46 protein-coding genes, 2 tRNA genes, 4 pseudogenes and 3 riboswitches are annotated in these 48,675 nt (G+C 53.2%); of the genes and pseudogenes, 31 read left to right on the top strand and 21 right to left on the bottom strand.

Translation table 11 applies throughout. The features are described 5' to 3' along the window. Positions 1-68: 68 nt before the first annotated feature. Complete coding sequence (locus JUK32_RS22900) at positions 69-878, bottom strand: hypothetical protein (RefSeq protein ID WP_204141187.1); 810 nt, start codon at positions 876-878, stop codon at positions 69-71. 1,076 nt (positions 879-1,954) lie between these two features. On the opposite strand from JUK32_RS22900, the gene JUK32_RS22895 reads away from it, so the two are divergent. The 3 genes from JUK32_RS22895 (at position 1,955) to JUK32_RS22885 (ending at position 6,559) form a co-directional block, all read left to right on the top strand. Further along, positions 1,955-2,500: a hypothetical protein gene (locus tag JUK32_RS22895; RefSeq protein WP_204141186.1), complete on the top strand. Its 546-nt coding sequence runs from the start codon at positions 1,955-1,957 to the stop codon at positions 2,498-2,500. A gap of 453 nt (positions 2,501-2,953) precedes the next feature. Beyond that, positions 2,954-4,876, top strand: coding sequence for a hypothetical protein (locus JUK32_RS22890; protein ID WP_204141185.1), 1,923 nt, complete (start codon positions 2,954-2,956; stop codon positions 4,874-4,876). A 606-nt stretch (positions 4,877-5,482) separates the two neighbouring features. After that, positions 5,483-6,559: a site-specific integrase gene (locus JUK32_RS22885; RefSeq protein WP_204141184.1), complete on the top strand. Its 1,077-nt coding sequence runs from the start codon at positions 5,483-5,485 to the stop codon at positions 6,557-6,559. 135 nt (positions 6,560-6,694) lie between these two features. On the opposite strand, the gene JUK32_RS22880 is transcribed toward JUK32_RS22885, so the two are convergent. After that, positions 6,695-6,767 (bottom strand) — tRNA-Ala (locus JUK32_RS22880). A gap of 128 nt (positions 6,768-6,895) precedes the next feature. On the opposite strand from JUK32_RS22880, the gene JUK32_RS22875 reads away from it, so the two are divergent. Beyond that, entirely contained in the window at positions 6,896-7,969 is a 1,074-nt protein-coding gene (locus JUK32_RS22875; RefSeq protein ID WP_204141183.1) for a RuBisCO accumulation factor 1, read from the top strand. A 74-nt stretch (positions 7,970-8,043) separates the two neighbouring features. Then, complete coding sequence (locus tag JUK32_RS22870; RefSeq protein WP_204141182.1) at positions 8,044-8,277, top strand: hypothetical protein; 234 nt, start codon at positions 8,044-8,046, stop codon at positions 8,275-8,277. Here JUK32_RS22870 and JUK32_RS22865 read toward each other — a convergent pair. From JUK32_RS22865 to JUK32_RS22850, 4 genes are all read right to left on the bottom strand, one after another. Next, entirely contained in the window at positions 8,274-8,477 is a 204-nt protein-coding gene (locus tag JUK32_RS22865) for a hypothetical protein (protein WP_204141181.1), read from the bottom strand. The genes JUK32_RS22870 and JUK32_RS22865 overlap by 4 nt on opposite strands. 432 nt (positions 8,478-8,909) lie before the next feature. Next, positions 8,910-9,986: a tRNA preQ1(34) S-adenosylmethionine ribosyltransferase-isomerase QueA gene (gene queA / locus JUK32_RS22860; protein ID WP_204141192.1), complete on the bottom strand. Its 1,077-nt coding sequence runs from the start codon at positions 9,984-9,986 to the stop codon at positions 8,910-8,912. Between the two features lie 352 nt (positions 9,987-10,338). Then, positions 10,339-10,827: a GNAT family N-acetyltransferase gene (locus JUK32_RS22855; protein WP_204141180.1), complete on the bottom strand. Its 489-nt coding sequence runs from the start codon at positions 10,825-10,827 to the stop codon at positions 10,339-10,341. Between the two features lie 190 nt (positions 10,828-11,017). Further along, positions 11,018-11,161: a hypothetical protein gene (locus tag JUK32_RS22850; RefSeq protein WP_204141179.1), complete on the bottom strand. Its 144-nt coding sequence runs from the start codon at positions 11,159-11,161 to the stop codon at positions 11,018-11,020. A 245-nt stretch (positions 11,162-11,406) separates the two neighbouring features. On the opposite strand from JUK32_RS22850, the pseudogene JUK32_RS28845 reads away from it, so the two are divergent. The 4 genes and pseudogenes from JUK32_RS28845 to JUK32_RS22835 all read left to right on the top strand — a co-directional run. Further along, positions 11,407-12,738: pseudogene (locus tag JUK32_RS28845) on the top strand (DEAD/DEAH box helicase); the annotation flags it as partial. A gap of 219 nt (positions 12,739-12,957) precedes the next feature. After that, a pseudogene (gene secA / locus JUK32_RS28840) lies at positions 12,958-14,478 on the top strand (preprotein translocase subunit SecA); the annotation flags it as partial. A 21-nt stretch (positions 14,479-14,499) separates the two neighbouring features. Further along, positions 14,500-14,676, top strand: coding sequence for a hypothetical protein (locus JUK32_RS22840; RefSeq protein ID WP_204141177.1), 177 nt, complete (start codon positions 14,500-14,502; stop codon positions 14,674-14,676). 233 nt (positions 14,677-14,909) lie between these two features. Then, positions 14,910-15,146: pseudogene (locus tag JUK32_RS22835) on the top strand (winged helix-turn-helix transcriptional regulator); the annotation flags it as partial. A gap of 210 nt (positions 15,147-15,356) precedes the next feature. Here the strand turns inward: JUK32_RS22835 and JUK32_RS22830 are convergent. From JUK32_RS22830 to JUK32_RS22820, 3 genes are all read right to left on the bottom strand, one after another. Then, on the bottom strand, positions 15,357-16,439 hold the full coding sequence (locus JUK32_RS22830; protein ID WP_204141175.1) for an alanine/ornithine racemase family PLP-dependent enzyme: 1,083 nt from the start codon (positions 16,437-16,439) through the stop codon (positions 15,357-15,359). 19 nt (positions 16,440-16,458) lie between these two features. Beyond that, positions 16,459-17,586: a DUF1611 domain-containing protein gene (locus tag JUK32_RS22825; RefSeq protein ID WP_204141174.1), complete on the bottom strand. Its 1,128-nt coding sequence runs from the start codon at positions 17,584-17,586 to the stop codon at positions 16,459-16,461. Between the two features lie 650 nt (positions 17,587-18,236). Continuing rightward, on the bottom strand, positions 18,237-18,926 hold the full coding sequence (locus tag JUK32_RS22820) for a DNA alkylation repair protein (RefSeq protein WP_204141173.1): 690 nt from the start codon (positions 18,924-18,926) through the stop codon (positions 18,237-18,239). Between the two features lie 145 nt (positions 18,927-19,071). On the opposite strand from JUK32_RS22820, the pseudogene JUK32_RS22815 reads away from it, so the two are divergent. Beyond that, a pseudogene (locus JUK32_RS22815) lies at positions 19,072-19,323 on the top strand (zinc-binding dehydrogenase); the annotation flags it as partial. Positions 19,324-19,498: 175 nt separating this feature from the next. After that, positions 19,499-20,143, top strand: a complete 645-nt coding sequence (locus JUK32_RS22810) for a MarC family protein (RefSeq protein WP_204141171.1) — start codon at positions 19,499-19,501, stop codon at positions 20,141-20,143. A 32-nt stretch (positions 20,144-20,175) separates the two neighbouring features. Here JUK32_RS22810 and JUK32_RS22805 read toward each other — a convergent pair whose 3' ends face one another. The 3 genes from JUK32_RS22805 to JUK32_RS22795 form a co-directional block, all read right to left on the bottom strand. Continuing rightward, positions 20,176-21,684 (bottom strand): UDP-N-acetylmuramoyl-L-alanyl-D-glutamate--2,6-diaminopimelate ligase, encoded by a 1,509-nt coding sequence (locus tag JUK32_RS22805; RefSeq protein WP_204141170.1) that lies wholly within the window; start codon positions 21,682-21,684, stop codon positions 20,176-20,178. A 30-nt stretch (positions 21,685-21,714) separates the two neighbouring features. Beyond that, positions 21,715-21,999, bottom strand: a complete 285-nt coding sequence (locus tag JUK32_RS22800; RefSeq protein WP_204141169.1) for a glutaredoxin family protein — start codon at positions 21,997-21,999, stop codon at positions 21,715-21,717. Positions 22,000-22,137: 138 nt separating this feature from the next. Further along, positions 22,138-23,697 carry a glycosyltransferase family 39 protein gene (locus JUK32_RS22795; protein WP_204141168.1) on the bottom strand — a complete coding sequence of 520 codons (1,560 nt, stop codon included), beginning with the start codon at positions 23,695-23,697 and terminating at the stop codon, positions 22,138-22,140. A gap of 376 nt (positions 23,698-24,073) precedes the next feature. Here JUK32_RS22795 and JUK32_RS22790 point away from each other — a divergent pair. Next, a protein-coding gene (locus JUK32_RS22790; RefSeq protein ID WP_204141167.1) for an IS630 family transposase occupies positions 24,074-25,029 on the top strand; the annotation gives its coding sequence in 2 pieces (ribosomal slippage) (positions 24,074-24,407 and positions 24,407-25,029; 957 coding nt in all). A gap of 256 nt (positions 25,030-25,285) precedes the next feature. Continuing rightward, a complete protein-coding gene (gene cysH / locus JUK32_RS22785; protein ID WP_239112976.1) occupies positions 25,286-26,002 on the top strand; it encodes a phosphoadenosine phosphosulfate reductase in 717 nt (238 codons plus the stop codon). 41 nt (positions 26,003-26,043) lie between these two features. Here cysH and JUK32_RS22780 read toward each other — a convergent pair whose 3' ends face one another. Continuing rightward, positions 26,044-26,517 (bottom strand): hypothetical protein, encoded by a 474-nt coding sequence (locus JUK32_RS22780; protein WP_204141165.1) that lies wholly within the window; start codon positions 26,515-26,517, stop codon positions 26,044-26,046. 207 nt (positions 26,518-26,724) lie between these two features. Here JUK32_RS22780 and JUK32_RS22775 point away from each other — a divergent pair, with 207 nt between their 5' ends. The 5 genes from JUK32_RS22775 (at position 26,725) to purU (ending at position 32,125) form a co-directional block, all read left to right on the top strand. Then, positions 26,725-27,798, top strand: a complete 1,074-nt coding sequence (locus JUK32_RS22775) for an ABC transporter ATP-binding protein (protein ID WP_204141164.1) — start codon at positions 26,725-26,727, stop codon at positions 27,796-27,798. Positions 27,799-27,834: 36 nt separating this feature from the next. Continuing rightward, on the top strand, positions 27,835-28,644 hold the full coding sequence (locus JUK32_RS22770; RefSeq protein ID WP_204141191.1) for an ABC transporter permease: 810 nt from the start codon (positions 27,835-27,837) through the stop codon (positions 28,642-28,644). 52 nt (positions 28,645-28,696) lie between these two features. After that, complete coding sequence (locus JUK32_RS22765; protein WP_204141163.1) at positions 28,697-30,445, top strand: Gldg family protein; 1,749 nt, start codon at positions 28,697-28,699, stop codon at positions 30,443-30,445. Between the two features lie 5 nt (positions 30,446-30,450). Further along, on the top strand, positions 30,451-31,176 hold the full coding sequence (locus tag JUK32_RS22760) for a DUF4340 domain-containing protein (protein WP_204141162.1): 726 nt from the start codon (positions 30,451-30,453) through the stop codon (positions 31,174-31,176). A gap of 82 nt (positions 31,177-31,258) precedes the next feature. Continuing rightward, complete coding sequence (purU, locus tag JUK32_RS22755; protein ID WP_204141161.1) at positions 31,259-32,125, top strand: formyltetrahydrofolate deformylase; 867 nt, start codon at positions 31,259-31,261, stop codon at positions 32,123-32,125. Positions 32,126-32,217: 92 nt separating this feature from the next. Here the strand turns inward: purU and JUK32_RS22750 are convergent, their stop codons facing one another. Next, positions 32,218-32,451, bottom strand: coding sequence for a DUF4327 family protein (locus tag JUK32_RS22750; protein WP_239112975.1), 234 nt, complete (start codon positions 32,449-32,451; stop codon positions 32,218-32,220). A gap of 414 nt (positions 32,452-32,865) precedes the next feature. Next, a complete protein-coding gene (locus tag JUK32_RS22745) occupies positions 32,866-33,093 on the bottom strand; it encodes a hypothetical protein (protein WP_204141160.1) in 228 nt (75 codons plus the stop codon). A 54-nt stretch (positions 33,094-33,147) separates the two neighbouring features. On the opposite strand from JUK32_RS22745, the gene JUK32_RS22740 reads away from it, so the two are divergent. After that, positions 33,148-34,344: a bifunctional oligoribonuclease/PAP phosphatase NrnA gene (locus JUK32_RS22740; protein ID WP_204141189.1), complete on the top strand. Its 1,197-nt coding sequence runs from the start codon at positions 33,148-33,150 to the stop codon at positions 34,342-34,344. Then, positions 34,322-34,834, top strand: a complete 513-nt coding sequence (gene sixA, locus JUK32_RS22735) for a phosphohistidine phosphatase SixA (protein ID WP_204141159.1) — start codon at positions 34,322-34,324, stop codon at positions 34,832-34,834. Before JUK32_RS22740 ends, sixA begins: the two co-directional genes overlap by 23 nt. 361 nt (positions 34,835-35,195) lie before the next feature. Here the strand turns inward: sixA and JUK32_RS22730 are convergent, their stop codons facing one another. The 3 genes from JUK32_RS22730 to JUK32_RS22720 all read right to left on the bottom strand — a co-directional run bounded on the left by JUK32_RS22730 (position 35,196) and on the right by JUK32_RS22720 (position 35,955). Beyond that, positions 35,196-35,366 (bottom strand): DUF4278 domain-containing protein, encoded by a 171-nt coding sequence (locus JUK32_RS22730; RefSeq protein ID WP_204141158.1) that lies wholly within the window; start codon positions 35,364-35,366, stop codon positions 35,196-35,198. Between the two features lie 40 nt (positions 35,367-35,406). After that, positions 35,407-35,474, bottom strand: a riboswitch (Glutamine riboswitch). 14 nt (positions 35,475-35,488) lie between these two features. After that, positions 35,489-35,659: a DUF4278 domain-containing protein gene (locus JUK32_RS22725; RefSeq protein ID WP_204141157.1), complete on the bottom strand. Its 171-nt coding sequence runs from the start codon at positions 35,657-35,659 to the stop codon at positions 35,489-35,491. A gap of 41 nt (positions 35,660-35,700) precedes the next feature. After that, positions 35,701-35,768, bottom strand: a riboswitch (Glutamine riboswitch). Between the two features lie 16 nt (positions 35,769-35,784). Further along, the gene (locus JUK32_RS22720; RefSeq protein WP_204141156.1) at positions 35,785-35,955 is read right to left on the bottom strand and encodes a DUF4278 domain-containing protein; all 171 of its coding nucleotides are present in this window, start codon (positions 35,953-35,955) and stop codon (positions 35,785-35,787) included. Between the two features lie 48 nt (positions 35,956-36,003). Next, positions 36,004-36,071: riboswitch (Glutamine riboswitch) on the bottom strand. 322 nt (positions 36,072-36,393) lie between these two features. Here JUK32_RS22720 and JUK32_RS22715 point away from each other — a divergent pair. Both JUK32_RS22715 and JUK32_RS22710 read left to right on the top strand, forming a co-directional pair. Continuing rightward, complete coding sequence (locus JUK32_RS22715) at positions 36,394-37,122, top strand: rhomboid family intramembrane serine protease (RefSeq protein WP_204141155.1); 729 nt, start codon at positions 36,394-36,396, stop codon at positions 37,120-37,122. Positions 37,123-37,387: 265 nt separating this feature from the next. Next, positions 37,388-37,807, top strand: coding sequence for a MerR family DNA-binding protein (locus JUK32_RS22710; RefSeq protein ID WP_204141154.1), 420 nt, complete (start codon positions 37,388-37,390; stop codon positions 37,805-37,807). A gap of 247 nt (positions 37,808-38,054) precedes the next feature. Here the strand turns inward: JUK32_RS22710 and JUK32_RS22705 are convergent, their stop codons facing one another. Together JUK32_RS22705 and JUK32_RS22700 are read right to left on the bottom strand one after the other, a co-directional pair. Next, positions 38,055-38,783, bottom strand: a complete 729-nt coding sequence (locus JUK32_RS22705; protein ID WP_204141153.1) for a Tic22 family protein — start codon at positions 38,781-38,783, stop codon at positions 38,055-38,057. Between the two features lie 334 nt (positions 38,784-39,117). Further along, positions 39,118-39,191, bottom strand: a tRNA-Pro gene (locus tag JUK32_RS22700). A 340-nt stretch (positions 39,192-39,531) separates the two neighbouring features. Here JUK32_RS22700 and JUK32_RS22695 point away from each other — a divergent pair. The 5 genes from JUK32_RS22695 (at position 39,532) to JUK32_RS22675 (ending at position 43,669) form a co-directional block, all read left to right on the top strand. Further along, positions 39,532-40,587 (top strand): hypothetical protein, encoded by a 1,056-nt coding sequence (locus tag JUK32_RS22695; RefSeq protein WP_204141152.1) that lies wholly within the window; start codon positions 39,532-39,534, stop codon positions 40,585-40,587. A 220-nt stretch (positions 40,588-40,807) separates the two neighbouring features. Further along, a complete protein-coding gene (locus JUK32_RS22690) occupies positions 40,808-41,389 on the top strand; it encodes a TIGR04376 family protein (protein ID WP_204141151.1) in 582 nt (193 codons plus the stop codon). A 176-nt stretch (positions 41,390-41,565) separates the two neighbouring features. Next, positions 41,566-42,408, top strand: a complete 843-nt coding sequence (locus JUK32_RS22685) for an FHA domain-containing protein (RefSeq protein WP_204141150.1) — start codon at positions 41,566-41,568, stop codon at positions 42,406-42,408. 67 nt (positions 42,409-42,475) lie between these two features. Beyond that, positions 42,476-42,943: an FHA domain-containing protein gene (locus JUK32_RS22680; RefSeq protein ID WP_204141149.1), complete on the top strand. Its 468-nt coding sequence runs from the start codon at positions 42,476-42,478 to the stop codon at positions 42,941-42,943. 30 nt (positions 42,944-42,973) lie between these two features. Beyond that, positions 42,974-43,669 (top strand): lecithin retinol acyltransferase family protein, encoded by a 696-nt coding sequence (locus JUK32_RS22675; protein WP_204141148.1) that lies wholly within the window; start codon positions 42,974-42,976, stop codon positions 43,667-43,669. Between the two features lie 18 nt (positions 43,670-43,687). Here JUK32_RS22675 and JUK32_RS22670 read toward each other — a convergent pair whose 3' ends face one another. Next, entirely contained in the window at positions 43,688-44,719 is a 1,032-nt protein-coding gene (locus tag JUK32_RS22670) for an isochorismatase (RefSeq protein WP_204141147.1), read from the bottom strand. Between the two features lie 129 nt (positions 44,720-44,848). Between JUK32_RS22670 and JUK32_RS22665 the strand changes: the two genes are divergently transcribed. The 4 genes from JUK32_RS22665 to JUK32_RS22650 all read left to right on the top strand — a co-directional run bounded on the left by JUK32_RS22665 (position 44,849) and on the right by JUK32_RS22650 (position 48,504). Further along, a complete protein-coding gene (locus JUK32_RS22665; RefSeq protein ID WP_204141146.1) occupies positions 44,849-45,019 on the top strand; it encodes a hypothetical protein in 171 nt (56 codons plus the stop codon). 45 nt (positions 45,020-45,064) lie between these two features. After that, positions 45,065-45,805 carry an LOG family protein gene (locus JUK32_RS22660; protein WP_309224610.1) on the top strand — a complete coding sequence of 247 codons (741 nt, stop codon included), beginning with the start codon at positions 45,065-45,067 and terminating at the stop codon, positions 45,803-45,805. Positions 45,806-45,815: 10 nt separating this feature from the next. After that, positions 45,816-47,144: a PhoH family protein gene (locus tag JUK32_RS22655; protein ID WP_204141145.1), complete on the top strand. Its 1,329-nt coding sequence runs from the start codon at positions 45,816-45,818 to the stop codon at positions 47,142-47,144. Positions 47,145-47,988: 844 nt separating this feature from the next. Further along, a complete protein-coding gene (locus tag JUK32_RS22650; protein WP_204141144.1) occupies positions 47,989-48,504 on the top strand; it encodes a hypothetical protein in 516 nt (171 codons plus the stop codon). The last annotated feature ends 171 nt before the right edge of the window (positions 48,505-48,675 follow it).

Raw genomic sequence — 48,675 nt, 5'->3', positions numbered from 1 at the left:
TGGATCCAGATGACGAAATCAATAAATCCGCCTCTCTAGTTGTCGTCAGCCGACAGGCTCATTGTCGTCTAATAGTTGAGATAGACATGATGGGCATACTCAGTCAAATAGAGAAAGTGCATAAACGCCTGCTTCAAAGAATGGATATGCTCTTCACGCGATTTCAGCCAGTCCAGGTATTCTTGCAGCAAGCTCATCGTTTTTGCCGCTGCGGCCTCTTCAAATAGCGCTTCAACCGGCACAATCTGGAAAAGGGTCAGCTCTTCGACGGCAATATTCTTCGTCCTATGGAGCCAACCCAAGATCTTACGAACGCCCCTGGTCTGCCGTTGAATGGAGGAAGGACTCAAGGGAGGAGTCCGACTCGAAAGGGCTTCAGCGTATTCATTGAGCTCGGCCTGCAATGCAGGGGGGACGTCTTGACTGCGTAATCCAAAGTGGTGCCAAACCTTTTTGGGTTTGCCATAGATGTAGGCGGTGGGAGGCAAACCCGGACGTCGGTACGTGGGCCACGCAGCCAGAGATTGACAGTACTCGATAAATTGCCTCACAGCAGACCGGTAGACTCGTTTAGAGGCATCTGAGACCAGGTCGCCCATGCGCTGGAATAAACTTTCTTGAACTTCTAAAGCTTGATTAGCCTGTAAAAGAGACACCGAAGCCATAAATTCTATACCTCTCAACATTTCCTCAGGAGTCAAGCGGCCCGTCAGCTTTAACGGATATCCCCAGCCAGGCAAAGTGAAGCGAACAAGTCCTGTTTTGAGCTTGTTAATAGAATTTTTTGCTTGTTTATGACTCTGCTTTTGCTGCAGATAATCTTCGTATGCTGAGAATGCATCCAGCAGGTTTTCAATCTTTATTTGAGGCCCATTCATTTAGAAACCTCCCTCAAAAAATCCTTATGACTGAAATTATATTACATATTTATTGAATGATTTCGGTGAGCTTATCAAAGGCTTTGGTCGGTTTATCGCTGCTAATAGAAGACTTGGAACCTTTAGTGAATAGGGCTTTAGACAATATATAAATAATTCAACGTAATATTGAGGCGCTATATTCGTTTATTACACCTTTTCCTATATACGGGCTAAGTAACGAGCCACTTAGGACTTGAGGCTTTCTGAATTAATCTGTCGTTTTGAGACCTCATCTGACTCTGTAAAAGATACATATATACCTCCTCTAGCCATCTGCTCTATTAAGTCGCTCTTGGATGTATTTATTCCCTTTGCAGTTGTGTGCAGCCACTCTCGTGCTGTTTGAGTCAGACTCAAACAAGTCGGAATCTTGGGTTCGTCAAACGCCTCTGGCCGACCTCGCATAGATTTAATGCCTGGAGTTGCCATCGTTAGAATCCTTGGTCTATGAATCAACTGCTGAATTGGCAATTCTCTTCTTCTATCTGGGCAGACGAGAACGCAGAAGAATGATTTTGAGCTTTCCCAAAAAGCTTTGAAATTAAATTTATCTTCAGGATGGCACCCTATATTTGAATGTCAAGCCACAAAATCGACTATCAATCATTAACAAAAACTCACTATATCCAACTAGGTCAGTATCCGTGTATTACAATACTGATGTATTTAGGATGCTTTCAACTGTAGGTGAAGTGAGTGATAGTTCTGGAAGATCGCAGATGTTCCATAGCTTTTATTCCTTGAGGGCAAGTGTCCTGAGTGTTTCAAGACATCTAGCGAGGTGAATGATGGGAAGGCTGCCAAAGATACTGGCTGATCAAATCAGTCTAGAGTTGTCGAATAAATCAGTATCCTTAACTGAAGATCAGCAATGTGAGACTCTTAAGATTCGGCGATATTGGTACGCGATTTCACGTTGTCTAGAAAGCTTCTACTCAGATCAAGCAGATCCATTTAAGGCTGGCTATATAAAAGTCTCCCATGTAAAGTTCGAGGACTCCATACTTTGCTTGTCCGACTTGTACAAAAAACTTATGCTGCTTACTTATGAAGGATATCCCGCCATAGAAATGGAAGCAGATAGACTGTTTGGCGAGTTCCCATTTAATTCTCGAGCTGAACTTTTTGTGAATGTTTTACTTGAGGAAGTGATCAAATCAGTTGACGATGTCTTCCATCCTTACAAGGAAATTAGCAGCTGGAAAATAAGAAAAAGGTTGAAATACACCTTAGATAAACTTACAGATTTACCCCTGGGCAGCTCTATCCCACAACAGTTGCCAGAAATGCGACAGATTTGCAATCAAAACCAATATTCTGGCTGGTGTTGGGACGCATTTATGATTCGCACCCTAGCCGCATCTGCATTGCAACAGCCCCAGTGCCCAAATCGTCAACTCACTTCGCAGAGCCTTAAAAACTGTAAGACTGCTCAAGAGTCGCTTATTCGGGATTTCTATTTGCCAGGCTATAGACGACGGGGAGAGTGGGCACTCATATTTTCTGGCTCATTTGCCTGGATAGATGGCAAAAAAGTGCCTTGGAATCCTAAGACAAAAACTTACTCAGAAGGTAGTTAACAAAACTTCAAATCTAGATCCATTTTCGTTTGCCCAGTTTTCTGAGTGACATTGTTATCGCAGTTAAACCAACTACGGCTGTTAAGGGCCGTTAACTGCGATGACTAATCAACTTGTCTCAAAGCGAGTAATCCAAGCTGAATTGGGGATTTCGCCGAGTACTCTCAAGTATTGGCGGTTGGGCCGTGACGGGCAACGGCCCAAATTGACTGAGGGCGTCCACTGGCTGCGCGTGGGACCCCGTAAAACTCTCTACAACCTCGAACTCCTGCGGGATTTCCTGCATAACCAGACCAATCCTGATGCCCACAAACGTGCCATAAACGCCTATCTGGAATCACTAGCATCCAGTAGAGCTACTGCATAAAAATAGCCCCCGCTAAACCACAGCAGGGGCTGAAAAACTTTGCGAAAACACATAACCACACCCATCTGATGAGGCTAAGTTCACTTATGGAATATAACTCTAAGAGACAATTCTCGCAAGGAAATCAACCACCATCTAGTAACTTCAATATCCTTGAGCATCTCGACAAATTAACTCCCGTTAAGGGTAAGGCGGACGGTGAATACCACTGTCCTCTGTGCGGGGAAGAAAACTTCAAGGTCAATCTGCAAACCGGAGCATATAGTGCTTTCGCGTGTGGTTGCGCCGACACCGATGAGGGTAAACGCCAAATTCGGGAAGCGATCGCTCCCTTGAAAGAAACTCGACAATCTAACCGCCGGTGTAAACCGCGTAGGTCGACCACTCAGAAAAATCGGAATGCGCAACTCAATGCTGCAGAAGTTGAAGTGCAGGTCGACCATTTGTTGGTGATGGTAAAAGAGGAATTGCAAACCTACGAAGAATCCATCGTCGAGTTGGCAGGTTGGTGCCAAGAACATGGACACGATAAGTTTGCCGCCAGACAGTTGATGAAAGAACGGGCAAAGGCTGTTGGGCTTAATCCTGGCAAGAAAACAGCGGCGGATATTCTGAGAGAAATTGCCCTCAATGAATGCACCTTGTTCCACACACCGAGTAAAAATACCTTTGCTGACGTGGTGATAAATGGAGTCCGCCAGACGCTACCCATCCGTCGCAAGCAATTCCGTCAATGGTTAAGTCATCGTTATTTTGAGTCTGAGCAAAAAGCAGTTGGAACCCAAACTATGCAAGACACGCTGGGACTATTGGAAGCGATCGCGATATTCGACGGTGCCCAGAGAGATGTTTACCTACGTATTGCAGAGCATGCCGGTAACCTGTATCTCGACTTGGGCCGCGATGACTGGACAGTTATTCAGATCCGGGCCGATGGTTGGACACCCATTCCATCCCAGCAATGTCCGGTTAGGTTTCTCCGCCCTGACACTCAGCTTGCCTTACCTGTTCCAGAGTATGGGGATCATGTATCAGAACTGCGCAGCCTACTGAACGTCGAAGATGATGCATGGGTGTTGATTCTGGCTTGGTTGCTGTTCTGTTTCTATCCCAAGCATCCTCATCCAGTGCTGATCCTACATGGTGAACAGGGCAGTGGTAAAAGTTCCACCGCTCGGTTACTCAAAAGTTTAGTTGACCCCAGTAAGTCCCCCCTTATTCCCGCAATTTCGGATCTGAGACAGCAGGCCATCACCCTGGGCCGACGCTGGCTAGTTGTCTATGACAACCTTAGTGGCATTGCTTCAGACCAAAGTGACGCCATCTGTCGTACCTCTACCGGGGCTGGATTCACCATTCGAACCCTCTACGAAAATGATGAGGAGACGGTTTTTGAGTTTGTCCGGCCACAGTTGCTCACAGGTATTGACTCTCTGGCCACTAGGGGCGACCTCCTGGAACGCTCGATTCTGGTGAACCTTAAACCCATTCCCACCAATAATCGTATAGGGGAAGCAGACCTTGAAAAACATCTCGATGCCAATCGCCCTCGCCTGCTGGGTGCCTTGCTGACAGCAGTGAGTCAAACCCTAGCGGTACTGCCCGAGGTGAAACCGGATCATCTACCACGCATGGCAGACTTTGCCCGTTTCGCCATCGCTGCCGAACCTGCAATGGGCATTCCTGCCGGGGTCTTCATGGCCGCAATTCAAGGCAACTCTGAAGAGCACCATGAAATTGCTCTGGAGTCGTCGCCACTCGGAACAGCCATTCAGCGACTTATGGAGGGGCGGTTACGTTGGCAAGGCACCTCGACTGAACTACTTGACGAGCTTGCTAGTTTTGTAGACGAGAGAACCGTAAAGTCTAGACGTTGGCCGGGAGACGCAACCCGTTTAAGCAAAGAACTTCGACGTCTTGCCCCAGATTTAAGAGGCTGCGGTATCAACTGGTCTAAGGGTGAGGGCAAAAATAGGCGTCAACACATCTTAGAAAAATTATTCCTGTAGCGTCATTAGCATCACTCGCGTCAGCTAATCGCTCACAACCCTTACAGATTAGTATTTCAGGTCGTACGCTATCCGTGACGCTAACACCATCGCTAATCCTATAGCGTCACCTAGCGTCAATGATGAAATGCCTCTGCAACTAGGTCTTGAGTAATACCGTGACGCTAATGACGTGAGTGACGCTAACAGCAACAGCTTTTCTAGCCTTATCCATTCTGATGGGTTGGGATAATGATAGTGAGCACTCAACTCTTGCCTGCACGGGGCAACTACGTTCTTAACCAGATTCCTAGTCATCTTGTAGCTCCACTGTCCTGACTAGAGCTTTTAGAGTCATCACCATAGCGTTGCCATAGGCTAGAGCATCCTGAGTAAGGCAACTGCTGCTCAACATTCCATTTCTGGGTATCAGAACTTAGGCGAATGCATGAGGTCCGATGAATACCAGCAGTCAATCAAAAAATTAAGAGTGAAAGAAAGATGCCACGAAAGAGCGCGAGAGCAAAAAAAGGATCAGTATCAGTCACTGCACGTAGGGGACTGTTACAACTCCGATGGAGACATGAGGGCCGGCGACACACCCTCTACTATGGAAAACCTGACATATTGCAATGGCGACTTAAGGCCCAAGAACTTGCTAACGACATTGAAAAGGACATGGCCTATGGGAATTTTGACGAAACCCTCGAAAAGTACCGCCAACAGCCCCATCAGGATAAGGACACCCAACCCGTTACCACGGCAGAACTGTTCGAGCAGTTCATTGAATCCCGTCGTCAGCAAGGCAGTGGTGAATACAATCTCCATGAAGTCTACGGGACGATGCTGCGATACTTGCAGCGGTTTGGCACCATCGACAGCAGCGATCGCGCGCTGGAATTTATCGGCAAACTCAAGATGGGGGAGCTGCGTGCCACCGCAGCAAAACCAATCAGCGATCGCACCCTCAATAAATACACCTCACTGCTGCGTCGCTTTTCCCAGTGGGCGATCGCTTATGACCACTGGGAAACTGACCATTTCCGAAAGTGTGAAACCGTTCGCACTGAAAAGAACCGCGCCAGCCGGGAAGCCTTCACCGATGAGGAACGCGATCTCATACTGTCAAGTCTTCAGCTGAGCCGCTACTATCGCCACTATTACGGGTACGTCTCAGCAATGTTCTTTCTGGGACTCCGTCCCAGTGAACTGATCGGGCTCCAGTGGAAGCGTATTGACCTTGAGGGCCGCAGCCTTGTCATCGCTGAGTCATTAAGTCGGGGAGAAGACGGCAAGACTTCTAGTGCTGCCCGCAAACGTAAAGAAACCAAAACCGGAGAGGTTGCCACTTTACCGCTAGGGAGCGAGCAACTTCAGATTTTTGCCTACCAGCGCAAAAAATACCCAGACGCCAAGCCAGATAGCTTGGTGTTTCCTAGTCCCGAGGGACTAGCCATCGATGACCACAATTTTTGTAATCGCAGCTGGCATGGCATCCTCAGAGAAGCCCGTATCGATTTATACCGCCCGCCCTATGCTGCACGCCATACTTTTGCAACGTGGGCAAAGCGAAACGGTATGCCAGACGAACAAACAGCCTACTGGATGGGACACAAGACCACACGGATGGTGACAGAACACTATGGCCACCTTGACAAACAGCCTATGGTGCCCCGATTCACGTGGGCACCATTAGATGACTAAAAATTATGCCTTAATTCTGGTAACGCCCAATTGCACACCCAAAACACTGCCAAAGGTGTCTAAATGTGTCTGAGTATGACTGTACTAGAAAGCTAAAAATACCTGAAAACAGTGACTTTACTTTCTAAAACCTAATGGAGCTAAGCGGATTCGAACCGCTGACCCCTTGAATGCCATTCAAGTGCTCTACCAACTGAGCTATAGCCCCGCATAAATGCGACTATGATCATGCCCTGAGAGGGGCACCAGCGTCAAGCACTATAAAGAAATTAACGCTGATGAAGGAATGAACGCGCTAGAGTCAGAGAGACCGATCGCATCCCTTTGACTGTACCTATGGCCTCCTCTGATTCCGTGACCAACTCGCCTGTAGACATCGATCAACTGGTGACCCAACTCCGCCACAAAGCGGGGACTTGGGTGGAATGGGGAAAAGCCTGCCAGGCCCTCCAAAAATCAGGTCTGAGGCCGCAGGAAATCTTTGAACGGACTGGGTTTGAGCCGCCCCAGCAAAATCAGGTCATTGTGGGAGCACAGGTTTATGACTCGATCGTGGCTGCTGGGACGCCCGCCCCGGTGCTGGCTCATTTTGAGCAGCGGGGCAGCGATATTTTGTATGAGCTGCGCATCTTGACGCAGCGCGATCGCGCCCGCGCAGCGGAGCTCGCCCGCCAACAGGGGCTGGATGCCGACACGATTAAAGATGTGGCTAAGGCGCTGAAAGAATACGCCTATTTTAAAGAGCCGCCGTCCGGGTTTAGCGACACCGCTGGCGATGCCATCGCTTATACCTATTGGAAGCTGGCTCGACAACAGTCGGACTTAGCCGCGCGATCGCGCCTCATTGCCCAAGCCTTGAGATTTGCCACCAGTGAGATGGCCCGTCAACAGGTAGAGTCGTTGCTCACCGATTTGACGGTGGTGAAATCACGCCCGGTCCCTACGTTGCCCACCTACCGCCTCGAAACTGACTCAGAATTACCCTTAGTGGTGCCTTTGGCGGGGGTGCTCCCTCTGAGTACTGAAGACTTTCAAGCCGTTCCTGTGATCGAGCCAGAGGAACCTTTTGGGATCGTGAAAACCGCTGGCCCGGCGGCGTGGGTGCCCGTTCCGGGTTGGCAGGTTGTGTTACAAGCCGAAGACCCGGTGGGCATTTTGGCTAAGCCTAAGCATCTGCCGAATGTGCAAAATCCGGACAATCCGGAAACGGTACTGCTGGTGATCGATCGCGCTCAGCGTGACTGGGATGCAGATAGTTACTGCCTGACGGCACAAGGCGACACCGTCGCCGTCGAATGGCTACCGGAACCCAGCGATCGCCAACTGCTGGGTAAACTTCTCGTCGTCATGCGGCCCAAACGCATTCTCGACGAAAACTACACCCGCGAACTCATGCAGTTTGACGACTAGAGCACGGCGACACCCAGGCTCCCACGCCTCACCGCCACCCCCCTACCCAGCCACTCAATCACCCCCTTCCTTCCATGCCCCTCGAACGTCGCCTTTCCCGCGCCATGTTTCTCGAAAACGAAGTTGTCGAACTCCGGCAACTGTGCCTTACGTCTGGTCGCATGTTTGAACCGGGTAAGTATCTTGCGGGCGAGCTCCCTGACACCGCTTTTGAAATGGGATTAGTCGATAAACTTCCCCCAGTGCGGGGCCGGAGCGAAGAGATTGGCGACCCGCCGAGCGATCGCCATCGCCATGATGACGCTTAGACTCCCATAATCATCGCCAGGGTGAATAAGATGCCCAGTAAGCTGGCAACCAACCAACTTGTCCCCCTTAGCCCCACATCGCGGCTTAAGTCTCTTGTGTAGCCACAGTAGAGACACTCAAAAATATCGCTTTCACTGTTTAAGCGCACCAACTCTTTGTGTTCACAGCGCGGGCATTCAAAGCCAGTCTCTGTCGTCATGGCAACCTCCCAAACGCGCTTGGCAATCGGCATCAGGATAGAACGGGCGAATCTGCTGTCTGCCCCTGGCCCTCAGCCAGTTACCTGGGATGGGCAATGCTGCGTCAGCGCATGGGACAGCCGGGGCACATCCTCGGAGACTAAACGGTATTCCTCCATCGCCTGACGGTGGCGGCACCGCTGGGGAGCTTCCCCGGTTCCTGATAGTTCTATTATCGCTGCGCTATCGACCGCCTTACCCGTTTCATGTCGAAGTGTTGAGGCCGAGCCAGGGAAGTTGGGAAAACCGACCACCTGGCCCCCGCATTTAGGGACTTGCGCGTAAAAAAGATCCCCATGAACCGAGTTTCGACTCCGCTCAACTCTCGATACTGCTAGGTTGAGCGAAGTCGAAACCGGATTGAACGGGTACTTTATTTAGTTGCAGATCCCTTAGCCCCGCGCCTCGGGCAAAATCAGCATGGCGTCACCAAAAGAATAGAAACGATAGTCCTGGCGTACGGCTTCCGCATAGAGATCGAGCAGGCGTGGACGACCGATCATGGCGCTGACCAGCATCATCAGACTGGACTCTGGTAGGTGAAAGTTGGTCATCAGGCCATCCAGTACTTGCCACTGATAACCGGGATAGATAAACAGGTTGGTTTTGCCTTGGAAGGGCTCCAACTCGCCGGTTTGAGCTGCGCCTTCTAGGGCGCGGGTGACCGTGGTGCCAACGGCAATGATGCGCCCCCCCTGCGCTTTGGTTTGGCGAATTTTCTCCACCGTGGCGGTGGGCACGTCTAGCCATTCCGCGTGCATGGTGTGATCGGTGATGGTGGCTGCTTCGACGGGGCGAAAGGTGCCGACACCCACGTGCAGGGTAATAAAGGTGCGATCGATCCCCCGTTCCTCTAGCTGGGCAAACAGCTCGGGGGTGAAGTGCAGTCCCGCTGTGGGGGCGGCGACGGCTCCCAGCTTCTCGGCGTAGATGGTTTGGTAGCGATCGTCGGGGGCGGTGGACTCGGTGATGTAGGGGGGCAAGGGCATTTTGCCAAGGCGATCGCACACCTCGTAAAACGACTCGCCACCAGGAATTGTAAATTTGAGAATTCGGCCATTCGTTTCTGGATCGGAGGCGACGACATCCGCCATCAGCGTCGGCTGATCCAGATTTTCGCCAAAGTGGATTTGCGCCCCTGGCTTGAGGCGTTTCCCCGGCTTGACCAAGGCGAGCCATTCCAGCGACGCCCGCTCTTCCAGCAGTAAGATTTCCACCGCTGCGCCCCCCACTTTTCGCCCAAATAAACGAGCGGGTAGCACCTTGGTGTCGTTGAGGACGAGCAAATCTCCCGGCTGGAGCAGCGCGGGGAGATCGTAGACATGACGATGCTCGTGGTCATGAGCTGAGGTAATGGTCAACAAACGGGCATGATCCCGAGGCTCGACGGGGTTTTGCGCGATGCGATCGGGCGGCAGTTCGTAATCGTAGGCCGAGAGTTGGAAGTCGGGGTTATCAGGCATACCCATGGATGAAGGCACTAACGTAAGAGGGCAAGCAAGGCTCTTAACGCCAGATCTGTGAGGATTAAAGCGTCAAAACCGATACTTTGCCTCTATGATGCCGAATCGTGTGGCAGTCCTCAAGCTGCCTGTCAGTGCCAATAAAGCTCGGGAATGAGCACGGCATAAGTTGGGATAGCCGTCTCGGCGGTTCCAAGGCAGACAAGCTGCCTGCCCTAAACAGTTAGGGATATTATTTTGCCTCATTACATAAGTCTTCCTAGAAGCGTCTAAGCATCTGACCGTCAGCAATATTGTGGGGATAGACGAGCGCCGCGCCCGCCATCATCCCCCTATCTCCACGATCGCACGTTTCGTCTTACTCCACTTCGGCCCATTGTTCGCGTGCCCCCACTTCCACCGTCGATAAGCTGGGCACGGGTTCGATTTCTCGATGGAAGAGCACCATGGTCGTGGTCTGATTGGCTTCGAACCCAATGCGTTCGTAAAAGTTCTGCTGGTTGGTTGTCATCAGGTAGACCCGCTCAATGCGGCTCATGAGGGGATGGCTGAGCACGGTTTGTACCACTTTGCGACCGAGCCCGGCCCCCTGGTAGTCGGGGTGAATCACCACATCCCAGATGGTGGCACGAAAGATACCGTCCGACGTGGCCCGTGAGAAGCCGATCAGGCGCTCATGATCCCACACGGTGACGACGGGATGACTGTGAGCGATCGCGATCGCCATCTCCTCGGCGGTGCGATCTCTGGCCCAAAACGCCGCGTCCTGAAAGAGCGCGATAAGCTGCTGCAATTGAGCAGCGTCGAGAGTGTCGGTATACCGAAATTGAATGTGACTACAGTCCATAGGTGATGAGTAAATATTTAAGAATGACACGATGCGAAACTCCAGCAATTACGGCACTGGCAATGAGAAATAGTGAAGGAGTCGAAAGCTTGCGGTGCTCTGGTGAGCGGTCAGGATTAGAGGGGCTCGGAGGTGACTAGCCCGGTGTTCGGCAATCATCCCCTTGCCTCAAACGTGAAAGCGTCCAGAGTCATCGTCGCCCGCCGGCCTGGCGTTGCGATCGCATTCTGGCCTGGGTGTGGGTCACTCGGTTTACTCCAGTTAGGTGCCATCGCCGCCACACCAGCCATTGCTGCGGCGCACTGTCCGTACCCTGGAGGACATTTAAGGTCATAAACGAATTAATCCCTTGAAGGCCAAAAAGTTTTCTGTGAACATATTTTAAGCACAGAGTTTTCCAAATGGGCATGAAGGCTTGGCGAAAAAGTCACCGTTTCCTCATCCCGAAACTCAAGTGGTAGGATCAACTAAATTGTAAATAGAAAGGATTGCACTTAATCAGGTGCGGCGATCGCCCCTTGTGCAGTGCAGATATTTTCGTTTTACTAAAGATTCTGTCAACTCATCGTCTCCGGACATATGCTCAAAGCTCTGCTTGGTGATCCAAACGCTCGTAAACTCAAGCGCTACAAGCCCGACGTAGTGGAAATCAACTTGCTGGAAGAAGAAATCCAGCCGCTGTCAGATGAAGATTTGGCCGCCAAGACCGGGGAATTTAGGCAGCGCCTAGACCAGGGCGAATCCCTCGACGATATCCTCACCGAAGCCTTTGCCGTCGTCCGTGAAGCGTCACGTCGCGTCTTAGGCATGCGCCACTTTGATGTGCAGCTTATCGGCGGCATGGTGCTCCACGAAGGCCAAATCGCCGAGATGAAAACGGGTGAAGGGAAAACCCTGGTGGCAACTCTGCCCAGTTATCTGAACGCGCTCACCGGCAAAGGTGCCCATGTCGTCACTGTGAACGATTATTTGGCCCGGCGTGACGCTGAGTGGATGGGCCAAGTTCACCGCTTCTTGGGCTTAGACGTGGGCTTGATTCAGCAGGGAATGAGTCCCGCTGAGCGCCAGAAGAACTACGGCTGCGACATCACCTACGGCACCAACAGCGAGTTCGGTTTTGACTACCTGCGCGACAACATGGCCACGTCCATTGAGGATGTCGTGCAGCGTCCTTTCAATTTCTGCGTGATCGACGAAGTTGACTCGATTCTGATTGATGAAGCCCGGACGCCGCTGATCATCTCAGGTCAAGTCGAGCGTCCCAGCGAGAAGTACACCAAAGCCGCCGAGGTCGCTAGCCAGCTCAATGGTGATGATCACTACGAGGTCGATGAAAAGGCTCGTAATGTCCTACTGACTGACGAAGGCTTTATTCTGGCAGAAGATCTGTTGGGCGTTCAGGATCTGTTCGATCCCAAAGATCCCTGGGCGCACTACATGTTTAACGCCATTAAAGGTAAGGAACTGTTTGTCAAAGACGTTAACTACATCGTGCGCAATGACGAAGTGGTGATTGTGGACGAGTTTACCGGGCGCGTGATGCCGGGGCGGCGCTGGAGTGACGGCTTGCATCAGGCGATCGAAGCGAAAGAGCATGTCGATATTCAGCCCGAGACCCAAACCTTAGCCAGCATTACCTATCAGAACTTCTTTTTGCTGTATCCCAAGCTTTCGGGCATGACCGGTACCGCGAAAACCGAAGAGGCTGAGTTCGAAAAGATTTACGAGCTGGAAGTCACCGTCATTGACACTAACAAGCCGTCGCGGCGGCAAGATTTGGCCGACGTAGTTTACAAAACTGAATCTGGCGATCCCCAAAGGATTGCTAGCGAATGTCTTGAGCAGGTGCAAGCTCAGAAACCCATTTTGATCCGCAGCAGTGACTTAGAAAAGGTGCGGCGGATTAAGCAAATTTTGGATTCGAGTTTAGGCGAAGATTTCTCTCGTATTGCCGAAACTTTTGCTACACAAGCTGAACTATTTGGTTGGGCTAAAAAGCCTGGCAACGTGACGTTAACCGCTAGTAGTGATGTTGAAATTCTGATCCAGAGCAATATCAAGGATATTTATTCCATCGGCATTCAAGGCAAGTGGTTGCAAATTGCTAAAGAATGTAAGGAAATGCATGAGAAAAATCGGCCTGTGCTTGTCGGCACTACCAGTGTTGAAAAGTCCGAGCTACTGTCGAGTTTACTAGCGCAAATTGGGGTCGCCCACAACTTGCTGAATGCGAAACCCGAAAATGTGGAGCGGGAAGCCGAAATTGTCGCCCAGGCGGGACGCGGCGGGGCAGTGACGATCGCCACCAACATGGCCGGTCGGGGTACAGACATTATTCTCGGCGGTAATGCCGACTACATGGCGCGGCTGAAAGTGCGGGAATACCTCATGCCCCGCATTGTGAAACCCGAAGACGATGAAGAACTGATGGTTTCTGTGCCGGGTACCGCGAAAGCGCGCAACAAGGCCCAGGGCTTTGGCGATGGCAAAAAGAAGGTCAAAACCTGGAAAGCCTCCCCGGATATCTTCCCCACTGAGCTGTCCTCAGAGACCGAAAACTTTTTGAAAGAGACTGTCGATCTGGCGGTCGAAACCTATGGTGATCGCAGTTTGCCAGAGCTAGTAGCGGAAGATAAAGTTGCGATCGCGGCAGAAAAAGCCCCGACCGAAGACCCCGTTCTACAAAAGCTGCGGGAAGCCTACAACCGGGTGCTGGCAGAGTACGAAGCCTACACCGATGCCGAACATGAAAAGGTGATTGAGGCGGGCGGTCTACACGTCATTGGCACTGAGCGTCACGAATCGCGCCGGGTCGATAACCAACTGCGAGGGCGGGCGGGCCGCCAGGGTGACCCCGGTTCCACCCGCTTCTTCCTCAGCTTGGAAGATAACCTACTGCGGATTTTTGGCGGCGATCGCGTCGCGGGCCTGATGAACATGTTCCGCGTAGAAGAAGACATGCCCATCGAATCCGGTATGTTGACCCGTTCCTTAGAAGGGGCGCAGAAAAAAGTTGAGACTTACTACTACGACATCCGGAAGCAGGTCTTTGAATACGACGAAGTGATGAATAACCAGCGGCGGGCCATCTACGCCGAGCGGCGGCGAGTGCTGGAGGGGCAAGACCTCAAGGAACTCGTGATCACCTACGCGGTGCGGACAATGGATGACATTGTGAACGCCTACATCAACCCGGAACTGCCCCCCGAAGAATGGAAGCTGTCGGAGATGGTCGACAAGGTGAAGGAATTTGTCTATCTCTTAGCTGACCTGGAACCTAGCCAGCTCGAAGACCTGTCCTTCGGGGAAATCAAGACCTTCTTGCACGAACAAGTGCGGACGGCTTACGACATGAAGGAAGCGCAAGTGGATCAGGCAAAACCGGGGCTCATGCGCGAAGCCGAGCGGTTCTTCATCTTGCAGCAGATTGACACCCTCTGGCGTGAGCACCTGCAGCAAATGGATGCCCTGCGGGAAACTGTGGGCTTGCGCGGCTATGGCCAGAAAGATCCGCTGATTGAGTACAAGAGCGAGGGCTACGAAGTCTTTCTCGATATGATGACGGGCATTCGCCGCAACGTGGTTTACACCATGTTCCAGTTCCAGCCGCAGACTAAGCCCCAGGTCAAAACTTCCCAGGAAGTTAGCTAATCTGGGCTGGAGGTTCCCCGCATGAACCGGATATTGGTCATCGCCGCTGTGATCGGTAGCATCATGCTGGGCGGATGGTTGGCCTATGTGACTACGCCGCGCCCCGTGCGATCGTTCATCCCTGATCCGCAACCCCTCAGCCGTTGGCATGCCAGCGCCATTGGGGCGCTTGTGGTCAATCGCGAGGTGGGACGGTAATGTCTATGGGCCAAGCGGCGGCTGTCCTGCCAGGAGAAAATGGATACTCTTCGCGGGCATTTACAATAGAGCTGTTGTGAATTAGCCTTCAAAATCCTTATAACCGTCATATGGAAAGGATTTCAGTGATTCTCGCCAAGAATCCTTGAAGCCCTTTCCGTGCAATCATTTCAGCGATTTGCTTCGTTATTTCGCAACAAGTCTAATGAAAAGGATTTTTACGAGGGAATTTTCCTCGGCATTTGAAAGATGGCCCCGTCCGCTTTAACGACTTAGCTTGACAGTTGGATGGCGCGAGTAAAGAGATGGTGACTCAACGCCTCTGCGAAATGGAGAAAGCGGGTTTGGTGAAGCGGGAAGTTGTGAGCGATCGCCCCATTGCCGTGACCTATGAGCTCACCGACTTTGGGCGATCGGCCTTGGCTTTTCTGGAAAACCTCAAAGACTGGGTGGAAAGTCATGAAATTTAGCCCGTGGCTGAGACGTGTGCAACCTCTACAGGACTGAAGAATCATTATCCTGAACCCGTCAACCTAATCGTCCACATAGAGGGGGCAGGCAGACAGATTTCTACCTAGCACTTCCGAATCTATTGATGAGACTGCAAGATTTCTCCCGATATGCCTTCCCGATATGCTTATATATGGGAGTTATGTGGAACGCATCTTTCTAATCAATGGTTAGGCAGCGGTATGACTATTGCCGATAAATTGTTTTGCAATGAAAGGAGACGTCATGGCTGAGAGCAGTCCACCATAATCCAAGTTGAACTTTACCTCACTGCCGATCTCACAATTATAGTTGTTGCTATCAAGGACAACATGATCGCTGCTAGATCCTAGTATTTCCAAATTATTATTAGGTTTTAAGCCAGATACTAAAATATCCTGCCTTCCCAGAGCAATAATCACCCGGCGACGAATGCCGCGATCGATGAACGTAGGCACACTACCAAAAGCATTCTGACAAATCTCTCCAAAAGGTAAAGAAGGCTTTTCCTTTGATTCGATCACTTCAGCAATTAGCCTGAAAGCGCTGGTGTGCAAGCCTGGAATGGCTTTCCGATTAACGGTTTCACATCCCAAAAGAATCGCTTCACCCAACCGTAGATTGTTGATTCTTCCGATCGGTTGCGCGGATTCAGACCATTCATAATTAGCAGAATTGCCGCCCGAAATGATCTCTAATTTAATCTGAAACTCTTTTTCGATCGCATCAGCCAACTCACATAACTGATGCATATTGTGCTTGTCGGGCTTGACGCCACCATAACAAGCTAAATTACAGCCAATCCCAATGATTTTAATATTAGGTAAGTCAATCGTTTTTTTAATGAATTGGGGAAGATCACGAGGTAGTACGCCCTCTCGCAAATCGCCTAGCTCGACCATGACAATAATCTGGTGAAGCGTATTGTGTAACTTAGCAAAGTTGGAAAGCTCTCTCACCGTCGCAAGTTCCGTATTGAGACTGATATCCACATTTTTGACCACCGCTTCTGCCTGACTTAACGCCGTACGGAGAAGCACAAACTGAGTTGAAATTCCGGCATTTCTCATTTTTTGGATATTTTCAATGCGGGAGTCGGCAATGAATTTTACGCCACCTTGAATCATTGCCTTAGCGATCGCTGGATCTCCTAAAGTTGCTTTAGAAACGCCCATCAAGGAAATTCCTTTTGGCTCATAAAATTCAGATAGAGTCCGAGCATTATGCCGTATCTGAGATAGCGTGATTTCTATTCTGGGCATTAACGCTTTCATTTATATTTGTTCCAGCACTTTATGCCGATCGCACTGCCAATAGAGGCATTTTTTCTAAACGTCTTCGCGTAATCTTTTGATGCAACTCTGGAAAGCGATCGCTCAAAGCTCGCACAAGTTTTTGACAGCCGTAGTTCAAGACATCGGTCGTCGGCAAACCAAAACGGTCTTCATAATCGTCGATGATATTCGAAAGCTCTTTGCCTGACAGGTCTTCATGATTGAGCGCGATCGCAATTACCTGAGATTGCGAGATGGCTTCAATCAGTTGGATTTCTTCCTCAATTGTAGGCATCACTAAATCAGGAAAGTCACAACGAAATTTCCGAGCAGGCGGATGCTGCAAGATAATCCCATCAGGAACACTTCCTTTCAAAATACCAATCGAACTCATAAAGGCAGGATGGCTGACCGCACTTTGTCCCTCGACTAAAATGACGTCAGGATCTTCGTGCTCAAACGCCTGAACAACTGCATTTTCTAATTCACCGATCGCAAATTGGGAAATCAGAGCATCCATCGATGCACCGTACTTCGCCCCCTGCATTAAGCTGGTCTGCCCTGTCGCGATCATGATCGATTTCAGCCCTAATTTGTTTAAGGCTTTGTTGAGTTCCACTGCGGTAGTCATTTTGCCACAGGCACAATCGGTGCCTAGCATCGCAATCACCGGAACATTTACTTTGGATATTTGACCGGTAAAGACATGGGAATCTTTTAATGTTGGCGGTTTCCTAATGTCTTTGATTTGGATATTGTATCTGGCAGCCATATAGGCAAATTCTTCATCTTCGGAGAAGAATTGATGCAGACCATTGATGATATCCATTCCTTTTTCCATCGCTTCTAGGATCAGAAATCTTTCTTCTATCGAGATGTAGGTGTCTAGGGGGGCTTTGCCATAGATGTAACAATCCGGAATCTCTGCAAGATTGTTCAAGGCTTCATCTAAGGTGGCAAAAATAGGAATATTATTTTTCTTGTCGCCTAATGCTTCTCCCGCATCTTGACCGGCTAGCGAACTATCAATCACCCCAACTAGAGCATAGATTTCAGAATGTCTAACGAGTCCTGCGGCAGTTTTTCCATCCACCAATCCAAATTCTTTCTCACAGTAAACTAGAGCTGTTTTTTGGGCGATTTTCATTCAATCAATTCCTTCAATTTATATCTGAGGATTCTAAAAAACATCAAGAACTTCTCTGCAAAGGTGAAGTTCTCTAAGATTCAAACTTTATTGATAGGCAGCAGCTAGGCTTCAAACCACCTAATTTGAAACCCAAAATTTATTTGTTTTTACTTAAAAGATGTGCAGTGAAAGCTGAGCAGTTTAGAAACTATTTGTTGCTTCAAGACTGCATCTGATCATTTGATTTTGAAAATTCATTAAGTCCTTGTTGGGCAAGGATTTGCTAAGACAAAGCCCTTCCCAATTTACTATTAGACTGAAAAACTTGTCCCGCAAGGGTTTCAGTTAGAAAGACAGTAAACTAGCGGACTTTATTCTGAAGAGACAGATCTTTTTAAAAGCCTAAGTGATGTCGAGTCTGTGGCGAAAACTTCAAGTCCTAGTCGAGTTTTGCCTTAAACCTAGGCCGCCTAACTGTAACACACATTACCATTTTGCATTGAGCCGCCGAACCAAGGGGCTGAACGGGAACGAAACAGAATTTGTCTGTGGCGTTTCTAAAGATGATCTCCGTCCGGTTAGCGAGATCGTTAGGGTATGACCATACCCGTTGCAAAATGCGATCAGCGATCGCTGTTCTCCAACCAGAATCTCGATAGCGATGCTGATTAATTGTTTGGCGGATGCTTTTTTAACCATTTCAAGGCTTCTCGTTGGCTGAGGGGGGCTAGTTCGACCGTGGAGACAAAGGTGTGGACGGCATCAGGTGCCGTTTTGGAGTATTCGCGCAAGGCCCAGCCGATCGCCTTCTGGATGAAAAACTCAGAGGATTGGCGATTTTCAGCAGCGATCGCAAATAATAACTCGGCATCCGTCTCGGACTTGTAGCCTAGCTGGAACAGAATGGTTGTGCGGCGGAGCCAGATATTAGCCGATTGTCGCCACGGGGTGAGGGTGCGATCGCGCCGGTCTGGATATTGGCGCAGCAGCTGGCCCACCTGATGACTGGCGATCGCGTCCACCGTATCCCACCAAGATTTGGTGGTAATCAACCATTCCAGTAAGGGCAAAAAGTCTGGGGTCAGCCGCTTTTGAGACTTGTCTAACAGCGTCAGGGCCAAGTACTGATATTCTCGCTCGGGCCAATCCCACAAAGTTCGCACGATGGGGGCGAGCTGATCTAACTCTGGCAATCCGTGTTCAGCCTTAAGTTGCCTAAATAGCGCCTGAGCCTGCGGACGCTTGATGCCCAAAAATTCAAACTGATTCCGCATGTACTGCTGCATCGGGAGCGCCTGTTCTGCATTAGCACGTTGACCGTAGAGCTGCTGAATGGCGGCAAGATAAGGGTTCACCATTGGCGTCTGAAGTGTGGCAACGACATTTCCTTGACGGCAGCATACCTCAAGTTAGAACGCTTGGTTGATAGGACTTTTCCTTGGGGAGAACACTTGATGAATGCCAACTCAGCCGGAACCAGGATAGTTGTGAATGACCCAGGTCGTTTTCGGAGCGATCGCTGGCCCGCTAGTGGAGCTCGATTTGCGCACGCTGTATTTGAAAGACTTGAGTTTCTTTGGCTGCACGGTGCTGGAGCCGGAAGTGTTTCCGAATCTGATCAAGCACATAGAAGCGCAGCAGATTCGCCCGCTGGTGGCCCAGGTCTTTCCCCTAGAGGCGATTGTGGCGGCCCAAAAAATCTTTCTGACCAAGCAGCACATTGGCAAAATTGTGCTCCAGGTGGCTAACTCTTAACCGAGCATCCGGTGCTGATGCACTGCACTGCTCGCACGGGCCGCACCTCGCCTTTTGGGTTGTGCGGCTGGGGCATGGCCGTGGCAACTGGCGCGTTGGCTGCACGGCACAGTTTGTCCAACCCGTGCGGGATATACTGCGGCTGTTCTGCTGGAGCCATAGGGGCAAATTTTAGATGGATCAAAGCCTGTCGCAATTTATTATCACAGCCTTCGTCATGCTGATCGTGGTGGTCAATCCCGTTGCGGTGGCCCCGGTCTTCGTTTCGCTGACCAGTGGCATGAGACTGAGCGAACGGCGGCGCATCTTGAATCGATCGCTGATCATTGCGTTTTCTGTGACCTTATTCTTTTTGTTTGCCGGACGGCTGCTGCTCTCTTATCTCGGCGTGACGACCCATGCCTTTGCTGTTAGCGGGGGCATGCTGTTATTTCTCCTGGCGTTGCCGACGCTGTTTGGGGAGCGATCGTCCATCCAATCCCCGGAAAAGGGCGATTCCAGCAATTCCGGGGAAGACGTAGCGGTGTTTCCGATGGCGCTGCCGCTGTTGGCTGGCCCCGGCACCCTGGCGACGGTGCTGGTGTTGGCGACTCAGGCAGGCAGTGACATGCTGCGTATTGCTTTATTAGCGATCGTGATGGGTATCACTTACCTGATTTCGTGGCCGATTCTGTATGCTAGCGATCGCCTCATCACGCTGTTGGGAGAAAGCAAGGTCAGCATTCTCACTCGCGTGTTGGGCATCATTTTGGCGGCGCTGGCGGTGCAGTATGTGTTCAATGGCATCACGGGCTACTACGACGCGCTGGTCAGCCGTTGAGCCTCAACCTCTAGCCGCTCTGATGATCCCGCTCAAGCGCTCAGGGCGGCGCGGGCTTGTTCGCGATCGTCGAAGTGGATTTTTTCGGTGCCAAGGATTTGGTAATCTTCGTGGCCTTTGCCCGCAATGAGGACGCAGTCGCCGGGTTGGGCTTGGGCAATGGCGGCCTGAATGGCGGCCGCGCGATCGCACACCACCTGTTCGTCCGGCAATTGGGCGGGAATGCCTTCGAGAATGTCATGGAGGATGCGCTGGGGATCTTCCGTGCGGGGATTATCGGAGGTGACGATCGCCACATCGGCCAAGTCGTAGGCGATTTTGCCCATTTGCGGGCGCTTGGTGCGATCGCGATCGCCGCCACAGCCAAATACGCAAATCAACCGACCGGTCACAAACGGGCGGGCGGCGGTCAGGGCATTTTGCAAACTATCCGGCGTGTGGGCATAGTCCACAATCACGCTCACGGACTGGTCGGGCCTGATCACCACGCGCTCCATGCGGCCGGGTACCCCACCAAACTGAGGCAAACATGCCCCCACCTGCTCCAACGTGATGCTCAGGTGCAGCGCCGCGCCGACCGCCGCCAGCATATTTGACAGATTGAATTGCCCCACCAGCGGCAGACTGAAGGGAATGGTGCCCTGGGGCGTGTGCAACTGTCCCTGCACGCCGTTGGCTCCATAGGTCAGCGCTGACGTGTACAAATCCGCCTGGGAATTTTCGACGCTGTAGCTCCAGGCGCGATCGCCCAACCGTTCGACCAGGTTCTGACCATAGGGATCGTCCCAATTCACGATCGCCCGTCCCCGCAAATAATCCTCGCTAAACAGCAGGGCCTTCGCCTCAAAATAAGCGTCCATCGTCTCGTGATAGTCGAGATGGTCTTGGGTCAGGTTGGTAAACACCGCCACCTCAAAGGAACAGCCCCACACCCGCCGTTGGTGTAGCGCATGGGAACTCACTTCCATCACCAACGCCTGACAGCCCGCATCGCGAGCGGCGGCCAGATCCGCCTGCAAATCCACCGCAAAGGGGGTGGTGTGCAGGGCGACGGTATCGTGACCCGGCCAGCGGGCATAGAGGGTGCCGAGCAACCCCGTGGCGCGATCGCCCTGCTGGAGCAACGCTTCAATTAGGTGGGTGGTTGTGGTTTTGCCATTGGTGCCCGTGACGCCCACCAGTTGCATGGCTTGCCCCGGCGCGTCGTAAAAGGCCACTGCCGCCTCCGCACACACCAGCGCCAGATCGGTGAATGGCAGCACCAGAGCAGCGGGATGGTGCGCCTCGGGGGGTCGGTTTTTAGCCGCTTGGGGAGACACGAAGGCCGCGATCGCCCCCGCTGCGATCGCCCCTGGCCAAAAGTCGCCGCCATCCACCCGTGTGCCCGGCATCCCGATAAATAGATCCCCCGGTTGGCAGGCTTGGGAGTTGGTACACAAGCGCTTGATCGGCTGCGAGAGGGCCGGATGATCGGGGGATGGAGCCACTGCGGGAACCATGCCCACTTTTGCCAACTGCGCTAGCAAGCCCTGCAAATCCATGTCAGCAACCTCTCACAAAAATGATTGCGCTTATTTTGCCTTATTCGGTTCCAAATATGTCTGTAACATTTGCTCCACTCGCGCGATCGGGGCGCGGGGGGAGAGTCGGGGCAGCGCTGCTTCCCGTTGTCCCGCTGGGGTTTCCACCACTCGGCACAACACCGGAATTTCGTATTGATAGCGCTGAAACCAATCGTCTTGGGTCGTGATATCGCGAATCTCTAGGTCAAAGTCGAGGTGAGACAACGTCGCCAATTTTTCCTCTAGCCCTTCGCACAGGTGGCAGCCCGGTTTGCTGTAGAGCACTAACTTCACCCTGCTTCTCCCGTCCAAAAACTGTCAGTGGTCAATTCATTTACTATGACAGGTCACGCTCCAGTCCGGCGATCAGGGCCGCGATCGCTCGGTCTCATCCCAATGGAGTTGCAGAATGTTCCAGCTCCCTGTTCGGCGTTAGGGCGTGGCCGAAGCCGACTGATAAAGGCAGGTTAAGGTGTTGGACGTTTTGAGCACATCCAAGGGTTCACTTTGAAAATGAGCATTTAGAACTGTGATCAACTCGTCTGGGGCGGGTGTCGATTCATTCTGAAGCACAAAGAAGAGCCAGAGTCGCGGGGCATTGGCAAAGGGCTGCAACAGTTCCGCGAAATAGTCGACGTTGACATTCTCGGCGGCAGGCAGACGAGCGTCACTCAGCACCTGCTGATCGGACTGAAAGCCAAGAATCTGAGCATAGTACTGAAAGGGTCGCCGGCCCCGCGATTCCACAAACACCACATCCGTTTCCTGCCAGTGGGTGTGGATGTGTTGCACCGCCGGGCGGATGGCGAAGGAATGGAACAAGGGGGTCGAATCGGTTTGAAACGCCTGGGTCGTCGTTCGCCAAGTCACCGGCACCAGCAGGATTAGAATCAGCAGCCAGCCCCATGCTGGCCCCCACCAGCGCGGCTGTCGCAGGGGCCAGGCAATGCCTTCGGCAATTAGTAAGTAGCCCAAGGGGGCCAGAAACAAAATCAACCGATCGCGAAAGGGATATTGCTGCAAATATCCGGCGAGTAATGTGGTGCCAATCGGCAGCAGCAGCAGGATTAAGGTGCGACGCTGGTAGCGGTAAAGCCAGACGCCACCAGTGAGACAAGCGATCGCGGCAAAGCCCTCGGGAATCCCCAAAAAACCCAGGGGACGGTAGAAAAACCGCCCCAAGGCATCCACCAGCCACCAAACATCAAACACAGAACTGGGAAACCGGCTTTCAAAGACCGCCTCTAGTTCCCCCGTTTCCAACGTATTTTGAATGACGCCAAAGTAAAGTCCCAAAAAGCTCACCAGCCAGACCCCGTAGACTGGCAACCGATTCTGGAATTGCGGCCAGCGGCGAGACCGTGGAGTGTAGATGGCAGTGGCAACCGCCGTCGCTGCCAGCATAAAAACGCTGGGGTAAGACAGCCATATGGCCGCCGCCCCTAGCAGACTGAAACTGACCTGCTGACGACGGGAAAAGGGGCGATCGCACCGGGGCATCAGGAGCAGAAATATCGCCAGGGCGATCGCCAGATCACTGGCATAGGGCTTCACCTCCGCCGCAAAGTAGAGAACGTAGCCCATGGTGGCGAATAGAGCCATGGCCAGGGGCCGGGCCAGGGGAGAGGCATACCGCTGCAAGAGTTGGTAGAAGAGCCCGAGGGAGAGCAAACTGGCCGTTAGGGGCAACAGCCGTAACGCATATTCACTGGGGCCTAGAATCTGAGTGACGGCCTTTTGTACCCATAAAAATAAAGGGGGTGCTGCCTGGCCGTAATCAAGCTGCTGCAACAGCTCCCCATAGCTGCGATTGAGAATATTCAGGGTCACTGCCGCTTCGTCATGCCAGAGCGAGCGGTTAGTGCTGTAATACCCTAGACGCAACACTACGCCATAGACCAAAGCTCCCCAGGTCAGGAGTTGGTACGGCCAGGGAGTTAACCACCGCGAAGATACTACAGAGTTTGTAGACGAATACGATTCGGTGGTCATGTTTGAACAGTGGGGACGGCATCTCTTCGTTATACCAAAGCCCAGAGCGTCGCTCTCGCTTGGGCTGTCCCGAATATGAATTTAGGTCTGGCCTGTTTCGCATTCAGCGGTTTGCCAGGTCATGCCCGTCGAGGAGCAAGCTTCCTCTCAAGGGCGCAGGCTTTGCGTCCCTACCGGTTGGGTGCTTTTTCTTAGCGGGTTCCAAGTAAAAAGTTATCCAACCGAGACTCCTCCCGTTGGTCGGCATGACACGACCGATCATTTTGAGTGCCACGCAGCGGAGTCGCAACATCTGACATGACGAGGAACGATTATAGCCTTATCCAGGCTAGTGAGGTACACTTAATACTTATTAAAGTCACGCTGAGATATCGTGATGAAAGCCTATTCCATCGAGTTTCGTCGAAAAATCATCAAAGCTCATGAAGATGAATCAGTTTCGCAACGAAAGTTGGCACGACGATTTGGTATCGCCCCGAGCTTTGTTCAGAAGTTGTTGAAGCAATATCGAGAAACCGATTCCTTAGCACCCAAAATACGGACGCAGCAAACACCCTCAAAGCTGACGACAGAACATCTGGCGGTGCTTCGACGGTTGGTAGAAGCCCAAAATGATGCGACGTTGGACGAACTGCGCGCCCAACTCGCGGCGGCAACTGACATCTGGGTCAGTTGTTCAACCATTGACCGAGCCCTCAAGAAGCTAGATCTGACATTAAAAAAAAGACGTTCCATGCCGATGAGAAAGAAAGTGAGCGTGTCCAGCTAAAACGAGTAGAGTTCTGGCAACTGGTGCGAGGCATTTTAGCCAAACACCTCATCTTCATCGATGAATCGGGGGTCAATCTAGCATTAACTCGGCTACAGGCTCGTGCCCCTAAAGGGCAACGAGCCCACGGCAAGCGTCCTCAGAAACGAGGACAGAATGTTTCCATTGTCGGAGCCCTCAGCTTAACTGGCTTATTGACCAGTGTCAGTATCATGGGGGCCTTTGATGGCTTGACTTTTGAGGCTTTTATCTCTCAGCGACTAGTGCCTAAATTATGGCCAGGAGCTTGTGTGATTATGGATAACTGCTCCATTCATTTAGGTAAAGAGATTGAGGACATGATTCATCAGGCTGGAGCCTCGCTCATTTATCTGCCACCTTACTCACCCGAGTTCTCTCCGATTGAGAATTTCTGGTCAAAGGTCAAGTCGATACTACGGTCACTCGAAGCAAGAACGTATCCCGACTTAGCAAAAGCCTTGGAAAAGGCATTCGAGGAAGTTTCTTTGAAAGATATTGAAAACTGGTTCACAAATTGCTGTTACTGTACCTCACTAGAGTGAGAAACGCTGTATGTTTGGGGACTCCTCTTAGAAACTCCCGCAGCTGTCGCGCAGCATTCACGAGCCCAGAGAGGCACGGTCTCAGCAAATTCTTATCAAATTGAGAATGGGCCTGTGGCAAAGGCTGAGGGCACGGCAAAATCGGAATCCCCGAAATCCCGACCGGATTATGTGTGTTTATCTGCACGGGCACGGTGTATAACTGAATTTGGCACTGTCGATACGCAACACAGGTAACGAACTTATGGTTCAGTGCATGACTTCCACCGCCGCGATCGCGGACTCCCTTGATCTCGCCGCGCTCAATCAGCAATTTGAAACGGCGACGCCCCAAGCGATCTTGCGCTGGGCGATTCGCACCTTTCCTACCGGGCTCGCCCAGACGAGTTCCTTCAGCATTCCGGTCACCATCCACATGCTGTATGCAGAGTTGTCTCCCCCCGTCCGGGTGCCGGTGATCTTCCTCGATACCCTGCATCATTTTGAGGAAACCCTGGCGACCGCCGAGCGCGCCCGTCAGCGGTATGACCTGGATTTACACGTTTACCAAGCCGCCGGGGCGACGACCCGGCAAGGGTTTGCCAACCGCTATGGCGACGCATTGTGGCAGCGAGACATTGACCAGTTTCACTACTTGACGAAGGTGGAACCCCTGCAGCGGGCGCTGCAAGCGGTGGACGTGCAGGCTTGGGTGACGGGTCGCCGTCGTGACCAGTCCACGACCCGTCAGGCGCTGCCCATTTTGGAACCGGACAGCGACGGGCGATTGAAAATTAATCCCCTGGCCAATTGGACGCGCAAAGAACTGTGGGGCTATGTGTTCCAGCAGGATGTCATCTACAATCCGCTGCACGATCGCGGTTATGCCAGCATCGGTGACGAGCCGCTCACGACCCCAGTGCAACCGGGAGAAGATGAGCGCGCTGGTCGTTGGCGTGGGTCTCAGAAAACGGAATGTGGCATCCACCGGTAGCCCGGTTAGCGGTTGAATTGGCCCCAGCAAGGCGGGGTGCCTCAACTTTTCTCAAAGCGGCGTTTGAGCGTCCGAATATTGCTGACGCGGCTGATAAAAATGGCTGACTGGCTACGCTGCTGCACAAAAATATCCCCCGCGAAAAATCGACTGGCCTTGGGTTTTTGGTAGCGATCGACGGAGCCTTCGGTCGTGTCCAGGGCGTACCCCATGCTCGCCATCACATCGCTGAGCTGCTGGCGAAATTTCTTTTTGCTGGTGAAGGGAATTTCCAGCGTGGTGGAGCGATTGAAGAGAATGCCGACCAGCCCGAAGAGCACACCACCTACTAACCCTATTTCCTCCGGCAGCGTGGTCATCAGGCCGACCCCAAATAAACGGGCGACAAACAGCCAGGTAATCACGCCCGCAGTCGCAAAATAGTAAAGAAACGTGAAGCTGGTGCCGGGGCCAATGGGCAACTCATCGTCTAAGCTCAGGTCTGCCGAATTTTGGGGATCAGAGGGTTGGGTCATGGGGTCTTTGAAAGTCGCAAATCAGACTTTATGATCTTCTGGTGTTTATTGGCGAGGGGGCAGCCATCAACTTGCCGCCGATGAGCGCTAGAGTGTTAGTCTTTGCTGACAAATCAGCGGGTTCGGGAACGGCGATCTCGATCGCTCGTCGGTCAGTCTGTTCCGGATTCACCCCCTCGAATGTAAAGGAGAACGGTCGTTACGCCCATGATTGAAGTTGATCATCTTCATAAAGTGTATGGCTCAACCGTGGCCTTGAACGATGTGTCTTTTGCGGTGGAACCGGGGGAAATTTTAGGATTTCTCGGGCCGAATGGTGCGGGCAAAACTACCACCATGCGAATTTTGACCGGCTATTTGCCCGCCACCAGCGGCACGGCCAAAGTCGCCGAGTACGACGTTCATGCGGATTCGATGGCGGTGCGCCAGCGCATCGGCTATTTGCCCGAACGGCCCCCGCTCTACCTCGACATGACGGTGGAGGCGTTTTTGCATTTCGTCGCCCGCATCAAGGGGGTGTCTGCTGGCGATCGCCCCGCTCAGGTCACCTACGCCATCCAGCGCTGCGGTTTGGAAGAAAAACACGCCGTCATCATTCGCAAGCTGTCGAAAGGGTTTCGGCAGCGGGTGGGCATTGCCCAAGCGATCGTCCACGATCCGCCCGTGATTGTGCTCGATGAGCCGACCTCGGGCCTCGATCCGCGCCAAAACAACGAAGTGCGGCAGCTCATTCGCAGCCTGGCGGGCGACCACACGATCATCTTGTCCACTCACATTCTGCCGGAGGTGAATGCCACCTGTAATCGCGTGGCCATCATCAATCGCGGGCAATTAGTGGCGGCGGGTAAGCTCGATACCTTGATGGCACAGCTCACGGGGGCCGTGAGCTACGACCTGGAGGTGCGCGGCGGCTTAGAGGATATCCACCACACCCTGCGGGCCGTCCCCGGAGTCGCCGCCGTTGAGTCGGTGGGGCAACTCCCGGATCATGAGTCGCGATATCGGTTTCAACTCAAGGCGGGCGATACCGACCCCGGCGAGGCGATCGCGGCGGCGATCGTCCAAGCCGGATTCGGACTGTACGAGCTGCGGCGACACCAGGCCAGTCTGGAAGATGTCTTCCTCAATTTGACGACGGAAGAACCGACCGAGGACATGGCCAAGGCTGCGGTCACGGAACTGGCAAATGACGCCGATGCCGCCAGCCCTGCTGTGATGCCTGAAGGGGCCAGCGCTGCGGATAACACAGACGATCCAGTCCCCCCAGAAACGGACAGCTAACCATTGCAGGTGTGAGTGAAGAAGGCTATGACCGCGTTGCGAACTGTGTTGGGAAATGTGCTGGCGATTTATCGTCGGGAGCTGCAAAGTTATTTGGCCTCGCCCCTGGCCTATGTGATTGCCGCGATCTTTTGGCTGTTGGGGGGCTTTTTCCTGGTGGTGATTTTGTTCAGTCCAGAGGGCTTGCTGGCCCAGGTGGCCCGCCGCGATCAGGTGTTGCAAATGGGGATGACGCTGCCGCCGCTGGATGTCGCCTACGAATTTTTGCAGGGCTATTTTGGGGTGATCGGCTCGCTCTCGATGTTTGTGCTGCCCATTCTCTCGATGGGGCTCTACACCGAGGAGCGCAAACAGGGGACGTTGGAACTGCTCGCGACCTCGCCGGTGATGAACTGGGTCGTGGCGCTAGGCAAGTTGCTGGCGGTCGTCACGTTTTACATCGGCATGGTGTTGCCGCTGATGCTGTGTGTGGCGATCGCCCTCGGCACCGCCGAACCCGCCGTCTCGCCCAACCTCCTACTGGTCGGTAATTTGGGACTCATTTTGCTGGCCGCCAGTGTGTTGTCCCTCGGCATGTTTCTTTCATCCCTCACCAGCAGCACCGTGGTCGCCGCCATCCTGACCTTTGCCCTGGTGATTTTCTTGTGGATTGTGGATGCGTTGGCGCGGGCCGTGCCCGGTTGGTTGGGCGACGCGCTCAATCATTTATCGATGCTGCAACATTTCAACGGCTTTACCCAAGGCATTTTGGATACCAGTAGCGTGGTGTTGTTTGTGTCTTACGGTCTGTTGGGGCTATTCCTCACGGCGCAATCCATTGAAGCGCTCCGGTTTCAGCGTAATTAGTGCCCGCGGGCCAGTCCCTTAGAGTAATCATCACGACGACAGCATAGACAGTATGAAACGGTTGGCATTTTCTGCAAAATGGCTGAAATTTCTCACCTGGCCGGGGTTAGCCTGCGCCACGGCGGGGCTCGTGGCGGGCAGTTTGTCCGGCTGGCCACTGCTGCCCACGGCACTGATGATTTTTGGCATCGGTTTATTGCTATTGGGCCTCAGCTTTACGGGACAGACGGCTGGAGCCTTTTGGCAACAGCGATCGACCCAAAGCGGCACCAATGCGGTGGTCGCCACGATCGCGGTGCTGGTCATCCTGGGATTAATCAATTTCCTGGCGGTGCAAAATGTCGGCCGCTACGACCTGACAGAAACTCGACTCTTTACCCTGGCCCCTGCGACCCAGCAGGTGGTGCAGAGCTTAGAAGAACCCGTGCGCGTGGTGGTGTTTGACTCGGTGCAAAATTCCCAGGACGTGCAACTGCTCGAAAGCTATCGCCAAGAGAGTGACAACTTTGAGTTTGAATACGTCGATCCCTTTGCCAATCCGCGACTGGCAGAAGCGTTTGGGGCCACTCAACCGGGCATGGTGTTTTTGGAAGCGCGGGGCGATCGCCGCTTTTTGCAAACTATTGGCACCACGGCGGATGCGCAGGCTCTCGGCACCGCTCAACCCCTGTCAGAACAAGACCTGACGAATGCCCTGGCACAGCTCAGCAGCGATCTGACCCTGACTGTCTATTTTGCGCAGGGCCACGGCGAGCCTGCCATCAACGGTGAGGCGGCGGGGTTGTTAGAGGCGGTGCAAGGACTCACCGACCAAAATTATCAGGTTGAACCCCTGAACCTGGCGGAAGCGGCAACCGTTCCCCCGGACGCCAATGTCGTCGTGGTTGCTGGGCCGACCCAAGACTTCTTTCCGGCGGAGGTGGCAGCGCTGGAGACCTATCTCAACGAGGGCGGGGGCGTTCTGTTAATGCTTGACCCGCGGCTGGATGGCGGCCTGAATGCACTCTTGGATGACTGGGGGGTGATTTTGGACGATCGCCTCGTGTTGGATACGTCGGGGGCGGGGCAATTTGTCGGGTTAGGCCCCGCTGCGCCGATTGTGACTACCTACGGCGACCACCCCATTACCGGAGACTTTGGCGAGGGGCGATCGTTTTTTCCCTTGGCGCGTCCGGTCGATGGGCGTGAACTACCCGATACGGAAACGTCACCGCTGCTGCTGACCAATCCCCAGAGCCGCGCCGAAGCCATTACCGACGAGGGTGACCTCACCTTTGACCCCAATGCGCCGCCAGAAGGCCCGTTTGTCTTGGGGCTGGCCCTAAGTCGCGAGGCAGTGGAGAGTCCCGAGGACGTGTCTGATGCCGATGAGGCCGCCGCAGCAGAAAATACCGAAGACGAGGAGTTGTCTGACGAGGACGTGACGGCTGATGCAGAGACTGGTACCGCTGACGCTGATGCTGATCAGACTGATTTCGCCGCAGACGATACGGCGGCCCTCACCGATCCGAATGCTGAGGAAAATCAGGCGGAGGAATCGCGATTGGTGGTGATTGGCAATTCCACCTTTGCGGCAGATGGCTCATTTAACCAACAGTTGAATGGCGATGTGTTTCTGAATTCGGTGAATTGGTTAGGTCAGGAAGCCGACGCCACCTTGTCGATTCGGCCCAAGGCGACGACCGATCGCCGCTTGCAAATGACGGGACAGCAAGCCTGGGGGTTAGGCATTTTTTCGCTGCTGGTGCTGCCCTTAACGGGCATTGCCCTGGCAATTTTGATGGCGTTGCGGAGACGGTAGAGCACATGAAACTTCAGCGCAGCACAGTAATTTTGGTGGCCGCCGCTTTGCTGTTGGGCGGGATCGTTTTGGTGACCCAGTCCCGGCAGTCTGACTCCAATTCAGCCACGACCGAGCCCAGTGACAGGACTGCCACCCCGGTTTATGAGTTCGCGGAAGCTGATGTCGTGTTTTTGCAAATTGCGACCGCCGCGCAAACGGTCGTGTTTGAAAAGGACGCCGACGGGTTTTGGCAAATGCTGGAACCGACCGAGCAGCCTGCCGAAGAAGCCGCGATCGCCTTTCTGTTGAGCCGCTTGGTTACAGATGGCTTGGTCAACACCACGACGATTGAGGCGGCGAGTCCCGCTGATTTCGGCCTGGATGAGCCGTTTGCGATCGTAGACTTGACCCTGGCCGATGGCACTACCCACCAGCTGATTTTGGGTGATCCTGATTTCAGCGGGCAGAACTACTACGCCTTAATTGACCCAGCAACGTTTCCGCTGACTGATGAGGTGAGTGATATCGAGGTGGCGATCGTCGGTGAGAACATTTTCAACGGTGTCGATCGCCCCCTGGAAGAATGGCAAGCGGTGGTTGAAGACAGTCCTGCTGAAGACGCCTCAGAGCCTGATGAGAACTCAGACGACACCAACACCAACACCGACCCTGACGATGGGGCAAATACGGACGCTGGAGACTCGGAAGACCCGAGGAATAATGCTGAAGAGTCTGACGGCGATCGCTAAAATGCCGATACAACCGATGAAGCAAAATCCTCTTGCTCTGACGTTGCTCGGTGTCGGAGATCTTCCATATCGCTTTTGAGTAATGACACAATCTACCCGATATCCGTCGGCGACCTTGCTAATTTCCTGTCCCGATCAGCAAGGCCTAGTGGCTAAAATCGCCAACTTCATCTACGCCAACGGTGGCAATATTATCCACGCCGATCAACATCGCGACGAAGCCAGCGGACTCTTTTTGTCGCGAATTGAGTGGAGTTTGGGGGGCTTTAACCTGCCCCAAGAGTTGATTGGGCCAGCCTTTAATGCGATCGCCCAACCCTTGGGGGCTGACTGGCAACTGTGCTTTTCCGACGCGGTACCGCGCATTGCCATTTGGGTGAGCCGTCAAGACCACTGCCTGCTTGATTTGCTCTGGCGACATCAGGCCAAAGAATTCGCCGCGAATATTCCCCTCATCATGAGCAACCATGCAACCCTCAGGCCCATTGCCGAGCAGTTCGGCATTGATTTTCACCACGTGCCCATGAGCCGCGATACCAAAGCCGAGTCAGAGGCCAAGCAGCTAGCGCTGCTAGAGCAATACAACATCGACTTGGTGGTGCTGGCCAAATATATGCAAATTCTGAGCGGGGATTTTCTAGTGCAGTTTCCCAACGTGGTCAATATTCATCACTCATTTTTGCCCGCGTTTATGGGCGCACAACCCTATCATCGCGCCCATGAACGCGGGGTTAAAATTATCGGGGCAACGGCTCACTATGTGACCGAAAACTTAGATGCGGGGCCAATCATCGAGCAGGATGTGGTGCGCATTACCCATCGCGACGATGTGAAAGACCTGATCCGCAAAGGCAAAGATTTAGAACGCATTGTTCTCGCTAGGGGCGTCCGACTGCATTTGCAAAACCGCGTTTTGGTCTACGGCAACCGGACGGTAGTGTTTGCCTGAAAACTCAGGGAACGACTCCTTAGGGCCAGAGTGGAAGCAGGGCCTGTTCAACTCAATAGAAACCGTCCCCTGAGACATCTCTGGATGGGGATTTACTCTTCTTCCCAAGATTCCACCGCGATTAGGTCGCTAATGGGATCTTTGGTGGAAAATTCAAATTCTTCCAGTTCGCGTTTCCAGTGAGCCCATTCGTCACCAAACAAAAGCGCGATTTTCCAAATACTGTCTTCGGGCTGCACAATGTCGCGTTTGACCAAAGAGTTTACCTGTCGTTGAAATTTCACCATGGGGTGGGCAACCTGGCGGCTGGTCAGCGTTTCACTCATATTCAAAATCGAAAAAATTCCAAAAAAACGTCGTTAAATCGCGATCTCAGGCCACTAAATTCGCCGTTTGAGAAGTCAATTATTCGCCAAACCCTATACCCAGAAACACTAGCCCTCAAAACGTATTGCTAGTTGACTCTGTGACGTATGAACTTAAAGCGGGTAAAAAATTCCAAACAGCCGTTGAAACTGTGGCTGAATCACGTATTTGATTTTCACTTGGTCACGATAACACACGAAACCGAGATGTACACATGAATTTACCTTCGGTTAACCGACAAGTTGCTGGTGGAGTGGCATCTCCCTACTCAGACTGACGTTTGGGTCTGAATATCCAAACCTCAGATAGGGCGATTCATCCCAACGGTTTAGCCGATTAAGCGACGATTGGCGATGACGTATGTACGTCTCATTTTAATCGATTTCAGCGATTTCAGCGATGGCTGCCGAGCGGCGATCGCTGAAATCGATTGGTAGCAGTGCAAGGGCCTGATTCGAGTCGTTGTAAAATACCAATGGTTTGCTCTTTGCCCATTCTTTGCCGACGGCCTTGGGCCACATATGGGCAGATAATCCAGCACCTCTTTCCAGGGTCGAAAGGGTGCGGAGAGCGAAGGGGAGAGCTATCGTAATAATAGACACTCCGGAATAACTGTGACTGATTCGACTTCTGCTCCCGCCAATGGCTCCGCCCCCATGTCTGCCATGGGGCACGGCCCTGTGCATGCCGTGCCGGCGACGGTGGGCAAGGCAGCCGGCGGCACGACCAGCCAGCGCGATCGCATTAATCTAATTGAACGGCTGGATAAGTTGCTGTCACAGCGCTCGGGCGATCGCCATTTAGTTCTGATTCAGGATTTCCCCGATCCCGATGCCCTCTCTTCAGCGTGGGCCTATCGCCTCATCTGTCAGCAATATGATATTGACTGCGATATCTACTACGGCGGTACCCTGAGCCATCAGGAAAACATTGCGCTGGTGCGGCTCTCAGGCTTGCCTGCCCGCCGCTGGAACCCCCAAACGAAGACCGGCCCGGACTTGAGCAAGTACCAAGCCTACGTGCTGCTCGATACCCAGGGCGCGACCTCCCAACTGACTCGGCAAGTCGAAGAAGCAAACTTGTCGCTGTTTCTCGTGGTCGATCACCATGCCCCGCAAAAAGACATCAACGCCACGCTGATTGACGTGCGGCCCCACATTCGGGCGACGGCAACCATTCTCACGCAATATCTACAGAGCAAGGTGCTGCTCACTCTCGATCGCAGCAACAGTACCCATGTGAAATGTGCTACCGCGCTGATGCACGGCCTGCGATCAGACACCAATAACCTGATGCATGCCGCCGAAGCGGACTTTATGGCGGCGGCATATCTCAGCAATTTTTATGATCCACAACTGTTGGGGGCCATCCTCCGAGCCTCGCGTTCGAAACGAGTGATGGATGTGATTGAGCGATCGCTGCGCAACCGCACCATCCAAAATAACGTTTCCATCGCGGGTGTGGGATATTTGCGCTATGACGATCGCGACGCCATTCCCCAAGCCGCTGACTTTCTCGTCACCGAAGAAAACATCCATACGGCAGTGGTGTACGGCATCGTCCACGACGAAGATGAAGAGCGCGAAGTGGTGATTGGGTCTCTACGCACCAGCAAAATCACCCTTGACCCCGACGAATTTATCAAAGAAGCCTTTGGTCAAGATTTAGAAGGGCGGTTCTTTGGCGGGGGGCGTACCACTGCTGGCGGCTTTGGTATTCCAGTCGGTTTCCTGTCTGGTTTCTACGAAAACAGCGACTACAACCGTCTAAAATGGGAAGTCTTCGATATGCAGATTAAACAAAAGCTCTGGCGACTCGTAAATCCTGAAGATGGACTCATCTCCACAGACTGAACTCTATTTCATCCGTCATGGCATCGCCGCCAACCGGGGAACCTATGCCCAGGACAGGGAGCGCCCCTTGACGGAGAAAGGCCGGTTGCGCACCCGAGCGATCGGCGATCGCCTGGTGCAGCTAGGTTGTCGCGTCGAACTCATCCTGACCAGCCCCCTCGTGCGCGCTCACCAAACCACCCAAATTTTGCTCGAAGCCGATCTAGCTCCGACCTCGGCAACGCTAGAGGTGCTGGCTCCTGGCGGTGAGTTACAACACTGGTTGTCCTGGCTCACCGATTGGCAAATGGCCCATCCTGTCAGTCGTCTAGCGCTGGTTGGCCATGAGCCAGATCTGAGCCACTGGGCGCAACTCCTCGTGCATGGCCAGGGGAGTCACAACTGGCGACTGAAAAAAACGGGTGTCATTGGGGTCGAGGTGCCCCCCGCCAAGGACGCGATTGGTCACAGCACCCTGTTTTGGCTCGCTCCCCCCCAGCTACTGCTGTGAAACGCTCAGCCCCTTCCCGCATCGCTGTTCGGCGCTACTAGCCCAGGATCTCTGCCTGTACTGTCCTCCGACAACAGTTGAGGTGACCCAGCGCTGCCAATTTCGGGCCGCACACACAACCTATCGTTTCATTCAGGTCTGACCCCGGTGCGAAGCTCTAGAGCAATTGCTCAGCCTGAGCGTTACTGGCTTGCTCAGTCCCCAAGAAAGCCATCCTTAGAATTGCTGAAGCCAACCAAGACAGTTTGCCAATAAAAAGGGCGCATCTCATCTTTGGCTTAATGCCGCAATGAGATACGCCGCTCCTTAACTCTTACTCCTGGGCCACGCTAAACAACATGGCCTAGAGAACAAGTCTCAACTATTTAACTTTTGCGCCGCGATAGATCAAGCCATCGACGTGCTCGGCGTGCAAGTTCTTAGCGACATGGCGGGTTACAGTTGCGCCCCGATATTGACCAATTACTTCTTCCGCCAACTGCACTTCGGTAGTGTGAGTGTCGTATTCAGCGCCGCGATAACGTAAAGTCATGATATTTTCGCCTCTTGCGAATGGTTTGCAGTGAATGAGAGGCGCGTTCCTTCAAGGCGTTGTGCCCTTACTTCCGTCCTGTCCAGATGCACTGGTCGGATGAACGATTAACGAAACAGAAATTAGCGAACTTTTGCGCCGCGATAGACTAGACCATCAACGTGGTCGGCGTGCAAGTTGTTAGCCACATGGCGGGTCACGGTTGCGCCCCGATATTGACCAATTACTTCTTCCGCCAACTGCACTTGAGGAGTGTGAGTGTCGTATTCAACGCCGCGATAACGTAAAGTCATGATATTTTCGCCTCTTGCGAATGGTTTGCAATGAATCGAGAGGCGCGTTCCTTCAGAGAATTACTCTCTTACTTCCGTCCTGTCCAGATGCACTGGTCGGATGAACGATTGGATGAGTGAACAGACTACTTAACCTTGGCACCGCGATAGGTTAAACCATCGATATGCTGGTTAGGAGCATTAGTCGCAACTCGACGAGTCACAACTGCACCTCGGTAAGTACCAATGACTTCTTCAAAGTAGTTGAAACCAGTCTGGCAGGGTTCGTAATCTGCACCACGATAACGTAAGCTCATAATCTCGCCTCCAAATGACAACAGTGATGTTGATCGTGTAGTGAAAGAGGCGCGTTCCTTCAGAGAATTACTCTCTTACTTCCGTCCTGTCCAGATGTGCTGGTCGGATGAACGATTTGCTTTCTGTATATAAATATACGGTTATTTTTTGCTTTTGTCAAGTGTCTCATCATCATCGTGGGCGAATTATGACTCAACGTAAACATGAGTGAGTAAGAGATGACTGGCGATCGCAAAGCAGGTCTGCATCGCCCTCTGGATCTGTATTTTCGGCTCTTGCGGCTCACCCAAGCACTCCCCTCAATACCCAGCAAAGCGTCAGTCGTGGTGAAGCCCTGAGACGGTGGTCATGAGCGTCCCAAGCAGAATCATCCGGTTGATGGTCGTGCAGGGGGGCGGCATTTGATAACTTGCCAATTGAAAGATTATTGGTGTGCTGTGGTTCCTCTCAAAGATGACAACCCGATCAAGATTACGCCCTATGTGACCTATGGCTTGATTGCCGTCAATTTACTGGTGTTTTTCTATGAGTTAACGCTGTCCCCGATGGAACTGATGACGTTCTTTCGCACTTGGGCGGTGGTTCCAGAACAGCTCACACAGGCGCTGCAAGCCCCCGGCGGGTTCACCATCTTTACGGCACATGAGTGGTTCACCCTGGTTTCGGCACAATTTATGCATGCGGGGTTTTTGCACGTGGGTGGCAATATGCTCTACCTGTGGATCTTTGGGAACAACGTTGAAGAAGAGCTCGGCCATGCCCGCTTTTTGTTGTTCTATTTAATCTGCGGCATTCTGGCAACGTTGACGCAGTGGTTCTTTGGCATGTATTCCGAGGTGCCGTCTCTCGGCGCGAGTGGAGCGATCGCGGGCATTATGGGAGCCTATATTTTTCGATTTCCCGATGTCCGCATCCTGACTATCGTGCCTCTAGGCTTCTTCTTTCTACCCTTGCGAATTCCCGCGATGTTTTACTTGGGTATTTGGTTTTTGCAGCAGGCATCTTACGGCTTGGCTAGTCTCAATGCCCCTGCCAACATCGGCATGGCTGAGGGGGGAATTGCCTACTGGGCCCATGCCGGGGGCTTTGTCTTTGGGGCGATTATCGGCCCGTTGTTAGGGTTGTTAGACAGTGCCCCAGAGCCGTTATCGTCGGAAGATCCGTAGCACTTGCTTTTTGGCGGTCGACATCGGACGTGAGAGGGGAGTGATCAAGCTGGTCATGGGGGATGTGCCGCTCCGGGTCATTCACTTTTGACGATCCTCAGGTGCCCAATTCTGTCGCCTGTCGCCTGATCAGGGACGCCTAACTTGCTAAGTTGTACAAGTCCCGATTGCCGCGCAAGACGTTACGAAACACCACGCACCCTCCAGTTCACTAGAGATAGAAGGTAGGCTTAGTGAACGAACGCAGGTTAGGGGGGAAAGCGAAATGTTACAGGCCCAACCCGAATTACTCAAAATTGGTCAGGTCAGTGCCCAGAGTCAATTACCCGTCAAAACAATTCGCTTCTATGAAGAGCGCGGCCTGATTGAAGCTGCCAAGCGCACGTCTGGGGGGTTTCGTTTGTTTGCGCCATCCGTGCTGCCGCGCCTGAGCTTTATTCGTCAGTCGCAGGCCCTGGGGCTAAGCCTCAATGACATTCAAGATATTTTGGGGATTGCCGACTCGGGCCAGCGGCCTTGTCAAAATGTGCGCCATAAGTTCCAAGAAAAAGTCGTTGAAATTGACGATCGCATTCAACAGCTACAGGCATTGAAACAGCAGCTACAAGTCCTAATTCGGGAAGCTGATCAACGCCAAAATATGGATGCTGACTACTGCCCCATCATTGAACATGCCAATGAATAAGGGCGACCACGACTGAGCGGCGATCGCCCTTATTCATTGATCAACGAAGTGATCGGTCTCCTCAATGGGCTCTCAGTCCGGGCCGTCATTAATCATGATGAGCCTGCTTCAACCGAGTAGTGGCTCGTTTGAAAATACAATCCTGGTAAATCGAGATCAAAATTCGGCGGCGCTCAACTCTTGTAGCTGGAAGGTTGAGCGCCGCCGAAACCGGGTTGTTTAGGGAGGTGATTCAGCCGCAGAGCGTTTAATTCGCCCCGGTCGACAAAGAATCCAGGTACTGCAACGTCTGAGATGACGGCACAAACTGTACCAGCTCTAAAAATTCATCAATATCTGGGTCATTCGCCGCCATATTGCTCAAAATGCCTTCGAAGGTTGTGACCTCAACGCCGATCACCTCTTCAATTGCCGGATTGGTATCGATCAGCGCTGACACCTGTGACTGCAAATCTGCCAGCGAAAAGAACATCGGCAGCGTGTTGTCGCTAGTGAGCAGATATTGTCCCTCCTCTAGATTGACCGCTGCGTATAAGGGCACCCCCTGAAATTCTTGCTGAGCAATTTGTGATGCTTCCTGCACTGATTGAACACTGGGGACATAAACCAGCGACTCTGGACTGTCGAGCTGAGAACTCGCTTGGGAATATACCTGATTTAAGGGCAAGACCGCTAACTGTGCCCCCTCAGCAATAGGCGAATCCTCTTCTGCGGCTGCGGTCAAGAAATTCTCGGCCTCCGTGGAATTGATGAACACCAGCGGTACCTGTACCTGCTCCTCTTCTGTCTCGCCGACGCTGGCCGTTAGCGATTGCCCGTCACCGTTCACGATGAGAAAAACCGGGATGGACTCTAACTTTTCCAGAATTTCCTGTTCCGACAAGGCTAATGCCGGAGCTGGAGCCATCAACGCACAGCCGGCGATCGCCAGTCCAGTCAGACCTGTGGAAGCCAATTGGCGAAAAATTCCTTGCATAAAAGCCTCTAATCCATCCTTAAAAACAACAATTTGGGGCTGGCAGTGGGGCCACATGAGGCACCCGCACAGAGTCGCCACATTAACCGAAAGTTTAATCACGCTGATTTCGGTTGACCGAGCGATATCGCTTGGGGACACTCCAGTATCTAGAGAGCCACCGCTCGCGATCATCATTTCAATGCTGCACCAGCATTCCCCTCACTCAAGCAGCGATTGTCGCCGGAGAGCCACGGCCTAGTAGTTACCATGTTGAAAATTATGCTAGCAACTTTCGACCGCCTCACAATGACCCCTTAGTCCACTGAGTAAATCGGCCATGTGCTCAATTCAATCGGGATGACAGGATTCGAACCTGCGACATCCTGCTCCCAAAGCAGGCGCGCTACCAAGCTGCGCTACATCCCGTTTACAGACACCCAGCATACTAACACAGTGCGCTGAGCGATCGCCCCCGCAGCCTGGCCCGCAGTTGGACACCCCCTGTGTTGCCGAAAAAAAGCGCCTCAGCAGTGCCGTTTCTGCCAAGCGCGATTAATATTGAGCCGTAGCCTCGGCATCTAAAAACACGACTGTGTTTTTTCAGGCGTCAACCCTGGCCGCCAAGTTGTTAACTTTCTTAGCAATTTGGCGTGGATAGGTGGCATCTGAAGCTGGCTTGTTAACGTCTATGCAGGCTTTTAAATGCTTGGGGTGGTCTCGACCATAATTGACTAAATTGAGCACGGTTATTCTGCGGAATTACAGCATGATTGATAGCAAAGTTCCTCCACTCGATTCTCAATCTTTATCTGAGTCGTCGCATCCGATTCAGATGGCGGATGCTTCGGCGGATCAATTAATGAGCGAGCTGTTTGGCGATGTTGAGCGGGCTTTAGAAGGGGATGAAGAGGCGCTGGCGAAGCTGGCCCAGCCGCCCCTAGCCGAACCAGCCCCAGTCGCAGCGATGCCCCTCAGCTTTGAGGCTGGAGACTCAGCTGCGGAGTTACTAGATCCAGCGACGGCGGCGATCTCGACTGACCTGGCAACTACATCAACGCCATTGGTGCCAGTGATGGCAGATGAGGGCGACAAGGCTCCGGCGACTGACTCGACGGCCCCGGCTCCGGCGAAAAGTTTTTGGACGGTGAATCGGGCGTTGCTCGGCGCTGCGGGGCTAATGGTGCTCGCGACGTTGGGGGTCTGGATGCAGCAACGGCAAACCGCGCAACTAGCGGCGGTTGCCCCCACGACCGTACCGACGGAAGTGCCCATGGCGAATGCGAATGCCGAGTTTTTAGAGTATTTGCGGCGATCGCTAGAAGTGATCACTCAAAATGCGACGACCGCCACCCCAACGGCGGCCAGCAACGTGGGTGATGTGGCGGTCGCGCTGAATGGTGGCAATGGCGCTGGCCTGCCGCCGATGGGCAATAACGTGCTGTCCCCCGGAGCGCCCAATGGCGTTCCCAGCGTTCCTGGTCCCGTCAACGTCATTGAGCGGGTTTATGTCCCTTATCCCGCCTCGCAGGCGGCAACGGTGCCTGCCCCCACCGCCGCGCCCAATACCGCCTACAATCCCACAACCAACGGGGTGAGCAGTAACCCCACCCCGGCGGCAGTCAATACCCAAACCCTCTTAGGGGTGCTGGAATTGGGCGATCGCTCCGCCGCCCTGTTTGAAATTGCCGGGGTGCCGCAGCGGGTCTACATTGGCGAGCGCGTAGGCAACAGTGGTTGGCTGCTCGTATCAGTCGCCAATGAAGAGGCGGTCGTCCGTCGCAATGGCGAAGTGCGGACCCTCTACATTGGTCAAGAATTCTAGAATCAACAGCCATCAGCGGATTTGACCATCGATGCAGATCCTAAGCAATCTTCACTGATTGAGGGCAATGATTGCCAGGGCAATCATTGATCAGTTGAGTCATGCCTCCGTGGCCAAGGGGAGCAAGCACTTAGGGCAACATCACTTTGGGGGGCGATCGCGCAGAATGGTTGCAAATCATCGCTTACAGTGAAAACAGTTCACCCAAGGAGTCGGCGACATGGGACTGTTTGAAGATTTAAGCCGATTTTTAGAAAATCGCTTAGATGAATTTTTGAAGGCCAATCCGCACCTGGAATTGATGGCTCTGGAAGAGCAACTCCGGGGGCAGGAAGAAGATGCCATTAACTTGCTCGGTACGCTCAAGCGGCGACAGCAGCAATTAGAAGACAGCATCTTAGCCACTGCTCAAGAAATTCAGCGCTGGCATGAGCGCATCAAGAAAGCCCAAGCCGCCAACCGCGAAGACCTGGCCCAGCCCGCCCAAGCTCGAGAAGCCGCCCTACTACGCGAGGGCAATCACCTGTGGGGGCAAATGCAGGGCGTCAAAGAGCAGATGGAAAAGACCCGCCAGTTACAGCGGCAGATTCACGATCGCCGCCGCGAGTTGAAGGTCAAAATTGCCGCAGCTGAGGCCAATCGCGCGGCCACCACTGCCACCAGTCCCAATGAGCAAACGGCGGGGTGGCAACAAAACATACCCCATAATTTCAATCAACCGCTGGATCCGCTCGAAGAGACTTTTCAGCGCTGGGAAACGGAAGCCGAACTCGAAGATCTGAAGCGACAAATGAAGTCGTAGCTCGGCTGACGGAAAGTTTTTTTGGCGCGATCGCGCCGTCTCCTTGTAGCAGAACTGTCGTTTTCGCCTATCATTTATGTGCACAAGATGAGGCGTCGCTGCCACACTGCCGCCCAGTTTCGGTACGTGCTGCGGGTACGCTCTTTGACGATGATCACCAGACACAAGGTACTGTCATGATCGTTTGCCCTAACTGTAATCATCAAAATCCTGATGGTGCAGTCCAGTGCGAGGCTTGCTACACTCCCTTGCCAGTGTTGGCGACTTGTCCCAGTTGCCAAGCGACAGTGCAATCGGATGCCAGCTTTTGTGGGCAATGTGGGTTTGACTTAAGGGCAGTGAGTGCCCCTGCCAGCGAATCGGCGAGCCCCGCACCCGTAGCGATAGCGACTAGCCCCGAGAGCCCCAGCGAGCCCGACTATGAGGCCACCGTTCCCGGCATTGACGACGACGTCGAGATTCCGGAATTGTTGCCGCCCGAGCCCTTGATCACCACTAATCCGGCAGTCAACGCGCCCGATGCTACCACCGCCCCAGGGCCGCCGCCGCCCCTACCCACGTCGCCGCCCAACATTGTGGCTCCGCTAGAAAGTAATGCCAGTGAGCTGACGGCGGCCGCGACCCCGCCACCGCCCTTGCCAGCGAGGCCAGGGGCAGGTGCGGCGAATCTGGGGTCAACGCAACTGCAAGTTAATCAGGCGAAGCTATTACACGTTCAGACCAACACGCCTCTAGAACTGCCTCATCAGTTAACGATCATTCACCTGGGGAAACCGAACGATCGCATTCCCCCCACCATTGATGTGTCAGGGTTTCCTGATTCAGAAATTGTTTCGCGGGTACATGCCAACATTCGGGTTGAGGGCGACATTTACTACATTGAAGATGTAGGTAGCTCGAACGGCACCTATGTCAACAATATGCCGTTGCCGCCGGGTAATCGCCACCGGCTCCGTGCGGGCGATCGCATCGCCCTGGGTAAAGGAGATAAAGTTACTTTTATTTTCCAGTCTGGCTAAGTGGTTTACCCTTAAGCTAATTCCCAGCTAATGCCAGCAGTTTGCTATCGCCTATAGGTTGAGAGATGTGATTACTCTTTCGCTACTACATCCTCTGAATAAGAAGCCCGTCCAACATTGGACATTCGAAGAAGACTCCGTCATTCGAATTGGTCGCTCTACTGAAAATCAAGTGGTGCTCTACAGTGCCGTGGTCTCTCGCCATCATGTTGAATTACGACAGACTGATGCGGGTTGGGAAATTGTGAATCTGGGTACGAACGGTACTTACCTGGATGGCAAGCGAGTGGCCCAGGCGGCCGCAGAAGACGGCATGGTGATTCGGTTGGCGCGCTCTGGCCCCAACATTCAGATCAACATCAGCCAAGAGGCTCCCGACTCGATGAGTGCCTTACGCAAGCTGCAGACGAACGTCGAGAGTCGCACCAAAGTCGAGTTTGACGCCGCCGAGCCGGAGGCTGCCGATGTGCATCCGACCCGCATTGATCCGGAGCACCGAACGACCTCCGAGAGCCCGCCATCCGTGCAGTCTTGACACTCAAGATTGTGATCTGGAGGGCGAATCATGGCGCTAGGTGATCAGGTCTATGCCATGCGCGAAGTCGCTGGAGTGCTGGGCGTGTATGAGCACCACGGCATTGACTGTGGCTCAGACGCCATCATTCACTACTACAAGGGGGGCGAGGTGCCCACAATTATCAGCACCCCCCGAGATTTATTTGCGCGGGGGAGCAGGATCTTTGTGAAGCCACGATCGCTCGCCTTTTTGCCTCATATTGTGGTGCAGCGGGCGAACAGTCGGCTGGGCGAACAGCGCTATGATCTGCTGACTAACAACTGCGAACATTTTGCTAACTGGTGTAAAACGGGCCGCAACGACTGTGAGCAACTCGCCGGCTTTGGGTTGCAAATCGATCGCTACAACCTGCCGGACTTGCGCCGTTTGATCGAAGGAACGGTCAGCGATCGCGCCCCGGAAGAAGCGATTTCCTTATTTCACGACGCCCTGGGCAACATCGCCGCCGCCCACCGAACCCTCAAGCAGGAGTATGACAAAGCCCGTCAGGACGTGGATACCTGGCAACGAGTGGCGACCGCCGCCTTGCAGCGCGATCGCGAAGACCTAGCCCGCGCCGCCCTGCATCGCAAAGTCGCGGCGCAAAAAAAGAGCGATCGCCTGACCGAACAACTATCTGAACTGGTGGATGTGCAGCTGACGTTGGAGCAAAATCGCCTGCGGGCTGCCGAGCGCTCTTCCTAAAGCGGCTCATGGGAACGGCTACAGGGCGAGTCCCGGCCAGTCCGCCAGCGGCATCTCGGTGGTGACGCGGTGCATCCCGGCAGCGGCGAACCGCTCAAAAGCTTCGTTAGCCGCATTGGTAAAGTCCACCACGTCGGGCACCACCACCGGAGAGGTGCAGTCTTCGAGCAGATACACTTTCTGCGCCAGTTGCGGATCACGGGCATTAATTGCGGTGAGCAGATCCTCGACCGACCAGGCGACGCAGTGGCTCTTGGCCTGACCGGCCACCACGATCGCATCAAAGTTCAGCAGCTGGTCAGTAAACCGCTGATTTTTGGCAGCGATCGCGGTTCCTTGGCCGTCTTCCAGCACTTCTGGACTCAGTACGGAATAGTTTTCCGTGAGGGGGTTGTCGCCTTTGATTTCATACAGGGTGGGACTGTGGCGCGCTACCGAGTGGAAGAAACAGGCTTCCTCAATCACGGAAACCAGGGCGTGACCAATGCCGCCCAGCATGGAATGGTAGGGCCAAATGGTGAGGGGATATTTGCTGTCATGGGTAAGGCGACGGGTGTAGTGCAGCGCAAACTCTTGCAAGTCTTCCACGGCCATGTAGGGTGCCATCTCCGGGTTCACCTGCCATTTGCCCGCCCCCACCTCGTCATAGCTGATCATGGTCATGGGGGCTGGGGGCTGCCCCTGGCTGTCAATCCAGAACAAGGGGTGGAAGATTTGGGCGGCGGTGTGGGTGTCGAGGGTGGGGGCGATCGCCGTGATGACGCCTAAGTTTTGGTAAATAAATTGGCTAAGCCGTCGGTTGTCATCCAAGGCTCCCTGGCCGGAGCGGCCACCGACGTACAGTTCAAATTCAGGCAGGCAAAACGTATTTTGCACATCAATCAGCAAGAGGCACAGCCGGAGGGCATCCTGACTGGCTGGGGTGATGGCATACTGCTGCGCCCAGGTGCGGGCCGCGATCGCCCGTGTTTGATAAGGTACGCGATATACCTGCGCGACGTGGTCAGCCTGGACAAAATCAGGAACAGGGAAAGCGGTAAAAGAGGGCATAGCAAACGTCCATCGATACAAACAGGCTGCCAAGAGAAAGGGGCTCTGGCCGGGGGGCGAACGCCCTGCGATCGCCGATTAGCCTCATGACCGCAATCCCCAGCAATCAACCAATTTTAAGGCTCAACGGTGGGCCGCAGTCGTCGCGATCGCACGCGCACCTGGGGGCACACCAAAGTGGGCAAAGGACTTGCCACTCTGGTGATTAACTTAGCAAGTTCCGGACGGATCAGCGACGTCCCTCAGCCCTTAGAGGCCGCCAGCATCGTCGGTTACAAATCGTGGCGCTGCCCGCCCTAAGCGAAGGTCAGCCTCCATAATGTGTCCTAAATAGCGTCAAAGTTTGTGAGTCAGTCCCCCCCGCCCGAAAACTTGCCCCGTCCAGTCTCGGAAACGGTGCCCATCCAAGATCATGAGGCGACGTTCGATATTCTTCAGGAATCAGTGCTCGGGTTGTGGGAAGTGGTGAATAATCTCACTCGGATTCGGCCTGCGAAACGCGATCGCTATCGGGTTAGTATTTTTGGCTCGGCCCGGATGCAACCAGAAGATGAGTTATATGCGGGTGTTCGTCAGCTCGCGAGTGAACTCACGATGATGGGCTGCGACATTATTACCGGGGGTGGCCCTGGCCTGATGCAAGCTGCGAACGAAGGCAGTGTCATCGCGGATCCTGAAGATCTCACCCGCTCGATTGGGATTCGAGTGGCGCTGGAATTTGAGCAAGCGGGCAATCCGTTTATCGAAGAAATGTATAGTCACCGGACATTTTTTTCGCGGCTGCACCACTTCGTCCTCCTTTCTGATGCCTTTGTGGTGGTGCCTGGTGGCATCGGTACGAGTTTGGAAGCGCTAATGATTTGGCAGCTTCTGCAAGTGCGCAAGCTGCACGAGACGCCGCTGATCTTTGTCGGTGATATGTGGGCTGACTTAGTGAGCTGGGTCGATCGTTATATGGTTCAGGCGGCTCCGGCGCTGGCGGATCCGGCAGATTTATCGATTCCAAAATGTGTGGCCGACTGCGAGGCGGCGATCGCCCTCCTCAAAGCCTCCCATGCCCAGTGGCAAAAGCGTTCGGAGCTGTAATTAATTACCCATGAAAAAGGTTTTTCTGTTAGATACCAATGTGCTGCTGCATGATCCAGAGGCCATGCGGCGGTTCCAAGATAATGATGTGGTGTTGCCCATCACTGTGATTGAGGAACTCGATCGCTTCAAAAAACAGCCGGACATGGTGGGTCGCAATGCCCGCCATACCTCGCGCCTCTTGGACGAATTGCGGCAAACCGGCAATTTGACGGACGGCATTCCCATTACCCCAGCGGGCGGCACCCTCAAGGTGATGTTGTGCCACCGCGAGACGCTGCAAAAATTGCCGGTAGAGCTGGAAGGCGACAAAGGCGACAACGCGATCTTGGCGGTGGGGCTGGAACTGAAACAGCAGTGCCAATGTCCCGTAGTTTTGGTCAGTAAAGACACCAACTTGCGCATTAAAGCCGATGCCCTGGCGTTGGCCGCCGAAGATTATGAGACCGATAAAGTCGATGTCGAGGAGCTGTATAGCGGTGCCTGCGAGGTCTCGGCGACCCCAGATCAAATCGACCAATTTTTTGCCAACAAACGTCTGGATCTACCCGAAGCTGTATATCCCCATCAGGCGGTGACGCTGGTGGATCTCACGAAGCCGGATCACACCGCGATCGCGATTGCCGATAGTCGGGGCCAGTCACTCAACCCCCTGACCCGCCTGCCCAAAGAGGGGGTTTTGCAAATTCGCCCGCGTAACCGGGAGCAAGCCTTTGCCCTGGAACTGCTGCTCAATGACGCGGTGCCGCTGGTGACATTAGAAGGCAAGGCCGGGACGGGTAAAACCCTGCTGGCGATCGCCGCAGGGCTCCATCAAGTCCTCAACGAAAAGCACTATACGCGGCTGTTGATCTCGCGACCGATTGTGCCCATGGGGCGCGATCTGGGGTATTTACCCGGTGATATTGGCGAAAAGCTGAGCCCCTGGATGCAGCCGCTCTACGACAATTTTGACCTGATTTTTGGCACCGCTGACGCCACGAATAAGCCTTCCCACTGGCGACGCGGCCACGAAGAATTGATGGAACGAGGGTTGCTGCAAATCGAACCGCTGACCTACATTCGCGGGCGCAGCATTCCTAAGCAATTTTTGATTATTGATGAGGCCCAAAACCTGACGCCCCATGAGGTCAAGACGATTCTCACCCGCGCTGGGGAGGGCACCAAAATCGTGCTCACGGGCGATGTTGACCAAATCGACAGCCCCTATTTGGATGCGGCCAGCAACGGTATTTCCTACGTGGTGGAGCGGTTCAAAGCCGATCCGCTGGGGGGGCACATGACATTGATGAAAGGCGAGCGATCGCTGCTCGCCGAACGGGCTGCCACCTTGCTGTAGTTAGTCGTGTGCATCGGTTCATTCTCTGCTTTTAGACAGCATCTAAACCTCATCCAGAGGCAGAAGTGGAGTCGCCGCATCTGCTCGGACCTCACCGCCTGCGGCACCTCTCCTTCTCAAGGAGAGACTTAATGACAATCTGGTTCCTCTCCTTCTCAAGGAGAGGTTAGGTGAGGTTTTTCCAAACACGCAAAACCCCAGTTTTCAAATTGGACTGGGTTTAGCAGTGACAAGGGACGGACAAAAGGTACCTGGTACTTAACGCCGCCGATCCTCCTTATCCAAACTTGGAAGAGGGATTAAGGGTGAGGGCAAATGGGCCAAAAAAGCACGCCAAACCGGACTAGCTAAGCCAGGTTCAGGTTTCAAGCTTGAATAATATGTACAAAGAGACAAGTTGCTTGTTGTGAATTCCCCGAGAGAATATGAATACGATTCTCCTGGCTGCGTTCAACATAACAGGGCGAAATACAAGTGCAATAAATTTACAATAAATTAAGTACTTCGATCTCTTTAATCCGGAACACTTCCTGCATAATAAATGTCTCAGTGGGATGTAAACTTGGGTGATCTAATAAGGTCAAGACTCTGATGATTTTCTGGTTCTAAACCTCATCCAGCTTCAGAAGTGGAGTTTTGACATTTGTCCGACCTCACCGCCTGCGGCACCTCTCCTTCTCAAGGAGAGACTTAATGACAATCTGGTTCCTCTCCTTCTCAAGGAGTGGTTAGGTGAGGTTTTGATGGCTAAGCATCACGCCAGTTTTCAACTTAGACGTGGTTTAAACCGATGTTTACAACACAACCATGCGAGTGATTTTCATTTTCTAAAATAAGAGGAAAAATGCGCTCATTTTCTAAAAGTATCTGTTTATTAGCTTTCGTTGTGGGAACTACAGCCTGTACAAGCCCCCCTTCGTCGTCATCCTCTCCGGAAAATGCTTGTATTCAAAGTACGGCAGAAGCCATGGTGGTCAGGGCCGATGATGTTGCCGTCGTCGCGACTGGACCGGTCGATCCAGAAAATGGAGTTCGGGTGCTGTCCATGAGCAATATTGTCACTGGCAGTACAGCGGATTGTTTCTATAACGAGATTGACGAGCAGGTGATACGCGTGGAATTGGCCGATTCCTCCTCTGCACCCACGCAGGAAGCTGCTTGTATCCAACGTACAGCGGAAGAAATGGTGGTCAGGGCTGCGGATATTGAAGTGGTTACGATCGGACCCGTTGATCCGGAAAATGGAGTCCGGGTTCTTTCCATGCGCAATACTGTCACTGGCAATACAGCCGATTGTTTCTACAACGAGATTGACCAACAGGTCACTCGCGTGGAATTAACCGGTGGCGCGATCCGATAGAGCAACTAAATATTGACGGTGTGGGCAGGCGACTGCGCCGTAGTTGATTGTGACGGGACCAACTACGGCTAGTTGCCTATCTTTCTCAGCTTTTGAGCTACTAAGTACACACAAGTCATGTTGTAGTAGGATGCTGCCAGAAAACATGGGGTCATCGAGATGGAGAATCCT

Origin of the sequence: Halomicronema sp. CCY15110, assembly GCF_016888165.1 — a bacterium.
In the GTDB taxonomy this organism is placed as follows: Bacteria; Cyanobacteriota; Cyanobacteriia; order Phormidesmidales; family Phormidesmidaceae; genus Halomicronema.
Note: the sequence above shows the minus strand (reverse complement) of the source record. Positions and strands in the feature narration are given on the sequence as shown.

Coding starts and splice junctions, on each gene's coding strand:
- JUK32_RS22840 (WP_204141177.1), top strand. CDS start 14,500: ATGAACCGGATATTGGTCATCGCCGCTGTGATCGGTAGCATCATGCTG.
- cysH (WP_239112976.1), top strand. CDS start 25,286: ATGACTTCCACCGCCGCGATCGCGGACTCCCTTGATCTCGCCGCGCTC.
- JUK32_RS22705 (WP_204141153.1), bottom strand. CDS start 38,783: ATGCAAGGAATTTTTCGCCAATTGGCTTCCACAGGTCTGACTGGACTG.
- JUK32_RS22810 (WP_204141171.1), top strand. CDS start 19,499: ATGGATCAAAGCCTGTCGCAATTTATTATCACAGCCTTCGTCATGCTG.
- JUK32_RS22730 (WP_204141158.1), bottom strand. CDS start 35,366: ATGACTTTACGTTATCGCGGCGCTGAATACGACACTCACACTACCGAA.
- queA (WP_204141192.1), bottom strand. CDS start 9,986: ATGGGTATGCCTGATAACCCCGACTTCCAACTCTCGGCCTACGATTAC.
- JUK32_RS22865 (WP_204141181.1), bottom strand. CDS start 8,477: ATGACGACAGAGACTGGCTTTGAATGCCCGCGCTGTGAACACAAAGAG.
- JUK32_RS22765 (WP_204141163.1), top strand. CDS start 28,697: ATGAAACGGTTGGCATTTTCTGCAAAATGGCTGAAATTTCTCACCTGG.
- JUK32_RS22875 (WP_204141183.1), top strand. CDS start 6,896: ATGGCCTCCTCTGATTCCGTGACCAACTCGCCTGTAGACATCGATCAA.
- JUK32_RS22830 (WP_204141175.1), bottom strand. CDS start 16,439: ATGAAAGCGTTAATGCCCAGAATAGAAATCACGCTATCTCAGATACGG.
- JUK32_RS22855 (WP_204141180.1), bottom strand. CDS start 10,827: ATGGACTGTAGTCACATTCAATTTCGGTATACCGACACTCTCGACGCT.
- JUK32_RS22890 (WP_204141185.1), top strand. CDS start 2,954: ATGGAATATAACTCTAAGAGACAATTCTCGCAAGGAAATCAACCACCA.
- JUK32_RS22820 (WP_204141173.1), bottom strand. CDS start 18,926: ATGGTGAACCCTTATCTTGCCGCCATTCAGCAGCTCTACGGTCAACGT.
- JUK32_RS22795 (WP_204141168.1), bottom strand. CDS start 23,697: ATGACCACCGAATCGTATTCGTCTACAAACTCTGTAGTATCTTCGCGG.
- purU (WP_204141161.1), top strand. CDS start 31,259: ATGACACAATCTACCCGATATCCGTCGGCGACCTTGCTAATTTCCTGT.
- JUK32_RS22690 (WP_204141151.1), top strand. CDS start 40,808: ATGGGACTGTTTGAAGATTTAAGCCGATTTTTAGAAAATCGCTTAGAT.
- JUK32_RS22685 (WP_204141150.1), top strand. CDS start 41,566: ATGATCGTTTGCCCTAACTGTAATCATCAAAATCCTGATGGTGCAGTC.
- JUK32_RS22775 (WP_204141164.1), top strand. CDS start 26,725: ATGATTGAAGTTGATCATCTTCATAAAGTGTATGGCTCAACCGTGGCC.
- JUK32_RS22760 (WP_204141162.1), top strand. CDS start 30,451: ATGAAACTTCAGCGCAGCACAGTAATTTTGGTGGCCGCCGCTTTGCTG.
- JUK32_RS22805 (WP_204141170.1), bottom strand. CDS start 21,684: ATGGATTTGCAGGGCTTGCTAGCGCAGTTGGCAAAAGTGGGCATGGTT.
- JUK32_RS22710 (WP_204141154.1), top strand. CDS start 37,388: ATGTTACAGGCCCAACCCGAATTACTCAAAATTGGTCAGGTCAGTGCC.
- JUK32_RS22850 (WP_204141179.1), bottom strand. CDS start 11,161: ATGACCTTAAATGTCCTCCAGGGTACGGACAGTGCGCCGCAGCAATGG.
- JUK32_RS22720 (WP_204141156.1), bottom strand. CDS start 35,955: ATGAGCTTACGTTATCGTGGTGCAGATTACGAACCCTGCCAGACTGGT.
- JUK32_RS22870 (WP_204141182.1), top strand. CDS start 8,044: ATGCCCCTCGAACGTCGCCTTTCCCGCGCCATGTTTCTCGAAAACGAA.
- JUK32_RS22650 (WP_204141144.1), top strand. CDS start 47,989: ATGCGCTCATTTTCTAAAAGTATCTGTTTATTAGCTTTCGTTGTGGGA.
- sixA (WP_204141159.1), top strand. CDS start 34,322: ATGGACTCATCTCCACAGACTGAACTCTATTTCATCCGTCATGGCATC.
- JUK32_RS22725 (WP_204141157.1), bottom strand. CDS start 35,659: ATGACTTTACGTTATCGCGGCGTTGAATACGACACTCACACTCCTCAA.
- JUK32_RS22780 (WP_204141165.1), bottom strand. CDS start 26,517: ATGACCCAACCCTCTGATCCCCAAAATTCGGCAGACCTGAGCTTAGAC.
- JUK32_RS22895 (WP_204141186.1), top strand. CDS start 1,955: ATGCTGCTTACTTATGAAGGATATCCCGCCATAGAAATGGAAGCAGAT.
- JUK32_RS22655 (WP_204141145.1), top strand. CDS start 45,816: ATGAAAAAGGTTTTTCTGTTAGATACCAATGTGCTGCTGCATGATCCA.
- JUK32_RS22750 (WP_239112975.1), bottom strand. CDS start 32,451: ATGAGTGAAACGCTGACCAGCCGCCAGGTTGCCCACCCCATGGTGAAA.
- JUK32_RS22695 (WP_204141152.1), top strand. CDS start 39,532: ATGATTGATAGCAAAGTTCCTCCACTCGATTCTCAATCTTTATCTGAG.
- JUK32_RS22670 (WP_204141147.1), bottom strand. CDS start 44,719: ATGCCCTCTTTTACCGCTTTCCCTGTTCCTGATTTTGTCCAGGCTGAC.
- JUK32_RS22740 (WP_204141189.1), top strand. CDS start 33,148: ATGTCTGCCATGGGGCACGGCCCTGTGCATGCCGTGCCGGCGACGGTG.
- JUK32_RS22825 (WP_204141174.1), bottom strand. CDS start 17,586: ATGAAAATCGCCCAAAAAACAGCTCTAGTTTACTGTGAGAAAGAATTT.
- JUK32_RS22675 (WP_204141148.1), top strand. CDS start 42,974: ATGGCGCTAGGTGATCAGGTCTATGCCATGCGCGAAGTCGCTGGAGTG.
- JUK32_RS22900 (WP_204141187.1), bottom strand. CDS start 878: ATGAATGGGCCTCAAATAAAGATTGAAAACCTGCTGGATGCATTCTCA.